The sequence below is a fragment of the Pseudomonas sp. GW821-FHT02A11 genome, assembly GCF_059421985.1.
The window spans coordinates 494,192-551,474 of sequence record NZ_JBWKWB010000001.1; the positions used below are offsets into that span (position 1 = coordinate 494,192).

The window sequence follows — 57,283 nt, forward strand, 5'->3', positions numbered from 1 at the left end:
TATGAATACATCCTCTTCGACGCCCAGATCGACATGGCCAGCGCTGAGCAGAAAGCCCGGTATTGCCCGCTGCTGAGCGCCATCGGCGAACGTCAGAAGACCCTGGCCGAAGAGATCCTCACTAGCTGGAACAGCACCGACGGCATGCTCGCGCAACTGAGCAAATTCCCCAACCAGCGCTACGCCGACTCCCACGAAGCCATCGCCGAACTGCTGCGCGTGCAGGTCACGGCGCTGGACACCCTCAAGAAAAAGCTCGGCACGCCACTGGGTCGTCAATCCAAGGGGGTGCCGCAACCGTTCCAGGCCGAGGCATGGCGCAGCAATGCCTCCCTGAGCAGCCTGCAGGCGAGTCTGACGAGCGCGGAAACAGTGTGGTCGGGCGTCGATAACAAGGGCCTGCGCGGCCTCTTGCCCGCCGAGCAGAAACCGCTGGCCGACAAGATCGACGCTGCCTACGCAGAGAGTCGCAAACAGCTGGCAGCGCTGAAGCCCCCACTGGCCGAGCTGCTGGCCACGGATCAGGGCCGCCAGCAGTTGAATGCGTTCTACGACAGCCTTAACGTGGTCCATCGCCTGCACGAAGGCGAACTGGCCAAGGCGTTGGGCATCCAGCTCGGTTTCAACGCCAACGATGGTGACTGATATGTTGCGACGTCAGGCTCTGGCTCTCGGCAGCCTTGTCCTCAGCGCCTGCACCCTGGGCGGCTGGACGCTGTTCAGGAAAAAAGGCGAAAGCCCGCTGCTGCTGTCCGCCCGCGACGACGGCAACGGCCAGCACTACGCCGTGGGTTATCGCGTGGACGGCACTCAGGTATTCGCCACGCAAGTTGCCCAGCGTTGCCACGACATCATCAATCACCCCGAGCGGCCGATTGCGCTGTTCGTCGCCAGACGACCGGGCACCGAAAGCTACCTGATCGATTTGCGTGACGGCCGTCTGTTGCAGACCATCACGTCGCGGCCGAACCGGCATTTCTATGGCCACGCCGTGATCCACCGCAGTGGCGAATGGCTGTACGCCACCGAGAACGACACCACCGATCCGGGCCGTGGTTTGCTCGGGGTGTACCGTTTCGTCGGCGAACGCCTGGAGCATGCCGGTGAAATCTCCACCCATGGCATCGGGCCTCATCAGGTGTCGTGGATGCCCGATGGCGAGACCCTGGCGGTCGCCAACGGCGGCATCCGCACCGAGGCAGAGAGCCGCGTGGAGATGAACCTCGATGCCATGGAGCCGAGCCTGGTGTTGATGAAGCGGGACGGCACATTGCTGAGCAAGGAAAGCCTGTCGCAACAGATGAACAGCGTGCGCCATATGGCGATTGCCAGCGACGGGACCCTTGTCGCCGGTCAGCAGTTCATGGGGCCTTCTCACGAGTCCGCCGAGCTACTGGCGATCAAGCGTCCGGGGCAGCCTTTTCAGGCGTTTCCCGTGGCCGAGCAGCAGTTGCAGGCGATGGCTCATTACACCGCCAGCGTCGCGATTCACAGCGATTTGCGCCTGGTGGCCTTGACGGCGCCAAGGGGAAATCGTTTCTTCATCTGGGACCTGGACAGCGGCGCGGTGAAGCTCGACGCACCGCTGCCGGACTGCGCCGGGGTGGGCGCGGTGAAGGACGGGTTCGTCGTGACCTCGGGTCAGGGCCGTTGTCGGTTCTATGATTGCCGTCAGAACACGCTGATCCCCCAGCCCCTGGAGTTGCCTGCGGGGTTGTGGGACAACCATTTGCATCTTGTGTAAAGCTTGGCTCGCGGACGCCACGTTGATGCCCTTCGGGCCTATCGCGGGCAAGCGCGCTCCTACATTTGTTTAAACGTGCCATAGCCTGATGGACCGAGTTGGTAGCCTTGGTGCAAGGCCGATAGATTGCATTTAAAAGCGATCAATCCGATCTCTCAGACTGCGGCACGTTGCAAAAAATGCAGGAGCGCGCTTGCCCGCGATGCGCCCGAAGGGCATCAATGTAACAATCCCAAGCCAGCACAAACCGCGACACGATTACCGTGCTCGCCTGATTCATCGGTTTTTTTCCAAGGAAATGGAATATGTTGCGTCGCCGCATGTTGATCATGTTGGGGGTTGTGGTGATCGTGGTGCTGGCCCTGGGCGGGTATAAGGCATTTTCGGTCTACAAACAGATCCAGCAATTTACCGCCCCCAAACCGCCGGTCAACGTGGCAGTGGCGGTCGTGGAGGCACGGCCCTGGCAAAACCGTTTGCCCGCCATCGGCAGTCTCAAGGCGTTGCAGGGCGTGAACCTGAGCCTTGAGGTCGCAGGCACGGTCAAGGCGCTGCAGTTCGAATCCGGGCAGAAGGTCAAAGTCGGTCAGCCGTTGCTGCAACTGGACAGCGACGTGGAAAGAGCCCTGCTGGGCACCGCCGAGGCCGATCTGGGCCTGGCGCAGGTCGACTACGCGCGGGGCAGCAAGCTGGTGGGCGATGCGGCGATTTCCAGAGGGGACTTCGACAAGCTCGCTGCAGCCCAGAAAAAAGCCGCCGCCACGGTCGCGCAACTCAATGCGTCCCTGGCCAAGAAGCGCATCCTCGCCCCGTTCAGCGGCACCATCGGCATTCGTCAGGTGGACGTGGGCGATTACCTCGCCAGCGGTACGGTCATCGCCACATTGCAGGATTTGAGCAGCCTCTACGCCGACTTCTTCGTGCCTGAGCAGGTGTTGCCCAAACTCTCTATCGGCCAGCAGGTGCAAGTCACCGTCAGCGCCTTCCCCGAGCAAACCTTCAATGCCAGCATCAGTGCCATCAACCCCAAGGTCGAGGACGCCACACGTAACGTGCTGGTGCGTGCCACCCTGCCCAACCCGGATGGCAAACTTCTGCCCGGCATGTTCGCCAATCTGCAGGTGATCCTGGGCAAGGACACCCAAGAGCTGGTCGTCCCCGAGAGCACCATTACCTATACGCTGTACGGCAACTCGGTGTACGTCATCACGCCGAAAAAAAACGCCGACGGCCAGCCCGAGAAGAACGACAAAGGCCAGCCGCAGTTGATGGTCGAGCGGCGTTTCGTCGAGACCGGCGAGCGCCGTGGGGGGCTTGTGATCATCCGCAAGGGATTGAACGTGGGCGAACGGGTCGTCACCGGTGGCCAGTTGAAACTGGACAACGGCATGGCCGTCGCCATCAGCGCCGCTCCGGCAGCCCCCGTCGAACAGAGCGATCAGCCCAAGGTTGACTGACCCTGGGGACTGTTCGAAGGAGCTTGCCATGGCATTTACCGACCCGTTCATCCGCCGTCCCGTGCTCGCCAGCGTGATCAGCCTGCTGATCGTGCTGCTGGGCTTTCAGGCGTTCAGCAAACTGACCATCCGCCAGTACCCGCAGATGGAGAATGCGCTGATCACCGTCACCACCGCCTACCCCGGCGCCAACGCCGAGACCATTCAGGGCTACATCACCCAGCCCTTGCAGCAAAGTCTGGCCAGCGCCGAAGGCATCGACTACATGACCTCGGTCAGTCGCCAGAACTTCTCGGTGATCTCGATTTACGCGCGTATCGGCGCCAACAGCGACCGCCTTTACACCGAGCTGCTGGCCAAGGCCAACGAGGTGAAGAACAAGCTGCCTCAGGACGCTGAAGACCCGGTGCTGACCAAAGAGGCTGCCGACGCCTCGGCACTGATGTACATCAGCTTCTACAGCTCGGAATTGAACAACCCGCAGATCACCGATTACCTGTCTCGGGTCATTCAGCCCAAGCTGGCGACCCTGCCCGGCATGGCCGAAGCCGAGATTCTCGGCAACCAGGTGTTCGCCATGCGTTTGTGGATCGACCCGGTCAAGCTCGCCGGTTTCGGCCTGACCGCCAATGACGTCACCGACGCTGTGCGCAAATACAACTTCCTCTCGGCTGCCGGCGAGGTGAAGGGCGAGTACGTGGTTACCAGCGTCAACGCCACCACCGACCTGAAATCCCCGGAAACCTTTGCCGCCATTCCCCTCAAGATCGTGGGCAACAGTCGCGTGCTGCTGGGCGATGTGGCGCGGGTGGAAATGGGCGCGGAAAACTACGACACCGTCAGCTCCTTCGATGGCACGCCGTCGGTCTACATCGGCATCAAAGGCACGCCCAGCTCCAACCCGCTGGACGTGATCAAGGAAGTGCGGCGGATCATGCCGGAGCTGGAAAGCCAGCTGCCGCCGAGCCTGAAAGCGTCCATCGCCTACGACGCCACGCTGTTCATCCAGGCCTCGATTCATGAGGTAGTGAAGACCCTGATCGAGGCGGTGCTGATCGTGATCGTCGTGGTGTTCCTGTTCCTGGGGGCGCTACGTTCAGTGCTGATTCCGGTGATCACCATCCCGCTGTCGATGATCGGCGTGCTGTTCTTCATGCAGATGATGGGCTACTCGATCAACCTGCTGACGCTGCTGGCCATGGTGCTGGCAATCGGTCTGGTGGTGGACGACGCCATCGTGGTGGTCGAGAACATCCATCGCCACATCGAGGAAGGCAAGACGCCACTCAACGCTGCCCTCGAAGGGGCGCGGGAAATCGCCATGCCGGTGGTCTCGATGACCATCACCCTGGCAGCGGTGTATGCGCCCATTGGCTTTCTCGAAGGGCTGACTGGCGCGCTGTTCAAGGAGTTCGCCCTGACCCTGGCGGGCGCGGTGGTGATTTCCGGGATCATCGCGCTGACCCTTTCGCCGATGATGTGCGCCATGCTTTTGCGTCACGAAGAGAACCCCAGCGGGCTGGCGCACAAGCTCGACCAGCTCTTCGAGGGTCTGAAGGTGCGCTATCAGCGGCTGCTGCACGGCACGCTGAACACGCGCCCGGTGGTGATCGTCTTCGCGATTCTGGTGCTGTGCCTGATTCCGGTGTTTCTCAAGTTCACTCAGTCGCAACTGGCGCCGGATGAAGACCAGGGGATCATCTTCATGATGGCGACCTCGCCGCAGCCGACCAACCTCGACTACATGAACAAGTACACCGACCAGTTCATCAGCATCTTCAAGGCGTTCCCGGAGTACTACTCGTCGTTCCAGATCAATGGTTTCAACGGCGTGCAGACCGGCGTCGGCGGCTTCCTGCTCAAGCCCTGGGACGAGCGCGATCGCACGCAGATGCAGTTGCTGCCCGAGGTTCAGGCCAAGCTCGAACAGATCACCGGCCTGCAAATCTTCGGCTTCAATCTGCCGTCGCTGCCGGGCACCGGTGAGGGCCTGCCCTTCCAGTTCGTGATCAACACGCCCAGCGATTACGGAGCCTTGCTGGAGGTGGTGAATCGCATCAAGAAACGCGCGACTGAATCGGGCAAGTTCGCCTTCCTCGATCTGGACCTGGCCTTCGACAAGCCGGAAGTGGTGGTCGATATCGACCGCGCCAAGGCCGCGCAGATGGGCGTGTCGATGCAGGATCTGGGCGGCAGTCTGGCGACGTTGCTCGGCGAGGCAGAAATCAATCGGTTCACCATCGACGGGCGCAGCTACAAGGTCATCGCCCAAGTGGAACGGGCGTATCGCGACAACCCGCAGTGGCTGTCCAACTACTACGTGAAGAACACCGAAGGCACCATGCTGCCGCTGTCGACGCTGATCAAGGTCAGCGATCGCGCCCGGCCGCGTCAGCTCAATCAGTTCCAGCAGCTCAACTCGGCGATCATCTCGGGCGTGCCGCTGGTGAGCATGGGCGAGGCCATCGAAACCGTTCGTCAGATCGCCATTGAAGAAGCCCCGGCCGGGTTTGCCTATGATTACGCCGGAACATCCCGCCAATTCGTGCAGGAAGGCAATGCGCTGTGGGTGACCTTCGGCCTGGCGCTGGCGATCATTTTCCTGGTGCTGGCCGCGCAGTTCGAGAGTTTCCGCGACCCACTTGTGATTCTGGTGACAGTACCGCTGTCGATTTGTGGCGCGCTGATCCCGCTGTTCCTCGGCATCTCGACCCTGAACATCTACACCCAAGTGGGGCTGGTGACATTGATCGGCCTGATCAGCAAACACGGCATCCTGATCGTCGAATTCGCCAACCAGCTGCGGCGCGACAAAGGCCTGAGTGCCCGAGAGGCGGTTGAGCAAGCGGCAGCGATTCGCCTGCGGCCGGTGTTGATGACCACAGCGGCGATGGTGTTCGGCATGGTGCCGTTGATCCTGGCGACCGGCGCGGGGGCTGTGAGCCGTTTCGATATCGGTCTGGTGATTGCGGTGGGGATGTCGGTGGGAACGTTGTTTACGCTGATTGTGTTGCCTTGTGTTTATACGGTGTTGGCTGGCAAGGATGATTTGAAATCGGAGCGAGAGGGGTTGGTTTGAAATCGCCACATTGATGCCCTTCGGACGCATCGCGGGCAAGCGCGCTCCTACATTTGTTGAAACGTGCCACATTCTGATGGACCCAGTTGATCGCCTTTAAAAGCAATCTCTCGGTCTGGCACCAAGACTACCAACTCGGTCCATCAGGCCATGGCACGTTGCAAAAAATGTAGGAGCGCGCTTGCCCGCGATAGGCCCGCCAAGGCATCAGAGTTAGAATCCCAAGCCAACCCAAAAACAAAAAGGCCCCGAATACTCGGGGCCTTTCAGTGGTGCTGTGATTTCAATGCTGCGGCCCCGTCCCCTGCGCCAGCCCGAACATCAACAACAGCAGATCATGGTCCGGGCGTACAGGCGATTGGGCCTTGGCCACTCGCGGCAGGGCACATTGGCCCTCGCCGTGGACTGCGCTCAGAATCTTTGGCCGGGGTTGCTCCCAGGCAGCCATGGCAATGGAGGCGACGCCCAATGCCCCGACTAAAAACAAACCTCGAGCGACTTCTAACTTCATCGATCTAAACCTTTGATAGGGCTGCCAAACGCCGTCTCGTAAAAGTAGACGAGCTTGCTCCAGTCCGCTGGTTGAAACGACGAATGGCGACGCAGTTGTTTCATGTCATGTTGGGCCGCGCCGTAGGCGGTCAGACGCTGGCGGCACTTCTCCAGATCCAGCAACGCCACCTCAGGCCTGGCGTTTGCGCCTTCACCGACCACGCGCACGAAAACGTGCTTGATATAGATGCAGCTGTGCTGCCAGCGCCCCTTGTGCATGCGGGCCAGGTTTTCAGCGAGCTCTTTGAGCATCTGCTCGTAAACAGCCTCGCCATATTGCTCGCGACCACCGGCCTTGAGCCAGTTTTCGAATTCGTCGAAGCCGTCCAGAGAAGCCGTGACCAGCAACGCACGCCATTCGTTGTGCTCGTCACGCTCGGCACCGCAGAACACGATGCGCGCGACATTGACGTTCAGCTGACGCAGCCCTTCGAGCGCGTCACGTTCGCGCAGCACCGTCGGACGACCAAACGGGTGAAGCCAGCTGCGGTAGATGTGACCGACCTGCCGCTTGACGTACAGCAGGCGGCCATTCTCCGACACGACGCGTTGCACGCCACTCTCACCACCACGGCGCACGTTGGGTTCTTCCACCCACTCACCCTTGGTGTTCCAGAAATAGGCAAAACGGTCCTTGGCGGGAAGGGTCAACTCTGCTGCGAAATCCACGGCCATCCTGTTACCTCTTACGTAATAGATACACACGCCACATGGCGTACAACGGCAGGAAATCCAGACGTTCCTGGATGCGAAAGCCTGCCTGTTCGAATTCGGCTTCTACTGTGTTCACCGGTAACACGAAGCGGTTCTGGTAACCCTCCTGGTGGCGATTGCGCTCAGCGCGCTTGCGCTTCCAGGCTTTGAAGTTGCCATCGACCCAGAGCGACAGAATCACGCTGTCGCGGGTTACACGGTGAAACTCTTTTAACAATACCGCTCTGTCCCGGGCCTCACCGATGTGATGCATCAGGCGCATGCAGAAAATGCTGTCCACTGCGTTATCAGGCATGTCGATGGCGAATGCAGATGTCTGCAAGGGTTGTACCCGTTTCACCACATCCGCCGGTTGCGACTGGCAGGCGATCTTGACCATGGAGGCCGAATTGTCGGCCCCGATGATCACGCGATTGGCCTTTTCGGCCAGTAATGGCCAGAAACGGCCCGCGCCACAAGGCAGGTCCAGAACCAGCCCCGGCTCGCCAGCCAACGCCAACGCACGACGGGCCAGTTGCTTGTCGCGACGATCAGACAACCGTCGAGCCAAACCGTCCCTGTGTTTGCGTAAATATTTTTTTGCGTGCGCGTCGTCGTATTTGCGCGAGAAATCTAACTCAACCCGCTTGCTCATGGCCGTATCTCCTTAAAGTGATACGGCCAAAATTAAGTGGATTAACGTCATCCTCAGGTCACATAAATGTGAAAATAACGTCCCTCAACGGGAACAAATGTTACGAGGTTTTTCCAGAAGATGGGCTAGCATATGGCCACAATCCTGAAGATGACAGCAAACTTTACACAGCCAATACATTGTCCTGCCGTTAACTGTCGGGACTGTCAGCCAATCACCTTTTGAACACGACCGTGAAGCAGCAACCATTGGGCTCCATGGTATCCAGGCTCACCGTCCAGCCTTGGTTCTCGCAGATCCGCTGAACCAGTGAGAGCCCCAGCCCAAGCCCCTCGCCACGCTTTTCGTTGCCACGCACGAACGGTTGAAACATCGCCTCGCGCTTCTCCACCGGAATCCCGACACCCGAGTCCTCAACAGTGAAGCCGTCAGCCAACAAGGTCAGCCGGATGAATCCCTGATCGGTGTAGTGCAATGCATTTCGCAGCAAGTTACCCATCACTGCGTAGAGGAACGTCGCGTTGTACGTTTCTTCGCCAGCGGCTTCGGGGTGATAGTCAAGACGCAGGCCCTTGGTCTCGATCGGTTCACGCCACAGCGTCAGCAATTGCTGCGCCGCGCCTTGCAACGACAAACTCGGGTTCAACCCGGCATCGTCACGCTGGGTGCGTGCCAGCATAAGGAACGTCTGCACCAGATCGCGCATTTCTTCACAGGCCCGCCCTACCCGCTCGACCTGCGCGCGCGCCCGTTGATCCAGCGCCGGGTTTTCCAGCAGCAGCTCGCAGGAGCTGGCGAGGACCATCAATGGCGTTCGCAGCTCATGGCTCACGTCACTGGTGAACATCCGCTCGCGGGTCAGTGCATCGCGCAGCCGCCCCAAGGTGGCATCGAAGGCCACTGCCAGTTCACCGACTTCGTCCGCGGCGTAATCCGGCGCCAGCGGCGGCGCCAGGCCCAGTAACTGATCACGATGACGCACCTGTCGCGCCAGCCGCACCACCGGTGCCATCACCCGGCGGGCCAGAATCCAGCCCAGCACCACGGCGAGCGCGAGCGCGAGCACAAAGCCCACCAGCACGACCGCGAACAACACGCGCTCGCGCTCTTCGAAATCGCTCTGATCCTGCAGCAGCACGTAATGACGGCCATCGACCACTTCGACCATGGCGTGATAGGACAACGGTCCACGAAACACTTCATGGAAACCAGGTTCCAGATGGCGCAGGTCCTTGGGCAGTTCGAAATCCCCCGGCCCGCCGCTGAAATAGAACAGCTGATCGGGCTCGGGGCGATGGCTCCAGTCCTCGACGCTGTCCATCAGCAACAGACGCGTCAGGTCGCCGCCAAGGCCCGCCGAGATCAGTTTCTCTTCAACCAGATGAACCGTCGCCACGATGCCCATGGCGAAAGAACCGGCAACCAGCGCGCTCATCAGGGCAAAGGCGATGATGATCCGCTGGGCAAGGCTCTGCTTAAACTCCATCGCGGCCCTCGGCAAGGCGATAACCCACGCCATGCACCGTCTGCAACAGCGGCTTGGCGAACGGCTTGTCGATCACCTGACGCAACTGGTGAACGTGGCTGCGCAGGCTGTCGCTGTCCGGGCAGTCGTCGCCCCAGAGGGCTTCTTCGAGGATTTCGCGACGCAGCACGTGAGGGCTCTTCTGCATCAACACGGCCAACAGCTTCAGGCCGACCGGGTTGAGCTTGAGCAGGCGCCCTTCACGGGTCACTTCCAGGGTGTCGAGGTCGTAGATCAGGTCGGCCACCTGCAGCGTGCGACGGCCACCGCCCTGGGCGCGACGCAGCACGGCTTCGATCCGCGCGGCGAGTTCCGACAGCGCGAACGGCTTGAGCAGGTAATCGTCGGCACCGGAGCGGAAGCCCTGCAGGCGATCGTCGAGTTGGTCCCGCGCGGTGAGCATGATCACCGGGGTGTCGCGGCGGGCGTCTTCACGCAGGCGCTTGCACAGGGTGTAGCCGTCGATACCCGGCAGCATGATGTCGAGCACGATCAGATCGTAATGTTCGGTCGCGGCCAGGTGCAGCCCGGACAGGCCATCTTGCGCGCAGTCCACGGTGTAGCCTTTCAAACCCAGATAGTCGGCCAGGTTCGCCAGGATGTCGCGGTTGTCTTCAACCAGCAGAATTCTCATGGGCGCATGTCTCCGTAGGCGGTCGTCGGCATGACCTGGGCACACCTTGGGCGTGTCTCGATGAGGTCAGAGTTGGCGGCAGCTTACGGCCAAGTTCGCCCGAGGGCCAGCATCGGTGCGCATAACGTTTTTTTCACTCGTGATTCACGGCCCGGCGACAGCCCTCAGAACAGACTGCCGAATGCTCTCGGTCCACCTTCATCGCCATCACACGGGATTCACCATGTCTGAAGTCTTCGAACGGCCCACCTCGCGCCCGATCAACCTGTGGGTTTACCTCGGCATCCCCGCTATCACGGCCATCAGCCTACTGTTACTGGAATTGACCTCGCTGGACATGGACATCGCCAAGCTGGCCTACAACCCTGCAAACGGCGGATTCATCGGCCGGCACAGTTATTTTCTGGAGAACATCCTGCACGACCGCGCCAAGCAGGTCGTCATTGCGCTGGGGGTGCTCTCGTTCATCGGTTTTGTTGCGTCGTTCTTCGTCGGGCCGTTGAAGGGCTGCAAGCGCGAATTGGGTTGCATGGTGCTGTCGATGGCGTTGTCCACCAGTTTTGTTACGCCGGTCAAGGTGGTGACGTCCGTTCAGTGCCCCTGGAGCCTGACCGAATTCGGCGGGCAGGAAACGTACAGCGAACTGCTCAGCCCCCGCCCGTCCACCGACAAGCCAGGCCGTTGCTGGCCCGGCGGCCATGCGGCGACGGGCTTTACGCTGTTTGCGCTGTTCTTCGTATTTCGTGATCGCAAGCCGCGTCTGGCCAAGGCGGGTCTGGTGTTTGCGTTTGGCCTGGGGACGGTGTTTTCAGTGGGGAGGATGCTGCAGGGCGCGCATTTCTTTTCTCATAACATCTGGACGGCGTTGTTTTGCTGGTTGATTTGTCTGGGGGCTTATTACGCGGTGCTTTACCGGCCGGAGGGTAAGAAGGACAGCGCGTTACAAGGTGAGGCGGTTTCTGGGTAGGTAGACCGCGTTGTTAGCTTTTGGATTGGCTTTAAATCGCTACTCTGTTGCCCTGTCGGGCCTATCGCGGGCAAGCCACGCTCCTACATTTGCTTAAACGTGCCATGGCCTGATAGACCGAGTGGATAGCCTTGGTGGTCGACACACAATCTTCAGTGCCAGCTCCAAAGGCTAACAACTCGGTCCGTCAGGAATGGGCACGTTGCAACAAATGTAGGAGCGCGGCTTGCCCGCGATAGGCCCGACAGGGCATCAGAGTAAGAATCCCAAGACATGCGCCCAAAAACTCACGACAATCCCAAATCAAACACCCATAAAAAAACCCCGCCGAAGCAGGGTTTTTTGTACATCCGGGTCGGGCCGACTTACATCATGCCGCCCATGCCACCCATGCCGCCCATGTCTGGCATGCCGCCAGCTGCAGGCTTGTCTTCTGCCACGTCAGCAATCATCGCTTCGGTGGTGATCATCAGACTGGCAATCGAGGACGCCGCCTGCAGCGCAGAGCGAGTCACTTTGGCCGGGTCCAGGATACCCATTTCGATCATGTCGCCGTATTCGCCGGAAGCTGCGTTGTAACCGAAGTTACCCGAACCCTGCTTGACCTTGTCGACGACAACGCTTGGCTCGTCACCGGAGTTGGCAACGATCTGACGCAGAGGTGCTTCAACCGCACGACGCAGCAGAGCGATACCAACGTTCTGATCAGCGTTGTCGCCTTTCAGTTCGGAGATAGCCTGTAGCGAGCGAACCAGTGCCACGCCACCGCCAGGTACCACGCCTTCTTCGACGGCTGCGCGGGTGGCGTGCAGGGCGTCTTCAACGCGGGCTTTCTTCTCTTTCATTTCGACTTCGGAACCTGCACCGACCTTGATCACTGCAACGCCGCCGGACAGCTTGGCCAGACGCTCTTGCAGTTTCTCTTTGTCGTAGTCCGACGAAGTGTCACCGATTTGCTGACGGATCTGAGCGATACGCGCGTCGATGTCGGTTTTAACGCCGGCACCGTCGATGATGGTGGTGTTTTCTTTGTTCAGCACAACGCGCTTGGCATTACCCAGGTGTTCCAGGGTAGTGGTTTCCAGGCTCAGGCCGATTTCTTCGGAGATCACGGTACCGCCAGTCAGGACAGCGATGTCCTGCAGCATGGCCTTGCGACGGTCGCCGAAGCCCGGTGCCTTGACGGCTGCAACTTTAACGATGCCACGCATGTTGTTCACAACCAGCGTCGCCAGGGCTTCGCCTTCAACGTCTTCGGCAACGATCAGCAGCGGACGGCCGGCTTTGGCAACGGCTTCCAGCACTGGCAGCATTTCGCGGATGTTGGAGATCTTCTTGTCGACCAGCAGCAGCAGCGGGCTGTCCAGCTCGGCCACCATGGTGTCCGGCTTGTTGATGAAGTACGGGGACAGATAGCCACGGTCGAACTGCATGCCTTCAACGACCGACAGCTCGTTTTCCAGACCCGAACCTTCTTCAACGGTGATGACGCCGTCTTTGGTCACGCGATCCATGGCTTCGGCAATGATGTCGCCGATGGAGTTGTCGGAGTTGGCCGAGATGGTGCCGACCTGAGCGATGGCTTTGGAGTCGGTGCAAGGCTTGGACAGTTTCTTGAGTTCAGCCACGATGGCGATGGTCGCCTTGTCGATGCCGCGCTTGAGGTCCATCGGGTTCATGCCGGCAGCGACGGCTTTCAGGCCTTCGTTGACGATGGCTTGAGCCAGAACGGTAGCGGTGGTGGTACCGTCACCGGCGTCGTCGTTGGCACGGGAGGCAACGTCTTTGACCAGCTGCGCGCCCATGTTTTCGAAACGGTCTTTGAGCTCGATTTCTTTGGCAACCGATACACCGTCTTTGGTGATCAGCGGAGCGCCGAAGCTTTTTTCGATGATGACGTTACGGCCTTTCGGGCCCAGGGTCGCTTTGACAGCGTCAGCCAGGACGTTTACACCAGCCAGCATTTTTTTACGGCCAGCGTCGCCGAATTTAACTTCTTTAGCAGCCATGATCGTTATTCCTTAAATACTTTGTAGTAACGGGAAATGCGGGGTATCAACTCAGCCTTCGACGACCGCGAGAATTTCGTTCTCGCTCATCACCAGCAGGTCTTCGCCGTCTACTTTCACAGTGTTGCTGCCGGAGTAAGGGCCGAACACCACTTTGTCACCCACTTTCACGGCCAGCGCACGTACTTCACCGTTGTCCAGAATGCGACCCGTGCCGACAGCGATGATTTCGCCGCGGTTCGGTTTTTCAGCAGCGGAACCCGGCAGAACGATACCGCCGGCAGTTTTGGTTTCTTCTTCGCTGCGACGGATTACGACGCGGTCATGCAGAGGACGAAGCTTCATTGTCGATCTCCTAATTATGGTTTTTGAACGCCCGGTGTTGGCACCAGGTGGTTAAAACATCCGGGCTTGCCGGTTGCGGTTCGCAGGCGAACCGCAGAATACGGTCTGACGAAATGCGTCAGAAACCTTGCGGTGACCCATACATAAGGGCGGGCAAGCTGATTACAAGGCTTGAGCAAGAAATTTTTTAAGCAAGATGAGGCCATGAAAACGCGCACGGCACCCGAAGGTGCCGTGCAGGTCTGTGGCCGCAATCACTTTTTGTCGACAGGCTTGTACTCGCCCTCGATCACTTCACCCTCGATGACCTCAGGCTGTCGAGCGCCAGGACGCGTCGCACCCGGATGACCCGTACCGGCAGAACCTGCCGAACGCAGGTCATCGGCAAACGCTCGCTGTCGGCTGGCCGACGCTTCGGCGCGTTGGCGCACCTTGTTCGCCAACAGTCGGCGGGTGAACGGCATCAGGCAGATCAGGCCCAATACGTCGCTGATGAAACCGGGCAGTACCAGCAGGCCGCCACCGACCGTCATCATCAGCCCGTCCATCATCTGTTGAGCGGGCAACTCGCCCCGCGCCAGACTTTCACGAGCGCTCATGGCCGTGGCGAGGCCTGCCACACGAATGACGAAAAACCCGAGCATGGAACCGGCGACCACCAGCAGGAAGGTCGGCAGAAAGCCGATCGACATCCCGACTTTCACCAGCACGAACAGCTCGAGCACCGGAAAAAGCAATAAAAGCAGTAGAAAAACGCGCATCAAATAGTGTCCTCAACGGAAGAAGGCTTCCAGTAGACACTAGGTGAAGTCGCAAAGTCGTTAATTCAAGCCTCGTTCGCTTCAGCGGTCGGCCATTTTTCAGCGTGAGCCAGCTGAACCAAGGCCTGGCGCACTTGTGTCGGCGTATTACAAGGCTCGGCGAAGGCCAGCCAGTACACACGCTGACCGATGCGCAGGTGCATGCCTTCGCTGTCGATACCCACGAGAACCGCAGGCTCGGTCTGCGGCAGACCGGCCAGTTCGACGTAATGGGCGATGGCCTTGGTGTGATCGTCGTTCATGTGCTCGACCATGCCCGTCTCGACCGCCCCGGCAAACGGGTTGGCCAGCGCGACGTCGTCCAGCCAGTGGATCGCGCCAAACCCGCCGATAAAGCGGTAGCGCATCGGCATCAGCACCCAGAAATCGAAATCGTGGGCGCTGTGGTAACTCTCGGATTCGGGGAAGTAACGGTAGTAACGCTGGGCGGCGGCTTCGATGGCGGCCGGGTCGGTGATCTTTTGCGCTTCGGCCATGACAGTCACGCGGCCCACGGCCTGAATGTCCTCGGCTTCGCGCTCACCCACAATCATCGAGCACTTGGCGTCCTTTTGCAGGTTATGGGTGTGTTGGGCGATGCGGCTGATCAGGATCAGCGGACGGCCCTGATCGTCCAGGCAATACGGCACCACCGATCCAAAGGGATAACCGGGCATCGACTTGGAGTGGGTCGACAGCACGCCGCGATATTCCTTGAGCAACAATTCTCGGGCTTGCCGGTTGGCTATGGCGCTCATGGTGGGGCTCCTGAACAGATGAACAACGATGGATTCGAATGGGACGTACAGCCGCGAACAGCTAATAAGGCCACACGATAATCGTTATCGCTCAGGGGTGCCAGATTGAAGGCGCGTGACGATTTTCCAAGGGATTTGCGTAAAAATTTGTAGCTCACATTGCCCCTGTGGGAGCGAATTCATTCGCGAGACGCCGGTACGGCCGGTAGAGATATGTCGCCGGACAAACCCCATCGCGAATGAATTCGCTCCCACAGAAATCGGGTCTGACCTCAAACCAGGCGGGCTGCTATATAAAGAAGCCTTTACCAGGCCACACCGAAGCCTGCGGTGTAACGGGTCTTGTCCAGATCACCATCGTCGGAACCGCTGATGATGTTCTTCTCGGCCTTGAGGTTGAGGGACGCCCACTCGGTGACTTTGTAACGCAGGCCGATTTCGGTATCCAGGCTGTAATCGGCCACACCGCTGATGGGCTTGCCGAGTTCGCCGTTGGTGAAGAACTCTACCTTCTTGCCGATCAGGTAGCGGTTGTAATCCCAGGTGCCGGATACCGAATAGAAGTTGTCTTTCTCGCCGTTGGAGTATTCGTAGTCCGTGCGGTTAAGCAGCGTGCCGACCTTGAACGCACCCAGCTCATCGTCCCAGAACTGATAGCCCGGACCGGTACCGACCGTTCTCTGGCGGCGCAGGTCTTCAATGTTGTCGTGCTTGTAGGTGATCCGGCCATCCCAGAACCACTTGTCAGTGATGAAACGGTCGATGGAGTATTCGGCGTTCCAGTTGTCGGTGGTGGTCTCTTCGTCCTGGGTCTCGCGGTTGTACTCACCCTCGGCGTTGTGACGCCATTTGCCATGAGTCGCTGAAGTCTTGAATGCGATGTTGTAGTCGTCGGTGTCCTTGTCTGCACGCTGGAAGTCCAGGGCAGCGTCAACATTGCCCTTCCACACCAGATCGGTGACCACAGGCTTGGGTTTCATGATCTGCTGGATGCTGGCCAGATCCACGGTCTTCGGCGCGTCGCCATTGGCCAAGGTGACCTTGCCGTCATCGGCGGCATGCAGCGACTTGGAGATTTCGCCGGTGTAGGCATCCTGCTTGACCAGCAGGTGCTGATCGCTTTCCAGCGTCTTGACTTCTTTCCAGTCCAGCGGAATATCGCCGGCATATTTGGTGTTCAGCAGCAGCTTGCCGCCGTCGAAGACCTTGATGGTCCCGGTCAGTTTGTCGCCGTTCTTCAACCAGACGGTATCGGCGAGCAGCGGAGTGGAAGCACTGGTAATGGCGAGGCACAACAGGGTTCTGGACAACATAAGCGACGACAGGGCTCTGGTTGGCGGTAAATCGGGCATTATCCTTCGGGACAACATCGAGGCAATCCTGAGACCGCCGACACAGGAATCACTGACCGTAGGAAATTTCCCTAGTTCCTTATCGAAATTCCCGCTGGTCCTTTAAACAGGAAAGAAACGTTGAGCGAACCCACTTCCCTGACAGACGACCCGAGCGGACAGACGCCCGCGGAGGCCCGCCGCACGGCGCTTTACCTGACCCTGCAGCAGATTCCGGAAGGCAAGGTCGTCAGCTACGGTCATTTAGCGCAATTGGCCGGTTTAGGACGAGCGGCACGTTTCGTGGGCCGCACCTTGAGTCAGTTGCCTGATGGCAGCCGCCTGCCCTGGCATCGGGTCCTGGGCGCCGGTGGACGCCTGAGCCTGGCCGCCGGAACCGTTTCCGGAGAGGAGCAACGGGCGCGATTACGGGCCGAAGGAGTGACCATCCGTAACAATCGTGTGGATATGCAGCGTCATGGCTGGCGCCCGACAGAGCACAACGGTTAGAGTGCGCGCTTTGTTTACGTAATCTGAGGCAGATTTCAGCCCATGCCCCGCAAAACCTGGCGCGCCGCGCTCGCCGCTTATGCCAGCCCTTCTACGTTTGTGCTGCTGCTCCTCGGATTCGCCGCGGGCATGCCTTACATGCTCGTGTTTTCCACGCTGTCGGTCTGGTTGCGAGAAGCCGGTGTCGCCCGTGAAACCATCGGCTACGCTAGCCTGATCGGCCTGGCCTACGCCTTCAAATGGGTGTGGTCTCCGCTGCTGGACCAATGGCGCCTGCCCCTGCTCGGCAAACTGGGCCGTCGACGCTCCTGGCTGGTGCTCTCACAGACACTGGTGACCCTCGGCCTGATCGGCATGGGCTTCTGCGATCCGCAGCAGCATCTGTCCTGGTTGATCGCGATCGCCGTGGTCGTGGCGTTCTCTTCGGCAACCCAAGACATCGCCATCGACGCCTACCGTCTGGAGATCGCCTCCGACAGCCAGCAAGCCACCCTCGCGGCCAGCTATATGGCGGGTTATCGCGTCGCCGCCCTGCTCGCCACTGCGGGCGCACTGTACTTTGCCGAGGGCTTTGGCTCCTCGGGCTTTGCCTACAAGCACTCGGCGTGGACCGGCACCTACGTGCTGTTCGGCCTGCTGATGGTGCCCGCGCTGATCACCACGCTGATCATGCGTGAGCCTCCCGTCGCCCTGCGCACCCAGCTGTCTGCGGCCCGCTACGGCTTCGCCCACCAACTGGCCTCGGTGTTCGTGCTGATCATCCTGCTGGTGTCGGTGCCGGCAATGTTCACCCAGCTGTACAACACCGATTTCGCCAGCGTGTTGTTTCAGGACGCCACCTGGAAAAGCCTGCTGATGGAAGACCGCGCGTTTCTGCGCGCCATCCTGTACACCCTGCTGACCGCCGCCTGTCTCTCCTCCATGGGCAGACGCGGCCTGGCGCCGGTGCTCACGCCGATCAACGACTTCATCCTGCGCTACCGCTGGCAAGCATTTCTGCTTCTGGGGCTGATCGCCACCTATCGCATGTCCGACACGGTCATGGGCGTCATGGCCAACGTGTTCTATATCGACCAGGGCTTCACCAAGGACCAGATCGCCAGTGTCAGCAAGATCTTCGGTCTGGTGATGACACTGGCAGGCGCCGCCTTTGGCGGGCTGGCCATCGTGCGCTTCGGCATCTTGCCGATCCTGTTCATTGGTGGCGTGTCATCGGCTGCGACCAACCTGCTGTTCCTGATGCTGGCCGACATGGGCCCGAACCTGAAGATGCTGATCGTCACGATCTCGCTGGACAACTTCAGCTCAGGCCTTGCGACATCGGCGTTCGTGGCCTACCTGTCGAGCCTGACCAACCTCAAGTTTTCCGCCACCCAGTACGCATTGCTCAGCTCGATCATGCTGCTGTTGCCGCGTCTGATCGGGGGGTATTCCGGGGTGATGGTCGAGAAGCTGGGCTATCACAACTTCTTCCTGGCAACCGCGCTGATGGGCGTGCCAACGCTGTTCATGATCGCTCTGCACTGGGCTCAGGAGCTGCGTAAGGAGAAGCCGGATGAGGAGCAGAAGCCTGTGGAGACGCCTGCGAGCGACAGGCCATAACTGCTCGCTCAGACGCTCATATCCCTGTAGGAGACGTCGAAGGTTACGACGGCAGCGAAAGCGGTGTGTCAGACACCCCATTAGTATCTGCACCACCGCATTAGCGGCAGTCGCACAGCTCCGGCAGCTCCTACAGGTTCAGCGGCGTCCGACCCACAACAGAAAGCCCCGATCTCTCACGAGTCGGGGCTTTGGTGTTTCAGCGCTGAACGCTAACGCTGAGGCGCCGCTTCCTGCTGATCCTGCACCACACGAATCACCCGCTGCGGGAACGGGATGTCGATGTTGGCCGCACGCAAACGGTCGCGGATTTCCGCGTTGAAACGGTTGGACACGTCTCCGAAGTCGCCAGTCTTGGTCCAGACACGCAGCGATACGGTGATCGAGCTGTCACCCAATGCGGCAACCACAGCCTGCGGTGCCGGATCCTGCAGCACGCGCGGGTCATCAGCCATTTCCATCAACACACCCAGCGCCTGCTTGAGATCGGCGTCGTAGTCGATGCCCACGTCGAAGGTGATCTTGCGGGTCGGCTGGCGGTTGGTGTTGGTGATGATGCCGTTGGACAGATTGCCGTTGGGCAGGATCACGGTCTTGTTGTCGCCGGTGCGAATGATGGTGTGGAAAATCTGAATGCTGTCCACGGTACCCGCCACGCCCTGCGCTTCGATCCAGTCGCCGATGCGGAACGGACGGAACAGCAGGATCAGCACCCCGCCGGCAAAGTTGGCCAGGCTGCCTTGCAGCGCCAGACCGATGGCCAGACCGGCCGCACCGATGGCGGCTACGAACGAGGTGGTTTCCACGCCGATCATCGAGGCCACGCTGACGATCAGCAGAATCTTGAGAATGATGTTGCCCAGGCTGCTGATGAAACCCTGCAACGCCAGGTCCACATGACGCAACGCCAACAGCGCGCCAATCTTGGAGGTCAGCTTATTGATCAGCCACCAGCCCACCAGCAATACGACGACGGCCAGCAGCACGCGGCTGCCGTACTGCATGACCATGGGAATCCAGGCTTGGGAAGCCTTCACCAGATGATCCACCTGGCCGTTCAAATCCAGATCCATTGAGTGCTCCTTGGGGTCGCGAAACGAAAGACAGAAACGATGACGCTCCATGGCGCCATCGTTTCAAGAGACATGCACTGCGACGCGCACAGAGCCCGCAGGTTCCCGCGTCGTGGCAAATCGGGGCGATCAGTCGCGGAAGTTGTTGAACTGCAGCGGCATGCCGAATTCGTGACCGCGCAAAGCCGCGATGGCTTCCTGCAGATCGTCACGCTTCTTGCCGGTCACACGGACCTGCTCGCCCTGGATGGCGGCCTGCACCTTGAGTTTGGCTTCTTTGATGTGGGCGACGATCTTCTTTGCCAGCTCCTTGTCGATGCCTTCCTTGAGGGTGGCTTCCTGCTTCATCACTTTGCCGGACGCGTAGGCATCCTTGATTTCCAGGCACTGCACGTCGATCTTGCGCTTGATCAGGGCCAGCTTGAGGATCTCGATCATCGCCTCGAGCTGAAACTCGGCTTCGGCGGTCAGGTTGACAGTCAACTCCTTTTCCTTGAATTCGAAGCTGCCTTTGCCTTTGAGGTCGTAGCGGCGGTCCAACTCCTTGATCGCGTTGTCGACGGCATTCGTGACTTCGTGTTTATCCAGTTCGGACACTACGTCGAACGAGGGCATGTAGATTCTCCAATTGATGCGGCGCGGCTCGACATGTCGATGGAGCACGCCTGACTTGACGGTATGAAAGCCCGGTCATTATAACGAGACTTTTCCCCTGTTCATGTGAGCCTGCGATGTCGTTTTTGTTTTATCCCTGCTGCGTGCTCACTGACCCGCGGCGCGCCCTCTCTTGAAACCGACCACCTGGCACGTCCTCGGCGCTGGCAGTTTGGGCAGTCTGTGGGCCACACGGCTGGCTCGCGCGGGGTTGCCGGTGCGCCTGCTGCTGCGCAATCGCGAGCGTCTACTGGCCTATCAATGCCAAGGCGGGCTGACCTTGAGCGAACAGGGTCAGCGCAAGGCTTATGCCATCGGCGCACAGCTTCTCGACGATCCGGGACCGATCCAGCGCCTGCTGGTGGCCTGCAAGGCCTACGATGCCGAACAGGCTGTTGCCAGCGTTGCGTCGCGCCTGGCGCCCGGTGCTGAACTTCTTCTTTTGCAAAATGGCTTGGGCAGTCAGCAGGCCGTGGCGAACTCGGTGCCTCAGGCGCGCTGTATCTTTGTCTCCAGCACCGAAGGCGCGTTTCGCGATGAGGATTTCAGCGTGATCTTCGCAGGCCAGGGCTGCAACTGGCTGGGTGACGGCGAGCAACACCTCGCTCCCCAATGGCTGAATGAATTGAAAAAGGCTGGTATTCCTGCTGAATGGACGCCGGGTATTCTCGACCGGCTGTGGCGCAAACTGGCGCTGAACTGCGCGATTAACCCGCTTACCGTGCTATTGGAGTGCCGTAATGGCGAGCTACGCGAACATGCCGAAGAAGTGACAGCCTTGTGCGATGAACTGGTTCGGGTGCTGCAAGGTTGTGGCCGGCCCCACGCAGCGGCGGGACTGCATGAAGAAGTCAATCGCGTTATTGCCGCGACGGCGGCCAATTATTCCTCGATGTATCAGGATGTCGCCCAGGGGCGGAGGACTGAGATCAGCTATCTGCTGGGGTACGTGTGCGACGCTGCGGTGCAGCACGGTATTCAGGCTCCCCTGTTGAACGCCCTTCGCCACAAGCTGTTGCGGCATCTGGCCTCCAAAGGCCTGCCCAGCGAGTGAGCCGCCCACCTGTGAGAGCGAGTTCATTCGCGAGACAGCGTCACAGCCGACACCGATCCATCAGATGTTCCGGCCAATGGCGAATGAATTTGCTGCCACAGATTTTCCATACTTTGCGCCACGGGTTTGCTCGCGCCCCGAACAGCGCTAACCTCCTCTTTCTTATCTGCCAGTGACTCTGCCCCATGCCATTGCGCCAGCGCCTCGAAAACCTGCCGGTCGGCCAGAAGCTGTTGGCGGCCCTGCTGGTTCTGCTGACCACCGTTCTGCTGGTCGCCAACCTGACCTTCATCAGCGCCGCTTACTACATCTCCCAGGAAGCCATGGCGCCTCAGGCCCTGCAGACCATCGGCCGCCTGATCAGCAACCCCGGGCTCTCCGAACAGGCGCTTTCATCGCCCTACGGCGCCCAGGCGCTGCTCAGGGAGTTGAAAAACTACGGCCCCCTGCGCGCCGCAGCCGTTTACGACAGCAGCGGCAATCGCTTGGCGCAGATGCAACAGGGCGACAAACTGCGTCTGCCCGACCACTACCGCAATCTGGAAAGCTGGCGCATCACCGAATTTCGCAACACCCAGGTCGTCCCGGTCCCCAAACAGGGGCAAGCGCCGGGGCATTTGCTGTTGGTGGCCAGTAGCGAACTGCCGACAGCCTTCTACACCGGGACCCTGACCGCGAGCCTGGGCATCCTGATTTTCAGCGTGCTGCTCTGGGCCGGTGTGGCGCGGCAGATTCGGCGCTTCATCACCGAGCCGATTTATCAGCTTGAAGAACTGTCGCGCCGAGTCACTCGTGAAGAGAACTACGCGCTACGCGCAAGCCCCGGCAATCAGGACGAAATCGGCTCGCTGGCTGAAGCGTTCAACACCATGCTGTCGCGCATGGAGGCCCGCGAGCAGCAGCTCAAGCGCGCGCGCGACGAATCTCAGGATGCCTATGATCAGGCTCAGGGGCTGGCCGAAGAGACCCGCCACACCAACCGCAAACTGGAACTGGAAGTTCAGGTCCGTAGCAAGATCGAGAAAAAACTCACCGGTTTTCAGAATTATCTGAACAGCATCATTGACTCCATGCCCTCGGCGCTGATTGCCCTCGATGAACAGCTGTACGTGACCCAGTGGAACCAGGAAGCTGGCGCCCTCTCCGGCACGCCGTTGGACGAAGCGCTGAACCAGCCGATTTTCCTGGCCTTCCCGCCGATGAAAGCGTTTCTGCCGCAGATCAAACAGACCGTCGAACGCCACACGGTGACCAAGATCGAGCGCGTCACTTGGGTCAAGGACGACCTCACCCGCCACTTCGCGCTGACCTTCTACCCGCTGACCGGCGGCGCCGGACGTGGCGCGGTGATCCGTATCGACGACATCACCCAGCGTCTGTCGCTGGAAGACATGATGGTGCAGTCGGAGAAGATGCTCTCGGTGGGCGGTCTGGCGGCGGGCATGGCCCACGAGATCAATAACCCCCTCGGCGCGATCATGCACAACGTGCAGAACATTCGTCGGCGTTTGTCGCCGGAGCTGCCGAAGAACCTTGAGCAGGCCGAGCAGGAGGGCATCGAGCTGTCTGCGGTAAATCAGTACCTCAGCGCGCGGGAGGTGCCGCAGTTGCTCGACGGCATTCAGCAGGCCGGCGCCCGGGCGGCAAAAATCGTCAGCCACATGCTCAGTTTCAGCCGGCGCAGCAACCGGCAGATGGCGCCGTGCGACCTTCCCGCGCTGATCGATCAGGCAGTGGAAATCGCCAGCAACGATTTCGACCTGACCATCGGCTTCGACTTCAAAGGCCAGAACATCCTGCGCCAGTTCGACCCAACGCTCGGCCCGGTGCCCGGCACGGCGAACGAGCTGGAACAGGTCCTGCTCAACCTGCTGAAAAACGCAGCGCAGGCGATTCACCAACGCGACCACGAAACCGAGCCAGGACGCATCATTCTGCGTACGCGCCTGAACCCGCCATGGGCGGAAATCCAGGTCGAAGACAACGGCGTCGGCATGCCCGAAAGCGTACGCAAACGTATCTTCGAGCCGTTCTTCACCACCAAGGAAGTCGGCCAGGGTACAGGGCTCGGGCTTTCGGTGTCGTATTTCATCATCACCAACAACCACAAGGGCCAGATGGAGGTGCACTCCACCCTCGGCCAGGGCACCTGCTTCACGTTGCGTCTGCCACTGGCGGGCAACCCGATGAACGTGCCCGCCCCGCAGATCATTGGTCAGAACGACCGGGAGTAGAACCATGGGATTTCGCTTGTCAAAAATTTACACGCGCACCGGTGACAAGGGCGAAACCGGTCTGGGGGACGGTCGACGGGTGCCCAAGGATCATCCGCGGATCGAGGCCATCGGCGAGGTCGATACGCTGAACAGCCAGTTGGGTTTGCTGCTGGCGGGGCTTGAAGGGCTGGCCCACGCGACGCCGGCGCTGCAGGAAGTGATCGATGTGCTGGCGCCTTGTCAGCACCGCTTGTTCGACCTCGGCGGCGAGCTGGCGATGCCTGAATATCAGGCGCTGAACGCGACGGAAATCGAACGGCTGGAAGCCGCCATTGATAAGTGGAATGAAGAAGTCGGGCCGCTGGAAAACTTCATCCTGCCCGGCGGCTCTTCACTGATCGCCCAGGCTCACGTGTGCCGCAGCCTGGCGCGCAGTGCCGAGCGGCGCTGTCAGCATCTCAATTCCATTGAGCCATTGGCCGGGGTTGGGCTGGCGTACATCAATCGGCTGTCGGATTTACTGTTTGTCGCGGCGCGGATCATCGCGAAGCGTCAGGGTGTGGCGGAGATTTTGTGGGAGGCGGCGAAGAGACCGGAGTGAGCGGTGGATAATGAAACGGTGGGGTAATCCTGTGGGAACGAATTCATTCGCGAGGCGGCGGTGCATCCAACCCACATCTGTCGCCTGTACTTATGTCTCGTCGCAATGCCGCCCAGAACGAATTCGCTCTCACAGTGTGATTCCGCGTCAGCCAGACGGAAATCACCTCTCATTCAAACCCTTTCGGCCAGAACGCCCGAATCCCCGCCACGCCCTGCGCGCCGTTTTCCCACGCCTGCTGGCGCTCTGCCGGGCCAACGCCACCCAGCAGATAAACCGGTTTGCTGAACCCCTCGATCAACGCCCTCGCCCGCTGCCATCCCAACGGCTGAGCGTCGGGGTGGGTCTGGGTCGGCTGAACCGGCGACAGGGTGACGAAATCCACACCCATCTGCTCAGCCAGGGACAACTCTTCAGCGTTATGGCACGAAGCCGCCAGCCAGCGCTCTTCCGGAAACGGACGGCCTTTGCTGGCGTACTTGCGCAACTGCTCGCTGGTCAGGTGCCAGCCAGCCGCCGGGAAGTCCCCAAGCCACTCCAGCGGGCCCTTGAGCATCAACTGCGCCTTGCCTGCACACAGGCCCACCGCGTCTACCGCGACATCGCGGTATTTGGGGTCGTAGCCGTTGGGCGCACGCAGTTGAATCAGCTTGATGCCATCGGCAATCGCCTTCTGCATCCCCTTGAGCAACTGGGGCGTGTCCAGCGCATCCGGCGTGATCAGGTATTCGCCTGGCAGGCGAGCGGCTGCGACGATCGGCTGATTCGCTGCAGGAAATTCGTAACTGGCCAGCTCCCGGTTCGACACCCAGGCCAATGGCTGGCCCTCGGCGCCGTGGGGCTCGCCGGTAAAAGACGAGACTTCCCAGACATCCAGCAACACCTGCTTGTCGGGGTAGTCGTGTTTGATCTTGATCAGTGGACGCGCCTTGGCGACCAGGATGCCCAGCTCTTCCTTCAGCTCGCGGGACAAGGCCGCTTCGACGGTTTCGTCGGGCTCGACTTTGCCACCGGGAAACTCCCACAAGCCGCCCTGATGCTGCTTGTCAGCGCGTCGGGCAATGAGAATCTTGCCGTCGGTGCCACGAATGACCGCGGCGGCTACATGGATTCGTTTCACGTTAAACCTTCCTTCAAACCCTAGTCCTGCGAAATAGCCCAGTCTCTGTGGGAGCGAATTCATTCGCGAAAGATGTGTCAGACGCCAGAAATGTATCGGCTGTACTGGCCTCTCGCGAATGAATTCGCTCCCACAGGGTGACCGCGCAGCTCAGGACACTCCTGCACAGAGCCATCCCCGTCATCGAGCGACTTGGATCAGGTGCGGTATTCCGCGTTGATCTTCACGTACTCGTGGGACAGGTCGGTGGTCCAGATGGTTTCGCTGCAACCACCACGGCCCAGTTCGATGCGGATGGTGATTTCCTCCTCGGCCATCACCGCCGAGCCCTGCTCCTCGGTGTAGGTCGTAGCGCGTGCGCCTTTGCTGGCGATGCACACGCCGCTGAGGAACACGTCGATCTTGCTCACGTCCAGATTCGGCACACCCGCCCGGCCCACAGCGGCCAGGATGCGGCCCCAGTTTGGATCGGAAGCGAACAGCGCGGTCTTGATCAGCGGTGAATGGGCGACGGTGTAGCCGACGTCCAGACATTCCTGATGATTGCCGCCGCCGTTGACTTCAACGGTCACGAACTTGGTCGCGCCTTCGCCGTCACGGACGATGGCCTGAGCGACGTCCATGCACACCTCGAACACCGCTTTTTTCAGCGCGTCGAACAGCGGACCGCGGGCTTCGGTGACTTCAGGCAGGTCAGCCTGGCCGGTGGCGATCAGCATGCAGCAATCGTTGGTCGACGTGTCGCCATCGATGGTGATGCGGTTGAACGACTTGTTGGCGCCATCGCGAATCAGGTCCTGCAGCACGCTTTGGGACACCTTGGCGTCGGTGGCGATGTAACCGAGCATGGTGGCCATGTTCGGACGGATCATGCCCGCGCCTTTGCTGATGCCGGTGACCGTGACGGTCACGCCATCGATCTGGAACTGGCGGCTGGCGCCCTTTGGCAGGGTGTCGGTGGTCATGATGCCGGTGGCCGCCGCCGCCCAGTTATCCACAGACAGGTCGTCCAGCGCGGCTTGCAGTGCGCCTTCAATCTTTTCCACAGGCAGCGGCTCGCCGATCACGCCGGTGGAAAACGGCAGCACGGCGCTCGCGTCGACCCCGGTCAGCTCGGCCAGTTTGGCGGTGGTGCGCTCGGCTGCGACCAGCCCCGGCTCACCGGTACCTGCGTTGGCGTTGCCGGTGTTGGTCAGCAGGTAGCGAACCGTGCCGCCCACGCGCTGCTTGGACAGGATCACAGGGGCTGCGCAAAACGCGTTCAGGGTAAACACGCCGGCCACGCTCGAACCTTCGGCGCAGCGCATGACCACGACGTCCTTGCGCCCCGGGCGCTTGATACCGGCAGAGGAAATGCCCAGTTCGAAACCGGGAACCGGGTGCAGCGTCGGCAGAGGACCAAGACCAACAGCCATGAAATGCGCTCCTTGAAAAGTAATCATGCCGTCCGGCATTCCCGGTACGGCTCGATATGGAAAAACGCCGCGACGGCTGGGCCGGTCGCGGCGCGGTGTAACGGTTCAGATGCAGTGGGCCAAGGTGTCTGGCTTAGTTGATCTGACCGTGACAGTGTTTGAATTTCTTGCCCGAGCCACACCAGCACAGCTCGTTGCGACCCAGTTTCTGGTCGTTGCGGACCGGTGACAGGGCAGCAGCGGCGACGGCGACGTCATCGCCCTCCTCGGCCAGCGCGATCGGCTGATCCAGACCCGGTGCTTCGGCGTGCTGGAACTGCATGCGCTGGGCCAGCTCTTCGGCTTCGCGGCGCAGACGTGCTTCTTCTTCGGCCGGATCTTCGCGGCGAACCTGGACATGAGACAGCACACGAATGGTGTCGCGCTTGATCGAATCCAGCAATTCCTGGAACAGGGTGAAGGACTCGCGCTTGTATTCCTGTTTCGGGTTCTTCTGTGCGTAGCCGCGCAGGTGAATACCGTGACGCAGGTGGTCCATGGTCGACAGATGGTCTTTCCACAAGTCATCCAGAACGCGCAGCAGAATCTGCTTCTCGAAGGTGCGCAGGGCTTCGGCGCTGGCTTGGTCTTCTTTCTCGTTGTAAGCCGCGAGGATGGCTTCCAGCAGTTTCGGACGCAGGTTTTCTTCGTGCAGGTGATCGTCTTCGTCCAGCCACTGCTGGATTGGCAGCTTGACGCTGAAATCGCTGTTCAGAGCGGCTTCCAGACCGGCCACGTCCCACTGCTCCGGCAGCGACTGCGGCGGAATGTGCGCGCTGATGGTGGCGTCCAGGACTTCTTCACGGAATTCGGCGATGGTGTCACCAATGTTCGCCGCAGCCAGCAGGCTGTTGCGCATGTGGTAGATCACCTTACGTTGTTCGTTGGAAACGTCGTCGAACTCAAGCAGTTGCTTACGAATGTCGAAGTTGCGCCCTTCGACCTTGCGTTGTGCTTTCTCGATGGCGTTGGTCACCATGCGGTGCTCGATCGCCTCGCCGGATTGCATGCCCAGCGCCTTCATGAAGTTCTTCACCCGGTCAGAGGCGAAAATGCGCATCAGGCTGTCTTCCAGCGACAGGTAGAAACGGCTGGAACCGGTGTCGCCCTGACGACCGGCGCGACCGCGCAGCTGGTTGTCGATACGACGGGATTCGTGACGCTCGGAGGCGATCACGTGCAGACCGCCCGCCTCGATCACCTGCTGATGGCGTTTCTGCCAGTCAGCCTTGATCTGTGCGATCTGCTCTGGCGTCGGGTCTTCCAGGCTGGCGACTTCCACTTCCCAGTTGCCACCCAGCAGGATGTCGGTACCACGACCGGCCATGTTGGTGGCGATGGTCAGGGCGCCCGGACGACCGGCCTGCGCAATGATTTCAGCTTCTTTTTCGTGGAACTTGGCGTTCAGAACCTTGTGATCGATGCCTTCCTTCTTGAGCAGGTTGGACATGTGCTCGGACGTTTCGATGGTCGCTGTACCTACCAGCACCGGACGCTGCTCGGCCAGACAGGCCTTGATGTCGGTGATGATCGCCGCGTACTTTTCCTCGGCGGTCAGGTAGACCAGGTCGTTGAAATCCTTACGCGCCAACGGCTTGTTCGGCGGAATGACCATCACGGCCAAGGCGTAGATCTGGTGGAATTCGAACGCTTCGGTGTCGGCAGTACCGGTCATGCCGGACAGCTTGTTGTACAGACGGAAGTAGTTCTGGAACGTGGTCGAGGCCAGGGTCTGGCTCTCGGCCTGAATGTTCAGGTGCTCTTTGGCCTCGATCGCCTGGTGCAGGCCTTCGGACAGACGACGACCCGGCATGGTACGGCCGGTGTGTTCGTCGACCAGCAGAATGCCGCCATCCTGAACGATGTACTCAACGTTGCGATGGAACAGCTTGTGGGCACGCAGACCCGCGTAAACGTGAGTCAGCAGACCCAGGTTGTGCGCCGAGTACAGGCTCTCGCCTTCAGCCAGCAGGCCGACTTCGGTGAGCATTTCTTCGATGAACTGGTGACCGGACTCGTTGAGCTCTACCTGACGGGATTTCTCGTCGATGGTGTAGTGGCCCTGCTTGGTCACCTGACCTTCCACTTCCTCGATGTGCTGCTCGAGTTTAGGGATCAGCTTGTTGATTTCGGTGTACAGCTTGGAGCTGTCTTCAGCCTGGCCTGAGATGATCAGCGGTGTACGGGCTTCGTCGATGAGGATCGAGTCGACTTCGTCGATCACGGCGAAATTCAGCTCGCGCTGGAACTTGTCTTCCAGGCTGAACGCCATGTTGTCGCGCAGGTAGTCGAAGCCGAATTCGTTGTTGGTGCCGTAAGTGATGTCCGACGCGTAAGCGGCGCGTTTCTCTTCAGGCGGCTGGAATGGCGTGACGACGCCTACGGACAGACCGAGGAATTCGTACAGTGGACGCATCCAGTTGGCGTCTCGACGGGCCAGGTAGTCGTTCACGGTGACCACGTGCACGCCTTTGCCGGACAGCGCGTTGAGGTACACCGCCAGCGTCGCCACCAGGGTTTTACCTTCACCGGTACGCATCTCGGCGATCATGCCTTCGTGCAGCGTCATGCCGCCGATCAGCTGAACGTCGAAGTGACGCATCCCCATGACGCGCTTGCCGGCCTCACGGCAGACCGCGAAGGCTTCAGGCAGGAGCTTATCGAGGGTCTCACCTTTGGCGAAGCGGGCCTTGAACTCTTCGGTCTTGGCACGCAACTGCTCGTCCGAAAGGGCCACCATTTGCTCTTCGAAGCTGTTGACGACCTGAACCGTCTTGAGCATGCGCTTCACTTCGCGCTCGTTCTTGCTTCCGAAAAGTTTTTTTAACAAAGGTGCAAACATATCGACAGGATCTTCCACACATAGGGATGGAGGGCGGCCCCGTGAGTCGCCCGTGCAGCCCTCATGGCCGCATGCGAACGAGCATTCTACCCGGAAATGGTGGTGAGGAAAGTGGCGTTATTCCACGATGCTGGCACAGCAATGTTACGGGGCAGAAGTACAATAGGGGCATTTCTTCGGACTTCAACCCGTCGGGGGAAGAAGATTCATTAATGTTTTTTCACAAAACGTCAGGCCAGGCATGCGCTGAACCGACGCTTTCAGGGCCTGATGCCGGTTTCTGATAACATCACGAGCTTGTATCAAAAGGCAACACTCATGGCATTTCGTCCTTCACCGGCTCGCCCACCGGCCGTTCTTTTGCGCGACGCCCGGCCGCTCAAAGCGATCTTCAATCACGCCCAGCGGCTGGCGCATTTGCAGCGTCTGCTGGAAAGCCAGTTGCAACCGGCTGCACGGGCGCATTGCCATGTAGCGTCGTGGCGTGAGGGTACGCTGCTGTTGGTGGTGACCGATGGGCATTGGGCGACGCGTCTGCGTTATCAGCAGAAACGACTGCAGCGTCAGTTGGTAGCGTTCAAGGAATTCGCCAATCTGACGCGATTGCAGCTCAAGGTGCAGCCGGCGGTGATGCGAGGGACGGTGGTGGGGCAAGCACGGGATCTCTCGACGGTGGCGGCTGAGACGTTGAATGAGACGGCTGAGGGGATCAGTGATCCGAAGTTGAAGGCAGCGCTGGAGCGGTTGGCCGCCCACGGGAAGGTTCGGGACGCTTGATTTTTTTCCGGGCCTAAGTCGCGTTTTGCGGCGTCAGATCCATCGAGCCTGAAGATTAAAAGTCAACGCAAACGCGATGCCGGGAGGCTGGCGCTGCACCTGTGGGAGCCCGTCCCCGAAGACCAAATAAAAAAGGCCACCCAAGGGTGGCCTCAAATATTCAAACAGAGAAGAAGAGACTGTTACACCGCCGCGACAGGGCGCATGTACGAGATCGGTGCGGTACTGGCATCTTCGAAGGTCACAACTTCCCAAGCATCTTCCTGTGCAATCAACGCACGCAGCAGACGATTGTTCAGACCGTGGCCCGACTTGAAGCCCTGATACTCGCCGATCAGGCTGTTGCCCAACAGATACAGGTCACCGATGGCATCCAGGATCTTGTGTTTGACGAATTCGTCCTCGTAACGCAGACCGTCTTCGTTCAACACGCCGTCCTTGTCCACGACGATAGCGTTTGCAACGCTACCGCCCAGTGCAAGGTTGTGCTTGCGCAAGTACTCGATGTCTTTCATGAAACCGAATGTACGCGCACGGCTCACTTCTTTTACGAACGAAGTGCTGGAGAAGTCGACGCTTGCAGTTTGCGTGCGGTTCTTCAGGTACGGGTGATCGAAATCTATTTCGAAGCTCACCTTGAAACCTTCGAACGGCACGAACTTGGCGTATTTGCCGTCTTCTTCAACGCAGACTTCTTTCAGAATGCGTATGAATTTCTTCGGTGCGTCCTGTTCTTCCAGGCCAGCTGATTGAATCAGGAATACGAAGGGACCTGCGCTGCCGTCCATGATGGGAACTTCGGAGGCAGAGAGTTCAACGTAGGCGTTATCGATGCCAAGGCCAGCCATGGCCGACAGCAAGTGTTCAACCGTATCGACCTTCACATCGCCGTTGAACAGCGTGGTGGAGAGCGTGGTGTCGCCAACGTTCAGCGCGTGCGCGTTGATCTGGACGACCGGCTCGAGGTCGGTACGGAAAAACACAATGCCAGCGTTCACAGGTGCAGGTTTGAGGGTCAGGTAAACCTTTTCCCCCGAGTGCAGGCCGATACCTGTGGCACGGATAATATTCTTCAGGGTGCGTTGTTTAATCATGGCATTGGCCGCTTCAGCGCATATCGCGAATTAGTATCAACAAAGGCTGGCGATAATAGCAGACCTGGCCTTTGCTGAACACCAATCACCCTTATACCCCTGATAGAACTCATCAATCAGCCTGACGACGCAGGAATGCTGGAATGTCCAGGTAATCCAGATCGTCTTGCGGATTCATTTTTGCCGCAGCCGTGGCGCCTGCGTGAGCCTGATTGCGCATCACGGTAGGACGGTCCAGATCGCGGTAATTCACCGAAGGCTGTTCCTGACGGACGGCTTGTTGCTGCACAGGTGCGGCTTGAGCAGTCTGCATGGTGTTGTCGATGACCTTCACAGGCTTCTCGATTTTTGCACCCAGGCCAGTGGCAACCACGGTCACGTGCAACTCGTCGCGCATGTCCGGATCGATAACGGTACCGACCTTGACCATGGCGTGCTCGGAGGCGAACGCTTCGATGATGCTGCCCACGTCCGAGTACTCACCCAGAGACAGGTCAGGACCGGCAGTGATGTTGACCAGAATGCCGCGCGCGCCCTGCAGGTTGACGTCTTCGAGCAGCGGGTTGCGGATGGCCGCTTCCGTGGCTTCACGCGCACGGTTCGGACCGCTGGCAGCACCAGTACCCATCATCGCCATGCCCATCTCGGACATCACGGTGCGCACGTCAGCGAAGTCGACGTTGATCATGCCTGGACGCTTGATGATGTCGGAGATACCGCGAACGGCACCGGCCAGTACATCGTCTGCCTTGGCGAATGCCGACAGCAGGCTTGCGTCTTTGCCCAGGATGGTCAGCAGCTTCTCGTTGGGAATGGTGATCAACGAGTCGACACTTTCGGACAGCGCGCGGATGCCTTCATCGGCGATCTGCATGCGCTTGCGGCCTTCGAACGGGAACGGACGGGTCACGACCGCAACGGTCAGGATGCCCATTTCCTTGGCCACTTCGGCGATGATCGGCGCAGCACCGGTACCGGTGCCGCCACCCATGCCGGTGGTGATGAAGACCATGTTGGTGCCCTGCAGAACTTCCGCAATGCGCTCACGATCTTCCAGTGCGGCCTGACGACCTACTTCAGGGTTGGCACCTGCACCCAGGCCTTTGGTCACACCGGTACCCAGTTGCAGAATGGTACGTGCGCCAATGTTTTTCAGTGCTTGAGCATCAGTGTTGGCGCAGATGAACTCGACGCCTTCGATGTTGCTCTTGACCATGTGATTGACTGCGTTGCCGCCGCCACCACCAACACCGATAACTTTGATTACCGGGCTTTGTGGGATGTTGTCTACGAGCTCGAACATGTTCCCTCTCCTTCACTTCTCTAGTTTTTTATCGCCTACTGCCGCCTACCACTTTTGAATCCTAGAAATTCCCCTGGACCCAGCGCTTGAGGCGCTCAAACACGGGTGCCTTAGGTTCATCGCTATAACTGCTACCGGGGTTGGACAAACCCGAGAGCGAGATGCCGTCCGACTGCTTTTGCAGTCCGTACAGCAACAGGCCAACGCCAGTGGAGTAAATCGGGTTGCGGACGACGTCCGCCAGACCCTTGATGCTGTGCGGCACGCCCAAGCGCACCGGCATGTGGAAGATTTCCTCGGCCAGTTCGACCGCGCCTTCCATTTTCGAGGTACCGCCGGTCAGCACGATGCCGGCCGGGATCAGGTCTTCGTAGCCGCTGCGACGCAGCTCGGCCTGGATCAGGGTGAACAGCTCGTCGTAACGCGGCTCGACCACTTCGGCCAGCGCCTGACGGGACAGTTCGCGAGGTGGACGGTCGCCCACGCTCGGCACCTTGATGGTTTCACCGGCGCCGGCCAGTTTGGCCAGGGCGCAGGCGTAACGGATCTTGATCTCTTCGGCGTACTGCGTCGGGGTACGCAGGGCCATGGCGATGTCGTTGGTGACTTGATCGCCTGCAATCGGGATCACCGCGGTGTGGCGGATCGCGCCTTCGGTGAAGATCGCGATGTCGGTGGTGCCGCCGCCGATGTCCACTAGGCACACGCCCAGCTCTTTCTCGTCGTCGGTCAGCACCGAGTACGCCGAAGCCAGTTGCTCAAGAATGATGTCATCGACTTCCAGACCGCAGCGACGCACGCATTTTTCGATGTTCTGCGCAGCGTTCACCGCGCAAGTCACCACGTGCACCTTGGCTTCCAGGCGCACGCCCGACATGCCCAGCGGCTCACGAACGCCTTCCTGGTTATCGATCACGTAATCCTGCGGCAAGGTATGCAGTACGCGCTGGTCAGCCGGGATCGCCACGGCCTGAGCAGCGTCGAGTACGCGCTCAAGGTCGGCCGAGCTCACTTCGCGGTCGCGAATCGCCACGATGCCGTGGGAGTTCAGGCTGCGGATGTGATTGCCCGCGACACCGACGAACGCCGAGTGAATGCGGCAGCCCGCCATCAGCTGCGCTTCTTCGACAGCGCGCTGTATCGACTGCACGGTCGACTCGATGTTCACCACCACGCCCTTCTTCAGGCCGCGTGAAGGGTGGGTGCCGATACCGACGATTTCCAGCGTGCCATCAGCCGCGACTTCGCCTACCAGCGCCACCACCTTGGAGGTGCCGATATCCAATCCGACGATCATTTTGCCGCTTTGCACGTTTGCCATGGGTCCTGCCTCTTATCAATTCTTCGCGACGGCGGGTTTGTCCGTCGTTGGCGCTGGTGCCTGCTCACGCCAGCCAACGGCCAGGCCGTTGTTGTAACGCAGGTCTACTCGCGCAATGTTCGTGATCTGTTCTTTAAGCGTTTTTTCGTAGATGGCGATAAAGCGGCGCATCTTTTCCACCAGATTGCCTCGTCCCAGCAGCAGCTCCAGGCCTGGGCCTGCATTGCCTGCGCCGGTGGTGAGGAACCAGCTGCCTCGCTCGCGCAGTTCCAGACGAGCGATGGAGAAGCCCAGGGGCCGCAACATCTGACTCAGGACCTGGTACTGCTGCATCACCTGCTGTTGAGCCCGTTGAGGCCCGAACAACTGCGGAAGGTGTTCGTAGTTGGCCAGCTCACGCGGGGTGAACGCCTGGCCCTGGTTGTTCAGCAGGGCCGAATCGCCCCAGCGCGCAACCGGCAATTGTTCTTCCAGGCGAATCACCACCTGGTCCGGCCACACGCGCCGGACTTCGGCGTGGGCGATCCACGGCATCTGCTCAAGCTCGGTACGCATGCCGGCCAGATCGATGTTGAAGAAGCTGGTGGCCACATACGGGGCGATACGCTGCTGCACCGCCTGCTGGCTGATGTAGCTCAGGTCGCCCTGAACGTTGATCCGCGAGATCGGCCGATCAGCGTATGGCAGCAGGCGCTGCGCCGCTTCGTAGGTGCCGAACCCGAACACCACCAGCAGCACCGGCCACATCAGGCTGCGCAGGAAGCCGAAGTTGGGCCGTGGCATACGCGCCGACAGCGGCTCCTTGGCCACCATGCGGCTGGCACCACGCGGCACCGGCTTGCGGCCGCCGGAAACGGGTTGCTGATGACGTAGCGTCGCGCCGTGCATGATTTACCCCCGCACCTGGACACTGTCGGCCAGAATCGCCAACACCAACTGTTTGAAATCCAGACCCGCAGCGTTCGCCGCCATGGGCACCAGGCTGTGATCGGTCATACCGGGCACGGTGTTGACTTCCAGCAGCCAGAATTTGCCGTCGGCGTCCTGCATCACGTCAGTGCGCGCCCAACCGGCAACGCCCACGGCTTCGCAGGCGCGAGCGGTCAGCGACTTGAGTTCCTGTTCTTTGCTTGTATCCAGGCCACAGGGGATCCGGTACTGGGTATCGGAGGCCAGGTACTTGGCGTCGTAGTCGTAGAAGCTGTGCGGGGTGCCCAGGCCAATCGGCGGCAATACCTGCCCACGCAGCGAGGCGACGGTGAACTCCGGACCTTGAATCCATTGTTCGACCAACACTTGCAAATCGTAGGTAATGGCAGCGTTCCATGCGGCGATCAATTCATCGACGCCGGTCACTTTCGCCATACCGATACTGGAGCCTTCATGAGCGGGTTTGACGATCAAAGGAAAGCCCAGTTCCGTCGCCGCAGAAATACAATCGGCTTCGCTGCTCAATACCGCGTGACGCGGGGTCGGCAGGCCCAGGCTCTGCCAGACCTGTTTGGTGCGCAGCTTGTCCATCGCCAGAGCCGAGGCCAGCACGCCGCTGCCGGTGTACGGGATTTCCAGGCATTCGAGCAGGCCCTGCATGGTGCCGTCTTCGCCGCCCCGACCGTGCAGCACGATGAACGCGCGATCGATCTTTTCACTGACCAGTCGTTGCAGGAAGTCGTCGCCCACGTCGATCCCGAAGGCATCGACGCCCGCGCTCAACAGCGCGTCAAGCACTGCGTTGCCGGATTTAAGGGACACCTCCCGCTCCGCGCTCTTGCCACCGAAGAGCACGGCCACACGACCGAAGCCTTTGGGCTCCAGGGTCGGGAGCAGGGAGACTGGCGTGACGGCTGTCATTTCAGCTTACCTTCGGTAGAGGCCACGATAGCGCCCGTGAACAACGGGCTCCTGAGCAATTGCGGAGCAAGGCCGCCAATGTCGCCTGCGCCCTGACACAGCAGGATGTCGCCGGCGCGCAGCAGCGGTTTGACCAGCGGGGCCAGCTCGACACCACGCTCGATGTAGATCGGGTCCAGCTGACCGCGCTGCCGAATGCTGTGGGCCAACTGACGGCTGTCCGCCCCCGGAATCGGCTCTTCGCCCGCCGGGTAGACTTCCATCAACAGCAAGACGTTGGCGTCGTTGAGCACCTGCACGAAATCGTCGTACAGATCGCGGGTACGGCTGTAACGGTGCGGCTGGTAAACCATGACCAGACGACGGTCCGGCCAGCCACCGCGCACGGCATTGATGACGGCTGCGACCTCGCGCGGGTGGTGACCATAGTCGTCCACCAGCATCACGTTGCCGCCTTCGACCGGCAGCTCGCCGTAGACCTGGAAGCGACGCCCCACGCCCTGGAAGCCCGACAGGCCCTGAACGATGGCGTCGTCAGTGATGCCTTCATCAGTGGCGATGGCGATGGTCGCCAGCGAGTTGAGCACGTTGTGGTTGCCCGGCATGTTCACCGAAACATCCAGCGGCTCCCGGTCGCGACGCAGCACGGTGAAATGCGTACGCATGCCTTCCTGACGCACATTGATCGCACGCACGTCGGCTTCTTCGTTGAAGCCATACGTCATGACCGGACGCTTGACCGACGGCAGGATGTCGCGCACGACAGGGTCGTCGGTGCACACCACCGCCAGACCGTAGAACGGCAGGTTGTGCAGGAACTCGACGAAGGTTTTCTTCAGTTTGTTGAAATCGCCTTCGTAGGTCGCCATATGGTCGGCGTCGATGTTGGTGACGACGGCCACCAGTGGCTGCAGGTGCAGGAAGCTGGCGTCGCTCTCGTCGGCTTCAGCGATCAGATAACGGCTGGTGCCGAGCTGAGCGTTGGTACCAGCGGCGTTCAAACGACCGCCGATCACGAAGGTCGGGTCCAGGCCGCCAGCAGCGAACACCGATGCGATCAGGCTGGTGGTGGTGGTCTTGCCATGAGTACCGGCGACGGCGATGCCGTGGCGATAACGCATCAGCTCGGCGAGCATCTCGGCGCGCGGCACCACCGGAATGCGACGCTCAAGGGCGGTCGCCACTTCAGGGTTGGAGGTGTTCACGGCGCTGGAGACGACCAGTACATCGGCTGCAGCGGAGTTCTCGGCGCGGTGGCCGATGAAGATATGCGCGCCGAACGATTCAAGACGCTCGGTCACCGGCGAAGCCTTGAGATCGGAACCGGACACTTCATAACCGAGATTCAACAACACCTCTGCAATGCCGCACATGCCCACGCCGCCGATCCCGACGAAGTGGATGCGACGGATACGACGCATTTCCGGTTGTGGCATGGCGCGTTGATTCTCAACCATGGACCACCTCCAGGCAGACATCAACGACGGTGTTGGTGGCATCCGGCTTGGCCAGTTGGCGGGCCGTGGTAGCCATGCGTTTCAATTGTTCGGGTTGCATCAAAACCTCTTTCAGGCGAGCGGCCATTTCGGCGGCGCCAGTTGTTCTCTGTGGCATCACGAAGGCTGCGCCTTCACGGGCCAGATATTCGGCATTACGCGACTGGTGGTCGTCGATCGCGTGGGGCAGCGGCACCAGCAATGACGGCAGACCGGCGGCTGCCAGTTCACTGATGGTCAGCGCACCTGCGCGGCAGACCACCAGATCCGCCCAGCCATAGGCTTGGGCCATGTCTTTGATGAACGGGGCGACCTGCGCCTCGACACCCGCCGCGCGATAACGCTCGGTGGTGTTTTCATCGTGATTCTTGCCGGCCTGATGAAACACTTCAGGGCGCAGCTCGGCTGGCACTTGTGCCAGCGCTTCGGGCAGCAATTTATTCAGCGGTTCGGCGCCCAGGCTTCCGCCCAGAATGAGCAGCCTTGGCTTGCGCCCTTCGAGCGCCTGACGCGGCGTCTCGAAGAACAGCTCGGCGCGCACCGGATTGCCGGTGGTGCGACGTTTGGCCGAGGCCGCGAACGTCTGCGGGAACGCTTCGCACACCCGAGCGGCGAACGACGCCAGGCTGCGGTTGGCGGTTCCGGCCACGGCGTTCTGCTCGTGAATGATCAGCGGCACGCCCGACAGCTTCGCCGCCAGACCGCCGGGCCCTGTCACGTAGCCGCCAAATCCGACGACGCACACAGGCTTCAACTCACGCACGACCTTGCGCGCCTGCAACAAGGCCTTGAACAACATGAACGGCGCCTTGAGCAGGGACAAACGCCCCTTGCCGCGCAAACCGGTGACGTTGATCAAGTGCAGCTGCAGACCCGCCGCAGGCACCAGCTCGTTCTCGATGCCGCGCGGCGTACCGAGCCAATGCACGGTGTAGCCGCGGGCCTGGAATTCGCGCGCGCAGGCCAGGGCCGGGAACACGTGTCCGCCGGTGCCGCCTGCCATGATCAGGACATTACCGACGGCCATGGTTCGGCTCCTCGGCAAAATCGCTCTCGTTGAATTCGGCTTCTTCACTGCCCATGTTGTTGCGCGATTCCCATTCGATGCGCAGCAACAATCCAAGGCTCGCGCAGCAAATGATCAGCGAGCTGCCGCCGTAGCTGAGGAACGGCAGGGTCAGACCCTTGGTCGGCAGCAGGCCGACGTTCACGCCGATGTTGATCAGGAACTGACCAATCCACAGAAACGCCAGGCCATATGCGGTGTATGCGGCGAAGAATTGCTTGGCGCGCTCGGCCCACATGCCGATGTACATCGCACGGATACTCACAAACATGAACAGCGCAACGGTGGCCAGCGAACCCACGACACCCAGCTCTTCGGCCAATACCGAGAACACGAAGTCGGTGTGCGCCTCCGGCAGGTAGAACTGCTTCTGCACGCTGTTGCCCAGGCCGACGCCAAACCACTCGCCGCGACCAAACGCGATGAGTGCTTGAGTCAGCTGGTAGCCGGAACCGAACTGATCGGACCACGGGTCGGTAAAGGTGATCAAACGCGCCATCCGGTAGGGCTGGGCTTGTACGAGCACGAACACCGCGCCGACCGCCAAGGCCACCATCAGACTGAAACGGAACAGACCGACGCCGCCCAGGAACAGCATCGCTGCCGCCGAGCCCATCATCACGACGGTGGCGCCGAAGTCAGGCTCCATCAGCAAAAGACCGGCCATGGGCAGCAGCACGATGAATGGCTTGAAGAACCCCATCCAGCTTTCGCGCACTTCCTGCTGACGACGGATCAGGTAGCCGGCGAGGAAGATCACCACGAACACCTTGGCGATTTCCGACGGCTGCACGTTGAACATGCCGAAACCGATCCAGCGCATCGAACCGTTCACCTCGCGCCCGATGCCGGGCACGATCACCATGACCAGCAAACCGAAGGCGCCGATCAGCATCAGCCAGCCCAGACGCTGCCAGGTCGCGACCGGAATCATCATGGTGGCCACACAGGCGCCCAGGCCCAGCACCAGATAGATGAGGTGACGGGTCATCATGTACAGCGCGTTGCCCGACTGCACGGCGGCCACTTCCGACGATGCGGAAGTGATCATCACCAAGCCCAGACCCAGCAACGCCAGGCAGCCAGCGAGCATCGGGAAGTCGACGTCGACGCCACGGCCACTGATGATCGGCGACGGGTAAGGCTTGATCACGCCAAAGATCATGACAAGTCCCCCACGGCCTGGGCGAACAGACGTCCGCGCTCTTCGAAATTCTTGAACATATCCAGGCTTGCGCAGGCCGGGGACAGCAACACGGCGTCCCCTTCCTGAGCCATTTCGGCAGCACGTTGCACAGCTTCTTCCAATGTCTTGACGCGAATCAGGGGGACCGAATCGCCGAAGGTCGCGGCGAGCAGTTCAGCGTCACGCCCCAGCAACACGACCGCGCGGCAGTGAGTGGCGACCGGCGCCTTGAGTGCAGAGAAATCCGCACCCTTGCCATCGCCGCCGGCGATCAGCACCAGCTTGCCGTTGATATCGGCACCCAAGCCTTCGATGGCAGCCAACGCTGCACCGACGTTGGTGGCCTTGGAGTCGTCGTAATAGCTGACGCCCTGACGCTCGCGAACCCACTGGCAACGGTGCACCAGCCCTGCGAAGTTGCGCAGCGCCTCGAGCATCGGCTCGAATGGCAGACCCGCTGCGTGGCCCAGCGCCAGCGCAGCCAGGGCGTTGGACTGATTGTGCGCGCCGCGAATTTTCAGCTCGCTGGCCGGCATAAGATTCTGGAACTGGAACGCCAGGTACTTCTCGCCGTTCTCTTCTCGCAGACCGAAGCCGTTGATGTCAGGCTTGTTCAGACCGAAGGTCCAGCACGGCACGCCTTCCCCGATCAAGGGGCGCGACAGGGCATCCTGACGATTGACCACCACCTGACGCGCGCCTCGGAAGATTCGGTGCTTGGCCAGGTGATAAGCCGGCAGGCCGCTGTAGCGGTCCATGTGGTCTTCGCTGACGTTGAGCACGGTGGCGACTGCAGCGCCGAGGTGATCGGTGGTTTCCAGCTGGAAGCTCGACAGTTCCATCACGTACAGCTCGATGTCGTCTCTGAGCAAGTCCAGCGCGGGAGTACCGAGGTTGCCGCCGACCGCCACGCGCTTGCCAGCGGCTGCAGCCATCTCGCCCACCAACGTGGTGACGGTGCTTTTCGCGTTGGAGCCGCTGATGGCGACGATGGGTGCTTTCACGTTACGCGCAAACAGCTCGATGTCGCCGGACAGCTTCACGCCACGGGCTGCCGCCTGCTGCAGTGCAGGGGTCGCCAAGGCAAGGCCGGGGCTCACGTACAATTCATCGGCGCGGCAGAGGAATTCGACGTCCAGCTCACCACAACGCACTTCCACCTGCGGGTAGTCGCGACGCAAGGTCGCCAGTTCCGGAGGATTCTCCCGCGTATCGGCCACAGCAAACGCCACGCCCCGGTTCGCCAGAAAGCGAACCAGGGACATGCCGCTCTTGCCGAGGCCGACAACGATGCGGAAGTGAGAAGAAGCGATCAGTGACACTCTGTCTTACCTCAGTTTCAACGTGGCAAGGCCGATCAGCACGAGAATCACGGTGATGATCCAGAAGCGGACGATCACCCGCGGCTCGGGCCAGCCTTTGAGTTCAAAGTGGTGATGGATCGGTGCCATACGGAAAACGCGGCGGCCGGTTAACTTAAACGATGCAACCTGAATGACGACTGACAGGGTCTCCATCACGAACACGCCGCCCATGATGAACAGGACGATTTCCTGACGCACGATCACGGCGATGGTGCCCAGGGCCGCGCCCAGCGCCAGTGCGCCCACGTCGCCCATGAAGACTTGCGCCGGGTAGGTGTTGAACCAGAGAAAACCCAGCCCCGCACCGATCAACGCGCCGCAGAAAACGATCAGCTCGCCCGCGCCCGGCACGTATGGAATGAGCAGGTACTCGGCGAATTTCACGTTACCCGACAGGTAGCAGAAGATGCCCAGCGCGCCGCCGACCATCACGGTTGGCATGATCGCCAGGCCGTCGAGGCCATCGGTCAGGTTGACCGCGTTGCTGGAGCCGACGATCACGAAGTAGGTCAGGATCACGAAGCCAATGCCCAGCGGAATGCTGAAGTCTTTGAGCATCGGGATCAGCAGCGTGGTTTCCACCGGCGATTGCGCAGTCATATAAAGGAAGATCGCAGCGCCCAGGCCGAACACCGACTGCCAGAAGTATTTCCAGCGGCTTGGCAGGCCTTTGGAGTTCTTCTCGATGACCTTGCGATAGTCGTCGACCCAGCCGATGCCGCCGAACAGCAACGTGACAATCAGTACCACCCACACGTAGCGGTTGGTCAGGTCAGCCCACAGTAGGGTCGCGATACCGATGGCGGACAGAATCAGCGCACCGCCCATGGTCGGGGTGCCGGATTTGGACAGATGGGATTGAGGGCCGTCGTTGCGGACGGATTGGCCGATCTGTTTGTTCTGCAGGGCACGGATCATCCATGGACCGAGGCAAAGCGAGAGCGACAGTGCCGTGAGCACGCCAAGAATCCCGCGCAGGGTCAGGTACTGGAAGACCGCGAAGCCTTTGTAGAACTGTTGCAGATACTCGGCCAGCAGCAGCAGCATTAATGTTTCTCCAAGCTGACTCCACACAGGGCCGCGACGATATTTTCCATCGCGGCACTGCGAGAACCTTTGATCAAAATGGTGGTGTTTTTGTCTTGCTCGGCGCCAAGCGCCTCGATCAGGTCAGCCTGATTGGCAAAATGGCGCGCATCCTGCCCGAAAGCTTTGACGGCATGGGCCATCAGTGGACCAACGGCATATAGCGCATCGACTTTGCCTACGGCATACGCGCCGACATCGCGATGGCCCTGCTCCGCCCAGTCACCCAGCTCGCCGATATCGCCCAGTACCAAGACCTTGCGGCCTGCGAAGCCGGCAAGAATATCGGTGGCTGCCGCGACGGAAGTCGGGTTGGCGTTGTAGGTATCGTCGATCACGCGCATGCCGTTGGTCGCCAGTTGCGCAACCGTCCGCCCTTTCACCGGCTGAACGCTGTTCAGTCCGGTCACGATGCCCGGCAGCGACACATCCAGCGCGAACGCCGCAGCGGCAGCGGCCAGCGCGTTGGCGACGTTGTGCGCGCCCAGCAGATTCAGTTGCACTTGGGCCGAACCGCTTGGACCGTTCAATGTGAAGGTCGGGCAGCCGCGAGCATCGATGCCCAGGTCGGTGGCGTAGAAATCGGCTTCGCTGTTCCCACGGGAGAAGCTCAGGACCTTACGACCGTTCGCGCGCGCGACCCAGATATCGAACGCCTTGTCGTCGCGATTCAGAACCGCGATACCACGGCTGTCGAGACCTTCGATGATTTCGCCCTTAGCCTCGACGATTTTCTCGGGGCCGCCGAACTCGCCTACATGAGCGGTGCCGGCGTTGGTCAGCACAACGACATGGGGCTTGGTGAGGCTGACGGTGAAGGCGATTTCGCCGATGCGCGACGCGCCCAGTTCGATCACCGCCGCGTCGAATGCCGGAGCCAGTTCGAGCAGGGTCAATGGAACGCCGAGTTCGTTGTTCAGGTTTCCGCGAGTCGCCAACACGGGACCACGAGTGCGCAGGATGCTGGCGAGCATTTCCTTGACCGTGGTCTTGCCGCTGGAACCGGTAATCGCGGCCACAGGCTTGTCGATAAAGGCATTGCGGTTCAGCGCACCCAGTTGTGCCAACGCCTTGCGGGTGTCGCCGACAATCAGTTGCGGTAGGCCACTGCCAGGCATTTCGCGCTCGACCAATGCCCCGACCGCGCCTTTGGCAGCCACCTGGTCGAGATAATCATGGCCGTCGAAACGCGGACCGGTGAGCGCCACGAACAACTGCCCCGGATTGATTGCACGGCTGTCGATGCTGACACCGGTGAAGCGTGCATCTTCGCCGACGCGACGCGCATCGAGCGGCAGCAACAGTTCGCTGAATGAAAGCGGCTTAATCATGTGCAGCCCCCCATGCGTCCAGTGCCTTGGCGGCTTCTTCAAGATCGGAAAACGGGTGGCGCTCGCCGTCGATTTCCTGGTAGTCCTCGTGACCCTTGCCGGCCAGCACGATCACGTCGGCGGCATCGGCCTGAGCGATGATCTGGGCGATGGCCTGACCGCGACCGGCGACGAACGCGACGTTATCCACAGCAGCGAAACCTGCGCGGATGTCGTCGAAAATGCGTGCCGCATCTTCGGTACGTGGGTTGTCATCAGTGACCAGCACCTTGTCCGCCAGACGCTCGACCACTTCGGCCATCAGCGGGCGCTTGCCGCGATCGCGATCGCCGCCGCAACCGAACAGGCAGGTCAGTTGGCCTTTGGCATGCGGGCGCAATGCCAGCAGCACTTTTTCCAGCGCGTCCGGGGTGTGGGCGTAATCGACCACCACCAGAGGACGCTTGCCGCCGCCCAGACGCTGCATACGCCCGACCGGGCCTTCGAGGCCCGGCAGTACTTTAAGAATTTCGTCCAGCGGGTAGTCCAGCCCCATCAGCGCACCGACCGCAGCCAGCACGTTGCTCAGGTTGAAACGGCCCAGCAGGCTGCTGCGCAAGACGTGATCGCCCTGAGGCGTCACCAGCGTGGCGCGCACGCCATCGTCATCGAACTGCGCGTCGCGGCAGAACAGATAGGCGCTGCTGTCTTCCTGGCTGTAGGTGATCAGGCGCGAATCGTGCAGACGGGCCGCCAGCTGGCGACCGAACTCGTCGTCAACGTTGATCACGCGGCAGCGCAGGTCATTCCAGGCGAACAGCTTGGCCTTGGCCGCGCCGTAGGCCTCCATGGTGCCGTGGTAGTCCAGATGATCGCGGGACAGGTTGGTCATCACTGCCACGTCGAACGCCAGCGCCGTCACGCGGCCCTGATCCAGACCATGGGACGACACTTCCATGGCGATGGCCTTGGCCCCGGCCTTTTTCAGGTCGTAAATGGTCGACTGCACGGAAATCGGATCGGGCGTGGTGTGAATCCCGCTTTTCAGCTCGCTATAGAAGCCGGTGCCCAGGGTGCCGATCAGACCGCAATGCTCGCCCAGCTTGTCGAGCGCCTGAACGATCAGCTGGGTGACGCTGGTCTTGCCGTTGGTGCCCGTGACACCCACCAGGTTCATGCTGCGGCTCGGATCACCGTAAAAACGGCCAGCAATGTCGGACAGCTGCGCAGCCAGCCCTTTCACCGGAATCATCGGGATGTCGGTGATGGGCAGCACCTTGGCGCCTTCGACCTCATAGGCCACAGCGGCAGCGCCGTGGGCAATGGCGTCGGTGATGTGATCGCGACCGTCGACCTTCAGACCTGGAATCGCCAGGAACAAATCCCCCGGACGCACCTTGCGGCTGTCCAGGGTCAGTTCACGAATCAACAGGTCACGGTCGCTCTGGGCGAAGATCTTGCTCAAATTGAAGGACATCAGCCGCGCCCTCCTTTAACAGGGACGACCAGCGGCGCCGCGTTGGCTTGTTGTTCCGGCGGGATCGGCGCGAGGTTGTCCGGGCGCACATTCATCAGGCGCAACGTGCCCGACATCACCTTGCTGAACACTGGCGCAGATACCAGACCACCGAAGTAGCCGCCTTTGCTCGGCTCATCGATGACCACCACGATAGCGTAACGCGGGTTGCTCATTGGGCCGAAGCCTGCGAACAGCGAGCGGTAGGAGTTCTCGGCGTAGCCCTTGGTGCCGACCGACGTTTTACGCGCCGTACCCGACTTGCCGGCCACGTGATACGACGGCACACGGGCACGGTAGACGCCGCGCGGGTCTTCGATCACCTGCTGCAGCATGCCTTGCAGGGTTTTCGCGGTCGCTTCAGGAATCGCCTGACTGGACTCGGACGGCTTGTCGGTTTTCAGAATGGTCAGCGGGACAATCTTGCCGTTGTTGGCCAGCGCCGAGTAGGCATGAACCAGCTGCAGCGCCGTCACCGACAGGCCGTAGCCGTAGGACAGCGTTGCGGTCTCGGCTTTACGCCACTCGCGGTAATTCGGCAGGTTGCCCACGCGCTCGCCCGGAAAGCCGAGGCCGGTGTACTGCCCCAGGCCCACGCGCTGCATCGCGCGGAAAATCGCCTCACCGCCAACATCGAACGCGACTTTACTCATGCCGACGTTACTGGAATTGATCAGGATGCCAGTCAGGTCGAGGATCGGCCCTTCGGTCTTGGTCACGTCACGAATGGTGTATTTGCCGATCTGCAGGGTGCCCGGATACACCTCGACCTTGTCGCTGGGTTTCCAGCGGCCGCTGTCCAGGGCGGCGGTCATGGAGATCGGCTTCATGGTCGAGCCCGGCTCGAACACGTCAATGATCGCGCGGTTACGCATCGCGGCCGGGACCATGGTGCGGCGGTTGTTCGGGTTGTAGGTCGGCTGGTTGACCATCGCCAGCACTTCGCCCGTCTTCACGTCCATGATCACCAGGCTGCCGGCCTTGGCGTCGTTTTCCTGAATCGCGTTGCGCAGCTCGCGGGTCGCCAGATATTGCAGGCGCAGATCAATAGACAAAGCCAAGGTCTTCCCGGCCTTGGCGTTTTTCTTCACTTGAAGGTCTTTGATCAGGCGACCGCGCCGATCCTTGATCACTTGCCGCCGACCCGGGACCCCGGCGAGCCAGTCGTCATAGGCCAGCTCGACCCCTTCGCGACCGTGGTCGTCCAGGTCAGTGAAGCCCACCATGTGCGCAGTGACATCACCTGCCGGGTAGAAACGACGGAATTCCTCCTTGCCGTAGACGCCTGGCACTTTCAGGTCGAGCACCGACTGGCCCTGCTCCGGGGTCAGGCCGCGCACCAGATAGATGAATTCCTTACTGGCCTGTTCGTTCAGACGATCGGCCATGGCCTTCGGATCTTGCCCCAGGGCTTGTGCCAGCTGCGGCCACTTGCTCTTGTCGGCCTGCATCTCGGAGGGGTTGGCCCAGATGGTGGTGACCGGTGTACTCACGGCCAAAGGCTCGCCGTTACGGTCAGTGATCAGACCACGGTGCGCGGGAATAGAGACGTTACGCAGGCTGCGTGCGTCGCCCTGCTCAATCAGGAAACGATGGTCGATGACCTGCAGGTCGACAATACGGTAGGAAATCGCCAGCACCATGACCGACAACAGGCCGACCACGACGCGGAACCGCCAAGGATAGAGTGCCCCTTCGAGTTTCATCATGGCGACACCATCCGAATATCGGCGGCGTTCGGAATACGCATTTTCAATTGCTCGGTCGCCAGGGCCTCGATGCGGCTATGGGCCGTCCAGGTGCTTTGTTCAAGAATCAGACGGCCCCACTCGGCCTGCGCCTTGTCGCGCACGCTGAGTTCGGCGTACAGCGAGTTCAGCAGCTGACGGTTCCAGTGCGCGCTGTAGGAAACGGCGATTGCCGACACAAGGACGGCAATGAACAGCATCAACATGAAGAAGCTGCCGCCCGGCAAAGGTTTGAAGAAACCGCGGCTCACCGGAGTTTCTCCGCAACACGCATCACGGCACTGCGCGAGCGAGGATTGGCGCGGGTTTCTTCGTCAGAAGCGAACTGCGCCTTGCCGATCAGTTTGATGCGCGGCTCGAACGCCTGATGCCGGATCGGCAGGTTGCGCGGCATGTTGTCTGCCTCACCCTTGACCAGCTTGCGCATGAACAGCTTGACGATGCGGTCTTCGAGCGAGTGGAAACTGATGACTGCCAGACGGCCGCCCACTTCCAGAGCGTCCAGAGCCGCCTCAAGGCCGGCTTCCAGATCGCCCAGCTCGTTGTTGACGTGTATGCGCAGCCCCTGGAAGGCGCGAGTTGCCGGGTTCTTGCCCTTTTCCCACGCGGGGTTGGCGACCTTGAGCACTTCGGCCAGGTCACCCGTGCGCTCGAACGGTTGTGTTTCGCGACGTGCCACCACAGCCCCTGCCATGCGCTTGGCAAAGCGCTCTTCGCCATATTCCTTGAACACGCGGGCGATTTCTTCGGCGGGGGCGGTGTTGACGAACTCGGCCGCGCTGACACCGCGGGACGGGTCCATGCGCATGTCGAGCGGGCCGTCATTCATGAAACTGAAGCCACGCTCAGGGTCGTCCAGCTGTGGCGAGGAGACGCCAAGGTCCAGCAGGATGCCGCTGACTTTTCCGTCAATGCCGCGCTCCAGAGCCTCGGCACCCAACTCGGCAAAGCTGCGCTGCACAATGACAAAGCGGCCGTCTTCGGCCGCCAGCGCTTGCCCGGTGGCAATCGCTTGAGGATCTTTATCGAACCCGAGAAGTCGGCCATCCGGCCCCAGGTTCTGCAAAATGAGCCGGCTATGTCCGCCCCGCCCGAATGTGCCATCCATATAGCAGCCATCGGCGCGCACCGCGAGAGCCTCGACGGCTTCTTCGAGCAGTACGGTGATGTGGGTAAAGCCGCTATTCATAGTCACAGGATCAAATCACGCAGTTCATCGGGCATCGCGCCCGGTTTTTGAATGGCCGCAAGGTCAGCATCAGCAAGTGCGTTCCAGGCGTCCTCATCCCACAGTTGAAACTTATTGAGCTGGCCTACCAGCATCACACGCTTATCGAGCTTGGCGTACTCGCGCAAACGAGGTGGCACCAGGAAACGTCCACTGCCATCGAGTTCCAGATCTACTGCGTTACCGATCAACAATCGCTGCAGGCGACGGTTTTCTTCACGAAATGTCGCCAACTCACGCAATTTGGCTTCGATCAATTCCCATTCCGGGAGCGGATAGATGCACAAGCATGGGTCGACGGTATCAATGGTCACGATCAATTGGCCGGCACTACGCGAATCAAGCTCGTCACGGTACCGGCTCGGCATAGCGAGACGGCCCTTTGCGTCGAGATTGATTGCGTTTGCACCACGGAACACAGGCGCTTTCTCCGAATATTATCTTTTTGCGCTCAAAAAACCCACTTCACGCCACTTTCCGCCACTCGCGCACACTATAGGAATCCGCCCACCACACCGTCAAGGCGACTTCTTAAGGAAAACCCTTACAGGACGGAGATTTAGGAGAGGTAACAGAGAACTTCGGGGAAATTTCGGACGATTCCTACGGATAAATCCGTTGGAACTCAAAAAGATGAGGTTCGAAGTTAAAGTAATTTGTGAGGTTTAAGATTTTTTCGGTATTACGACGAGGGGTTGTACGAGGAAAAAGCAGAGGTGGGAAAGGTGGAGAGTCGATCTGTAAGCCGGGTTCTGTCGAGGACAGTCATTCCTCTACGATGGCCATCGCTGGACATCTTTAGCAACCTACCCGGTTCCAGCGCGGGCCACGCCTTGGAACCCTATTTGGTCTTGCTCCGAGTGGGGTTTACCTAGCCACGAACTGTTGCCAGACGTGCGGTGCGCTCTTACCGCACCTTTTCACCCTTACCGGCACCGAAGTGCTTAGGCGGTTATTTTCTGTGGCACTTTCCGTAGGCTCGCGCCCCCCAGGCGTTACCTGGCACTCCGCCCTATGGAGCCCGGACTTTCCTCCCCCCTTCATTGCGGAACAATGAAAGGCAGCGACTGTCCAATCGACTCTCCGCCGCCAAGGTTAATGGCTGGCTGGCGCAAGAACAAGCTTTAATAAGCCCCTCGCACATTTATACGACGGGCCGAAGGGCACCGGTCACTCGCCTTTCTGCTTCTCCAGGGCGACCTGATACAGCAGATTCTTGCGCACCCCGGTGATCTCCGCCGCCAGCGCCGCGGCACGTTTGAGCGGCATCTCCTCCAAAAGCAGATCCAGCACGCGGCGAGCTTCGGCACCAATCGCATCCTCGCCTTCAGGCTCGCTCCAGCCCGCGACCAGCACCACGCATTCACCGCGCTGCTGATTGCTGTCGCCTTCGACGAACGCGCGCAACTCACCCAATGGCAGGCCTTTCAAGGTTTCGAACGTCTTGGTCAGTTCACGTCCCAGCACGGCCGGGCGGTCAGCACCGAAGATCTCTTCCAAATCCTGCAGGCATTCGAGAATCCGGTGCGGTGCTTCATAAAAGATGACCGTGCGCGGTTCTTCCTTGAGCAACTCAAGGCGCACCTTTCGCCCAACCGATTTGGCCGGAAGAAAGCCTTCGAAGATAAAACGGTCCGACGGCAGTCCCGCCGCCGACAACGCTGCGATCAGCGCACAGGCACCTGGAACCGGAATCACCTGAATGCCCGCGGCCCGCGCCTGACGCACCAGGTGATAACCCGGATCAGAAATCAGCGGCGTGCCCGCATCGGAAATCAGCGCGACGTTATCGCCAGCCTGCAGCCGCGCGATGAAGCGACTGCCTTCGTCCCGCTCGTTGTGTTCGTGGCAGGCCGCCAGCGGCGTGGCGATGCCGAAATGCTGCATAAGCCGTAATGAATGCCGCGTATCCTCAGCAGCAATCAATGAAACCTCGCGCAACACCTTCAAGGCACGCACACTCATGTCATCCAGGTTGCCGATTGGCGTGGCCACCACATAAAGCGCGCCTGTAGTGGAATTCAAAGCACCCGGAGCAGTCAAAGCGCACACCTCATGTCTGGTTAAAGCCCGCATTGTACAGGTTAAGGCGACAGAATCAGGGAGATTGGAAAATGGGCCGACAGATTCATTCAGCTGCCGCAGCCATTGCAAGAGAACAGGGAAAGCCACTGACCGAAACACCTGTTTGCGCTTCAAGGCGACCCGTATCGCAGCTTTAACGCCTACAACATCGCGCCCCGGCCAGTGCTTGGGTACAATTCCACGCTTATTTGCTCGAGTATCAGGAACATATACATGATCGCTTGCCTGCGGCTGTTCTCTGCCCTCTGCCTGGCTGCCTTGTTGGCCGCCTGTGCCGGTTCGCCCTCCTCCAGTCTTGGCGAACTGCCACGCACCCCTGACGCCAGCATCGAGCAACTGCTCGAACAAGCTGCGGCCGCCAAGACGCCGGATCAGGCCGCGTTGCTGCGCCTGACCGCTGCCGACCTGGCTGCACGCCAGAACAACCCCGGCCGCGCTGCCAGCATTCTTGAGCAGGTCCAGATGGATCAGCTCAAGACTGACAAGCAGATCTACGCCAACACTCTGTCTGCCGAACTGGCGCTGGGTCGCAGCCAGCCAAAAGCCGCGCTGACGGCATTGAACCACCCAAGCCTGCAGCATCTGGCTGAAATGCCGATTGACCTGCAGACCCGCACCCACACCGTTCGCGCCCGCGCTCTGGAAGCCGATGGCCAGACCCTCGCCGCCGCCAGCGAGCGCGTGTTCATGGGCCCACTGCTGCAAGGCGACGCCTTGAGCGCCAACAATGACGCCATCTGGACGCTGGTCGCAGCCCTGCCACCCGAGCAGCTGCAAAGCAACGCCAACGACGACATGGGTGGCTGGCTGAGCCTCGCTCGCGCCGTCAAAGGCGCTGGCACGCTCGAGCAGCAACAAGCCGCCATCGACAACTGGAAAGCACAGAACCCGCAGCACCCTGCTGCTCGTCAACTGCCGACCTCCCTTGCTCAACTGCGCGAACTGAAAAGCCAGCCGCTGACCAAGATCGCCCTGCTGCTGCCACAAGACGGCCCGCTGGCCTCTGTCGCTCGCGCCCTGCGTGACGGCTTCATGGCCGCGCATTATCAAGCGCAACAGGCCGGCCAGAAGCCCCCTGCCATTGAAGTGTTCGACAGCTCCCGCGTGACCTCGATGGACGCCTTCTACGCCCAGGCCAAGGCCGCCGGCATCCAGATGGTCGTCGGCCCGCTGGAAAAACCGCTGGTCAAACAGCTGAGTGCTCATCCGCAATTGCCGATCACCACGCTGGCGCTGAACTACAGCGACGCCACCGCGCAAGGCCCTGCCGAGCTGTTCCAGTTTGGCTTGGCCGCTGAAGACGAAGCTCGTGAAGTCGCTCGTCGCGCCTGGGCCGATGGCAAGCGCAGCGCCGTGGCCATGGTGCCGAAAGGCGAATGGGGCGATCGCGTGCTGGATGCATTCCGTCAGAGCTGGCAAGCCAAGGGCGGCAACCTGCTGGGTGTAGAGCGTATCGATCAACCGGTACAACTGGCGCAACAGGTTGCCGATCTGTTCCAGCTGCGTAACAGCGAAGGTCGCGCTCAACGCCTGCAAAGCACCACCGGTGCTCAGGCCGCAGCCCAGCCGACCCGCCGCCAGGACGTCGATTTCATGTTCCTGGCCGCCACGCCGCAGCAGGCTCAACAAATCAAACCGACCATGGTCTTCCAGTACGCGGGCGACGTGCCGGTCTACGCCACCTCGCACCTGTTCACCAACAGTGGCGATCAGGCGATGTACAACGACCTGGCCGGTGTACGTTTCTGCGAAACCCCTTGGCTGCTGAACGCCACCGACCCGCTGCGCCAGCAAGTGACCACTCAGTGGCCACAAGCCGCCGGCAGCCTGGGTCGCCTGTACGCCATGGGCATCGACGCCTATCGCCTGGCACCGCGCCTGACCCAACTCAAGACCCTGCCTGAAAGCCGTATCGACGGCCTTTCGGGCAGCCTGGCCATCGGTCAGGGTCAACGCATCGAGCGTCAGCTGCCTTGGGCCCAATTCGTCGACGGCAAGGTTCAACGCCTGCCGGACACCGCGCCTTGACCCCAGGCAACACGCGAAAAACCGCAGGGCAGGAGGCTGAGGCCTGCGCCCTGCGGCACTTGCAACAGCAGGGTTTGCAACTGATCACGCAGAACTGGTCATGCAAACGCGGCGAGCTTGATCTGGTCATGCTCGACGGCGATACAGTAGTATTCGTCGAAGTTCGCTATAGGCGCCACGCCGGATGGGGTGGCGCACTGGAAAGCGTCGATTTGCGCAAGCAGGAAAAGCTCATCCTGGCCGCACAGTGGTTCTTGCAGAGCGAGTCGAAATGGTCTGATTGCCCCTGCCGTTTCGATGTCGTGGCGATCAATGGCGACCCGGGCGCGGCACCTGCGCTGAACTGGCTGCAACATGCCTTCGAGAGTTGAAGTCGTCGATTGCATCGCTGCACCAGCACGTTCGCCGCGCCACTTCTCTCCATAGTTTTTTTGCTTTTTGCTTTGCGGGCTGCACAGTTTTGTGCCGGGAAGCCGATGACCTGTCTCAGGTCTCGCCCGATCAGCCGCACCTATTAAGGTTTTCATAGATGGACATGCAATCCCGAATTCGCCAGCTCTTTCAGGCCAGCATCGATACCAAGCAACAGGCGATGGACGTTCTTGCACCCTACATCGAGCAAGCCAGCCAGGTGATGGTCAATGCCCTGCTCAACGAAGGCAAAATGCTCGCCTGCGGCAACGGCGGATCGGCCGGCGACGCCCAACACTTCTCGTCCGAGCTGCTCAACCGCTTCGAGCGCGAACGACCGAGCCTGCCCGCCATCGCGCTGACCACCGATACTTCGACGATCACTTCGATCGCCAACGACTACAGCTACAACGAAATCTTTTCCAAGCAGATCCGCGCCCTGGGCCAGCCAGGCGATGTGTTGCTGGCGATTTCCACCAGTGGCAACTCGGCCAACATCATTCAGGCCATCCAGGCCGCACATGATCGGGAAATGATTGTCGTAGCCCTGACCGGCCGCGACGGGGGTGACGTTGCGTCGCTGCTGTTGCCGGAGGACGTGGAGATTCGCGTCCCGGCCAAGGTCACCGCTCGCATCCAGGAAGTCCACCTGCTGTCGATCCATTGCCTTTGCGACTTGATCGACAGCCAATTGTTCGGGAGTGAAGAATGATATCCAAACGTTTCAGCCTGCTGGCTCTGACGCTCTGCCTGGGCATCAGCGGATGCAGCTCGGTGGTCAACGCCAGCCGCGAAGCACCGATCGACGACGATCGCGGCACCCGCACACTGGGCAGCAAGATCGATGACTCACTGATCGAAACCAAGGTTGCGGTCAACATCGCCAAGGCCAGCCCTGATCTGGACAACAACTCGCACATCGTCGTCACCAGCTTCAACGGCGTCGTTCTGCTGGCCGGCCAGACCCCGCGCGCCGACCTCAAGCAACTGGCCGAGCAGACTGCAGGCCAGGTACAGAAGGTGAAAAAGGTCAACAACGAACTGCAGGTCATCGCGCCCTCCTCGATGCTGGCCCGCAGCAACGATGCCTGGCTGACCAGCAAGATCAAGACCGAGATGCTCACTGACAGCGCCATTCCAGGTTCGCGCATCAAGGTGGTGACCGAGAACGGCATCGTCTACCTGCTCGGCCTGCTGACTCAGGCAGAAGCCAACCGCGCGACCAACCTGGTTCAAGGCGTCGGCGGCGTGCAGAAGATTGTGAAGCTGTTTGAGTACATCGATTAAAACCGTTGCGCACGATCAACCTGTGGGAGCGAATTCATTCGCGAGACGCCAGTACAGACGATGAAGCCGTGTTGGCAATGACGCCCTCTGGCGAATGAATTCGCTCCCACAGTGTTACAGCCGCAAAGGCCAGATACACAAAAAAGGCGATCCCTCGGGATCGCCTTTTTTAATGCCGCTCAGCCAGTCACTTGACCACTTTCAGACTCGGCCGGCCCGTTGGGCGTGGTGGCTCGTCGTCCGGCGGCGGCATGTCGTCATCGACATCCAGGTCTTCATCATCGTCCACTGCGGGCTCCAGATCGAAGACCATGCCCTGGCCGTTCTCACGAGCATAAATGCCCATGACCGCAGCAACAGGCACGTACAGGCTGTGGGGCACGCCACCAAAGCGGCCCTCGAAGCTCACCGCGTCGTTGTCCATGTGCAGATGACGCACGGCGCTTGGCGAGATGTTGAGCACGATCTGCCCGTCGTTGGCGAAGCCTTGCGGGACTTGTACCGCCGGGTATTCAGCGTTGACCAGAATGTGCGGCGTGCAATCGTTATCCACGATCCACTCGTAGAGAGCGCGGATCAGGTAGGGGCGACTGGAGTTCATCGAACGGTTCCTTAAGCCTTAGCGCATGTCGCGTTCGGCAGCAGACAGACTTGCCTGGAATGCCTCACGAGCGAACTGACGCTCCATATAATCAAGCAGCGGCTTGGCAGGCCGCGGCAACTCGATACCCAGAACTGGCAGGCGCCAGAGTACGGGCAATAGACAGCAGTCGACCAGACTTTGCTCGTCACTGAGGAAAAATGGCTTTTCCGCAAACAGCGCCGAGACGCCGGTCAGACTTTCGCGCAATTCCTTGCGCGCCTGAACCCGAGCAGCCTCTTTGCTGCGCGCATCCAGAATGACATCCACCAGGGCGCACCAGTCACGCTGGATGCGATGCATCAGCAGACGGCTATTGGCCCGGGCCACAGGGTAAACCGGCAGTAAGGGCGGATGCGGGTAACGCTCATCCAGGTATTCCATGACCACTGACGACTCGTACAACGCCAGGTCGCGATCGACCAGGGTCGGCACGCTGCCATAGGGGTTCACCTCGATCAGTCTGGCCGAATGCTGACCCTCGGAAACATCGATGATCTCGGCGCTGACACCTTTCTCGGCGAGCACAATACGCACGCGGTGGGAATAGTGGTCGGCGGGGTCGGAGTAACAGGCCAACCGGTTGGTCACGCCCATGGCGATCCTCCTCGCTTGTTAATGTTCGAAAAGCAGAAAAACGAACGCGCCCTGAAGGCGCCTCCGGCAACATCCACAGTGAGCGGGTGTTCGTCGCGGGCGACAAGATAGCTCATTTACGCGAAGTAAATTCTGCAATCTTTCGCCCGCCACTATACCCGCTCTGCGTCCATTACCCGAACGAGGCTCTCCAGAGCGCGTTTCGTCTACCGCATGACCGCCTTTGAGTCAGTGCACATCCTTCCAGTATTCGCGTTTGAGCAGGTACGCGAAGATGAACAGCACAGCCAGATACAGCAACACGTAGGTGCCGATGCGCTGGTGCTGCAATTTGACCGGGTTCGCCGAGTAGGCGAGGAAGGTCACCAGATTCTTCACTTTCTCATCGAACTGTTCTTCAGTCAGGGTTCCCGTTTTGGGCACGATGGTGAGCTGATCGCAGGCTTCATGGGTCAAGGGCGAGCCGGTCAGCGGATCGAACTGCTTCTTGCCATCCTCGACCGCCTGGACTTGCTTGCAGCCGATGACCTGACGGCCCTGCAGCCCTACCAGCACGTTGGGCATGCCGACATTCGGGAAGACCTTGTTGTTCACGCCCCAGGGCCGTGCAGGGTCCTCATAGAACGAACGCAGGTAGCCATACAGCCAGTCCGTGCCACGCACGCGAGCCACCAGCGTCAAATCCGGCGGCGCGGCACCGAACCAGGTCTTGGCATCGGCAGGCTGCATCCCGGCGACCATGTGATCGCCGATCTTCGCCCCGGTGAACACCAGCTTGTCGAGCATCAGCTCGTGGGGAATCCCCAGATCATCCGCGACCCGCTCGTAGCGCTGGAATTTGGCGCTGTGACAACCCATGCAATAGTTGACGAAGGTGCGCGCGCCATCCTGCATGGCCACCTTGTCTGAGACATCGATGTCGATGCTCTCCAGTTCAGGCCCGCCATGCTCATCGGCAGTCGCCAGCACAGGCAGCGCCGCAAGGAGTAATACAGCCAATAGTTTTTTCATCAGCCAGTCACCCTTTCCGGAACCGGTTTTGTCTTCTCCATACGCGTGTAGAACGGCATCAGGATGAAGTAGGCGAAGTACACGAACGTACACACCTGCGACAGCAACGCGCGTCCAGGGCTGGGCGGCAGAACCCCCAGAACCCCCAGAATCACGAAGGCCACACAAAACAGCAGCAGCCAGATTCGACTGAGCCAACCCTTGTAACGCATGGATTTGACCGGGCTTCGATCCAGCCACGGCAACACGAACAACACCGCGATCGCCGCCCCCATGGCCATGACCCCCATGAGCTTGTCCGGGATCGCCCGCAAGATGGCGTAGAACGGCGTGAAGTACCACACCGGCGCGATGTGCTCGGGGGTCTTGAAGGCGTTGGCCTGCTCGAAGTTGGGCTTCTCGAGGAAATACCCGCCCATCTCCGGAAAGAAGAACACGATCGAACAGAAAATGAACAGGAACACCACGACGCCGACGATATCCTTGACCGTGTAGTACGGATGAAACCCAATGCCGTCCAGCGGTTTGCCGTTCTCGTCCTTGTACTTCTTGATGTCGACGCCGTCCGGGTTGTTCGATCCCACCTCGTGCAGCGCCAGCACGTGCAGCACCACCAGCCCGAGAATCACGATGGGCAGCGCCACCACATGCAGGGCGAAGAAGCGGTTCAGGGTAATGCCCGAAATGAGGTAGTCACCGCGGATCCACTGAGTCAGGTCATTGCCGATCACCGGAATCGCGCCGAACAGCGAGATGATCACCTGCGCGCCCCAGTACGACATCTGCCCCCATGGCAGCAGATACCCCATAAAGGCCTCGGCCATCAGCGCCAGATAGATCAGCATGCCAAAGATCCACACCAGCTCCCGGGGCTTCTGATAGGAGCCGTAGAGCAGCCCGCGGAACATGTGCAGGTAGACGACGATGAAGAACGCCGAGGCGCCCGTGGAGTGCAGCAGGCGCAGGATCGAACCGTATTCCACATCACGCATGATGTACTCGACCGACGCGAACGCCTCCTCCGCCGAGGGCGTGTAGCTCATCGTCAGCCAGACCCCGGTGACGATCTGATTGACCAGCACCAGCAGCGCCAGCGAGCCGAAAAAATAGAAGAAGTTGAAGTTCTTGGGGGCGTAATACTTGCTGAGATGGTCTTCCCACATGGAGGTCGCAGGGAAGCGCGCATCAATCCAGTCCATGAAC

51 protein-coding genes and 1 other RNA gene (2 of these 52 cut by a window edge) are annotated in these 57,283 nt (G+C 60.4%); 15 read left to right on the forward strand and 37 right to left on the reverse strand.

Annotation, left to right across the window (positions count from 1 at the left end; all coding sequences use genetic code 11):
* The 4 genes from AC07V9_RS02270 to AC07V9_RS02285 form a co-directional block, all read left to right on the forward strand.
* Nucleotides 1–645: the 3' portion of an imelysin family protein gene (locus AC07V9_RS02270; protein WP_495014061.1), read on the forward strand. The gene continues 420 nt to the left of window position 1, outside the view; 645 of the gene's 1,065 nt are visible here — the last part of the coding sequence; its start codon lies off the left edge, out of view; its stop codon occupies nt 643–645.
* Nucleotide 646: 1 nt separating this feature from the next.
* Nucleotides 647–1,744, forward strand: a complete 1,098-nt coding sequence (locus AC07V9_RS02275; RefSeq protein WP_495014062.1) for a DUF1513 domain-containing protein — start codon at nt 647–649, stop codon at nt 1,742–1,744.
* Between the two features lie 305 nt (nt 1,745–2,049).
* Nucleotides 2,050–3,201, forward strand: a complete 1,152-nt coding sequence (locus tag AC07V9_RS02280; protein ID WP_495014063.1) for an efflux RND transporter periplasmic adaptor subunit — start codon at nt 2,050–2,052, stop codon at nt 3,199–3,201.
* Between the two features lie 28 nt (nt 3,202–3,229).
* A complete protein-coding gene (locus AC07V9_RS02285) occupies nt 3,230–6,280 on the forward strand; it encodes a multidrug efflux RND transporter permease subunit (protein ID WP_495014064.1) in 3,051 nt (1,016 codons plus the stop codon).
* Nucleotides 6,281–6,563: 283 nt separating this feature from the next.
* On the opposite strand, the gene AC07V9_RS02290 is transcribed toward AC07V9_RS02285, so the two are convergent.
* The 5 genes from AC07V9_RS02290 to colR all read right to left on the reverse strand — a co-directional run bounded on the left by AC07V9_RS02290 (nt 6,564) and on the right by colR (nt 10,339).
* Nucleotides 6,564–6,791 (reverse strand): hypothetical protein, encoded by a 228-nt coding sequence (locus AC07V9_RS02290; protein ID WP_495014065.1) that lies wholly within the window; start codon nt 6,789–6,791, stop codon nt 6,564–6,566.
* Nucleotides 6,788–7,507 carry a lipopolysaccharide kinase InaA family protein gene (locus AC07V9_RS02295; protein WP_495014066.1) on the reverse strand — a complete coding sequence of 240 codons (720 nt, stop codon included), beginning with the start codon at nt 7,505–7,507 and terminating at the stop codon, nt 6,788–6,790. The genes AC07V9_RS02290 and AC07V9_RS02295 overlap by 4 nt, the downstream gene beginning before the upstream one ends.
* 4 nt (nt 7,508–7,511) lie before the next feature.
* Nucleotides 7,512–8,180 carry a class I SAM-dependent methyltransferase gene (locus AC07V9_RS02300; protein ID WP_495014067.1) on the reverse strand — a complete coding sequence of 223 codons (669 nt, stop codon included), beginning with the start codon at nt 8,178–8,180 and terminating at the stop codon, nt 7,512–7,514.
* Nucleotides 8,181–8,394: 214 nt separating this feature from the next.
* Nucleotides 8,395–9,666 carry a sensor histidine kinase gene (locus tag AC07V9_RS02305; protein ID WP_495014068.1) on the reverse strand — a complete coding sequence of 424 codons (1,272 nt, stop codon included), beginning with the start codon at nt 9,664–9,666 and terminating at the stop codon, nt 8,395–8,397.
* The gene (gene colR / locus AC07V9_RS02310; protein ID WP_259098423.1) at nt 9,656–10,339 is read right to left on the reverse strand and encodes a two-component system response regulator ColR; all 684 of its coding nucleotides are present in this window, start codon (nt 10,337–10,339) and stop codon (nt 9,656–9,658) included. Before colR ends, AC07V9_RS02305 begins: the two co-directional genes overlap by 11 nt.
* A 223-nt stretch (nt 10,340–10,562) precedes the next feature.
* On the opposite strand from colR, the gene AC07V9_RS02315 reads away from it, so the two are divergent.
* Nucleotides 10,563–11,306 carry a phosphatase PAP2 family protein gene (locus AC07V9_RS02315; protein WP_495014069.1) on the forward strand — a complete coding sequence of 248 codons (744 nt, stop codon included), beginning with the start codon at nt 10,563–10,565 and terminating at the stop codon, nt 11,304–11,306.
* A 365-nt stretch (nt 11,307–11,671) separates the two neighbouring features.
* Here AC07V9_RS02315 and groL read toward each other — a convergent pair whose 3' ends face one another.
* The 5 genes from groL to AC07V9_RS02340 all read right to left on the reverse strand — a co-directional run bounded on the left by groL (nt 11,672) and on the right by AC07V9_RS02340 (nt 16,531).
* Nucleotides 11,672–13,315, reverse strand: coding sequence for a chaperonin GroEL (gene groL / locus AC07V9_RS02320; RefSeq protein WP_495014070.1), 1,644 nt, complete (start codon nt 13,313–13,315; stop codon nt 11,672–11,674).
* A 51-nt stretch (nt 13,316–13,366) separates the two neighbouring features.
* Nucleotides 13,367–13,660, reverse strand: coding sequence for a co-chaperone GroES (locus AC07V9_RS02325; protein ID WP_296179801.1), 294 nt, complete (start codon nt 13,658–13,660; stop codon nt 13,367–13,369).
* A gap of 254 nt (nt 13,661–13,914) precedes the next feature.
* Nucleotides 13,915–14,421, reverse strand: a complete 507-nt coding sequence (locus AC07V9_RS02330; protein ID WP_495014071.1) for an FxsA family protein — start codon at nt 14,419–14,421, stop codon at nt 13,915–13,917.
* 65 nt (nt 14,422–14,486) lie between these two features.
* Nucleotides 14,487–15,218, reverse strand: coding sequence for a HugZ family pyridoxamine 5'-phosphate oxidase (locus AC07V9_RS02335; protein WP_495014072.1), 732 nt, complete (start codon nt 15,216–15,218; stop codon nt 14,487–14,489).
* A gap of 305 nt (nt 15,219–15,523) precedes the next feature.
* Complete coding sequence (locus tag AC07V9_RS02340; protein WP_495014073.1) at nt 15,524–16,531, reverse strand: DUF481 domain-containing protein; 1,008 nt, start codon at nt 16,529–16,531, stop codon at nt 15,524–15,526.
* A gap of 159 nt (nt 16,532–16,690) precedes the next feature.
* Here AC07V9_RS02340 and AC07V9_RS02345 point away from each other — a divergent pair, with 159 nt between their 5' ends.
* Together AC07V9_RS02345 and AC07V9_RS02350 are read left to right on the forward strand one after the other, a co-directional pair.
* Complete coding sequence (locus tag AC07V9_RS02345) at nt 16,691–17,059, forward strand: MGMT family protein (RefSeq protein WP_495014074.1); 369 nt, start codon at nt 16,691–16,693, stop codon at nt 17,057–17,059.
* A gap of 42 nt (nt 17,060–17,101) precedes the next feature.
* On the forward strand, nt 17,102–18,661 hold the full coding sequence (locus AC07V9_RS02350) for an AmpG family muropeptide MFS transporter (RefSeq protein ID WP_495014075.1): 1,560 nt from the start codon (nt 17,102–17,104) through the stop codon (nt 18,659–18,661).
* Between the two features lie 212 nt (nt 18,662–18,873).
* Here AC07V9_RS02350 and AC07V9_RS02355 read toward each other — a convergent pair whose 3' ends face one another.
* Both AC07V9_RS02355 and AC07V9_RS02360 read right to left on the reverse strand, forming a co-directional pair.
* Nucleotides 18,874–19,728, reverse strand: a complete 855-nt coding sequence (locus AC07V9_RS02355) for a mechanosensitive ion channel family protein (protein WP_495014130.1) — start codon at nt 19,726–19,728, stop codon at nt 18,874–18,876.
* Nucleotides 19,729–19,863: 135 nt separating this feature from the next.
* Nucleotides 19,864–20,349: a YajQ family cyclic di-GMP-binding protein gene (locus AC07V9_RS02360; protein WP_495014076.1), complete on the reverse strand. Its 486-nt coding sequence runs from the start codon at nt 20,347–20,349 to the stop codon at nt 19,864–19,866.
* Between the two features lie 172 nt (nt 20,350–20,521).
* Here AC07V9_RS02360 and AC07V9_RS02365 point away from each other — a divergent pair, with 172 nt between their 5' ends.
* The 3 genes from AC07V9_RS02365 to AC07V9_RS02375 all read left to right on the forward strand — a co-directional run bounded on the left by AC07V9_RS02365 (nt 20,522) and on the right by AC07V9_RS02375 (nt 24,259).
* Nucleotides 20,522–21,442, forward strand: coding sequence for a putative 2-dehydropantoate 2-reductase (locus AC07V9_RS02365; protein WP_495014077.1), 921 nt, complete (start codon nt 20,522–20,524; stop codon nt 21,440–21,442).
* 185 nt (nt 21,443–21,627) lie between these two features.
* Nucleotides 21,628–23,676 carry a sensor histidine kinase gene (locus AC07V9_RS02370; protein ID WP_495014078.1) on the forward strand — a complete coding sequence of 683 codons (2,049 nt, stop codon included), beginning with the start codon at nt 21,628–21,630 and terminating at the stop codon, nt 23,674–23,676.
* Between the two features lie 4 nt (nt 23,677–23,680).
* Nucleotides 23,681–24,259, forward strand: a complete 579-nt coding sequence (locus AC07V9_RS02375; RefSeq protein ID WP_495014079.1) for a cob(I)yrinic acid a,c-diamide adenosyltransferase — start codon at nt 23,681–23,683, stop codon at nt 24,257–24,259.
* A gap of 169 nt (nt 24,260–24,428) precedes the next feature.
* On the opposite strand, the gene AC07V9_RS02380 is transcribed toward AC07V9_RS02375, so the two are convergent.
* From AC07V9_RS02380 to secA, 3 genes are all read right to left on the reverse strand, one after another.
* Complete coding sequence (locus AC07V9_RS02380; RefSeq protein WP_495014080.1) at nt 24,429–25,379, reverse strand: Nudix family hydrolase; 951 nt, start codon at nt 25,377–25,379, stop codon at nt 24,429–24,431.
* Between the two features lie 197 nt (nt 25,380–25,576).
* Complete coding sequence (gene argJ, locus AC07V9_RS02385) at nt 25,577–26,794, reverse strand: bifunctional glutamate N-acetyltransferase/amino-acid acetyltransferase ArgJ (RefSeq protein ID WP_495014081.1); 1,218 nt, start codon at nt 26,792–26,794, stop codon at nt 25,577–25,579.
* A 133-nt stretch (nt 26,795–26,927) separates the two neighbouring features.
* Nucleotides 26,928–29,675 carry a preprotein translocase subunit SecA gene (gene secA, locus AC07V9_RS02390; protein ID WP_495014082.1) on the reverse strand — a complete coding sequence of 916 codons (2,748 nt, stop codon included), beginning with the start codon at nt 29,673–29,675 and terminating at the stop codon, nt 26,928–26,930.
* Between the two features lie 318 nt (nt 29,676–29,993).
* Between secA and AC07V9_RS02395 the strand changes: the two genes are divergently transcribed.
* Nucleotides 29,994–30,452, forward strand: coding sequence for a DUF721 domain-containing protein (locus AC07V9_RS02395; protein ID WP_495014083.1), 459 nt, complete (start codon nt 29,994–29,996; stop codon nt 30,450–30,452).
* Between the two features lie 182 nt (nt 30,453–30,634).
* On the opposite strand, the gene lpxC is transcribed toward AC07V9_RS02395, so the two are convergent.
* From lpxC to rsmI, 18 genes are all read right to left on the reverse strand, one after another.
* Nucleotides 30,635–31,546 (reverse strand): UDP-3-O-acyl-N-acetylglucosamine deacetylase, encoded by a 912-nt coding sequence (gene lpxC, locus AC07V9_RS02400; RefSeq protein WP_495014084.1) that lies wholly within the window; start codon nt 31,544–31,546, stop codon nt 30,635–30,637.
* A 112-nt stretch (nt 31,547–31,658) separates the two neighbouring features.
* Nucleotides 31,659–32,849 carry a cell division protein FtsZ gene (ftsZ, locus tag AC07V9_RS02405; protein WP_062384185.1) on the reverse strand — a complete coding sequence of 397 codons (1,191 nt, stop codon included), beginning with the start codon at nt 32,847–32,849 and terminating at the stop codon, nt 31,659–31,661.
* Nucleotides 32,850–32,910: 61 nt separating this feature from the next.
* On the reverse strand, nt 32,911–34,170 hold the full coding sequence (ftsA, locus tag AC07V9_RS02410) for a cell division protein FtsA (RefSeq protein ID WP_495014085.1): 1,260 nt from the start codon (nt 34,168–34,170) through the stop codon (nt 32,911–32,913).
* 15 nt (nt 34,171–34,185) lie between these two features.
* A complete protein-coding gene (locus tag AC07V9_RS02415) occupies nt 34,186–35,058 on the reverse strand; it encodes a cell division protein FtsQ/DivIB (protein WP_495014086.1) in 873 nt (290 codons plus the stop codon).
* Between the two features lie 3 nt (nt 35,059–35,061).
* Nucleotides 35,062–36,021 carry a D-alanine--D-alanine ligase gene (locus AC07V9_RS02420; protein WP_495014087.1) on the reverse strand — a complete coding sequence of 320 codons (960 nt, stop codon included), beginning with the start codon at nt 36,019–36,021 and terminating at the stop codon, nt 35,062–35,064.
* Nucleotides 36,018–37,478, reverse strand: a complete 1,461-nt coding sequence (gene murC / locus AC07V9_RS02425; protein WP_495014088.1) for a UDP-N-acetylmuramate--L-alanine ligase — start codon at nt 37,476–37,478, stop codon at nt 36,018–36,020. The genes AC07V9_RS02420 and murC overlap by 4 nt, the downstream gene beginning before the upstream one ends.
* Nucleotides 37,471–38,544, reverse strand: a complete 1,074-nt coding sequence (gene murG, locus AC07V9_RS02430; RefSeq protein ID WP_495014089.1) for an undecaprenyldiphospho-muramoylpentapeptide beta-N-acetylglucosaminyltransferase — start codon at nt 38,542–38,544, stop codon at nt 37,471–37,473. Before murG ends, murC begins: the two co-directional genes overlap by 8 nt.
* On the reverse strand, nt 38,531–39,748 hold the full coding sequence (gene ftsW / locus AC07V9_RS02435; RefSeq protein WP_495014090.1) for a putative lipid II flippase FtsW: 1,218 nt from the start codon (nt 39,746–39,748) through the stop codon (nt 38,531–38,533). Before ftsW ends, murG begins: the two co-directional genes overlap by 14 nt.
* Nucleotides 39,745–41,091 (reverse strand): UDP-N-acetylmuramoyl-L-alanine--D-glutamate ligase, encoded by a 1,347-nt coding sequence (gene murD / locus AC07V9_RS02440; protein ID WP_495014091.1) that lies wholly within the window; start codon nt 41,089–41,091, stop codon nt 39,745–39,747. The genes ftsW and murD overlap by 4 nt, the downstream gene beginning before the upstream one ends.
* Nucleotides 41,092–41,097: 6 nt before the next feature.
* The gene (mraY, locus tag AC07V9_RS02445) at nt 41,098–42,180 is read right to left on the reverse strand and encodes a phospho-N-acetylmuramoyl-pentapeptide-transferase (protein WP_166596479.1); all 1,083 of its coding nucleotides are present in this window, start codon (nt 42,178–42,180) and stop codon (nt 41,098–41,100) included.
* Nucleotides 42,180–43,550 carry a UDP-N-acetylmuramoyl-tripeptide--D-alanyl-D-alanine ligase gene (locus tag AC07V9_RS02450; protein ID WP_495014092.1) on the reverse strand — a complete coding sequence of 457 codons (1,371 nt, stop codon included), beginning with the start codon at nt 43,548–43,550 and terminating at the stop codon, nt 42,180–42,182. Before AC07V9_RS02450 ends, mraY begins: the two co-directional genes overlap by 1 nt.
* The gene (locus AC07V9_RS02455) at nt 43,543–45,006 is read right to left on the reverse strand and encodes a UDP-N-acetylmuramoyl-L-alanyl-D-glutamate--2,6-diaminopimelate ligase (protein WP_495014093.1); all 1,464 of its coding nucleotides are present in this window, start codon (nt 45,004–45,006) and stop codon (nt 43,543–43,545) included. Before AC07V9_RS02455 ends, AC07V9_RS02450 begins: the two co-directional genes overlap by 8 nt.
* Complete coding sequence (locus tag AC07V9_RS02460; RefSeq protein ID WP_495014094.1) at nt 45,006–46,754, reverse strand: peptidoglycan D,D-transpeptidase FtsI family protein; 1,749 nt, start codon at nt 46,752–46,754, stop codon at nt 45,006–45,008. The genes AC07V9_RS02455 and AC07V9_RS02460 overlap by 1 nt, the downstream gene beginning before the upstream one ends.
* Nucleotides 46,751–47,044 (reverse strand): cell division protein FtsL, encoded by a 294-nt coding sequence (ftsL, locus tag AC07V9_RS02465; protein ID WP_495014095.1) that lies wholly within the window; start codon nt 47,042–47,044, stop codon nt 46,751–46,753. Before ftsL ends, AC07V9_RS02460 begins: the two co-directional genes overlap by 4 nt.
* The gene (gene rsmH / locus AC07V9_RS02470) at nt 47,041–47,982 is read right to left on the reverse strand and encodes a 16S rRNA (cytosine(1402)-N(4))-methyltransferase RsmH (RefSeq protein ID WP_495014131.1); all 942 of its coding nucleotides are present in this window, start codon (nt 47,980–47,982) and stop codon (nt 47,041–47,043) included. The genes ftsL and rsmH overlap by 4 nt, the downstream gene beginning before the upstream one ends.
* Before the next feature lie 2 nt (nt 47,983–47,984).
* On the reverse strand, nt 47,985–48,440 hold the full coding sequence (gene mraZ / locus AC07V9_RS02475) for a division/cell wall cluster transcriptional repressor MraZ (protein ID WP_037017349.1): 456 nt from the start codon (nt 48,438–48,440) through the stop codon (nt 47,985–47,987).
* A gap of 306 nt (nt 48,441–48,746) precedes the next feature.
* Nucleotides 48,747–49,104: RNase P RNA component class A (rnpB, locus tag AC07V9_RS02480), an RNA gene on the reverse strand.
* 87 nt (nt 49,105–49,191) lie between these two features.
* On the reverse strand, nt 49,192–50,097 hold the full coding sequence (gene rsmI, locus AC07V9_RS02485) for a 16S rRNA (cytidine(1402)-2'-O)-methyltransferase (RefSeq protein ID WP_495014096.1): 906 nt from the start codon (nt 50,095–50,097) through the stop codon (nt 49,192–49,194).
* A 222-nt stretch (nt 50,098–50,319) separates the two neighbouring features.
* Here rsmI and AC07V9_RS02490 point away from each other — a divergent pair, with 222 nt between their 5' ends.
* From AC07V9_RS02490 to AC07V9_RS02505, 4 genes are all read left to right on the forward strand, one after another.
* Nucleotides 50,320–52,134 (forward strand): penicillin-binding protein activator, encoded by a 1,815-nt coding sequence (locus AC07V9_RS02490; protein ID WP_495014097.1) that lies wholly within the window; start codon nt 50,320–50,322, stop codon nt 52,132–52,134.
* Nucleotides 52,131–52,505 carry a YraN family protein gene (locus AC07V9_RS02495; RefSeq protein WP_495014098.1) on the forward strand — a complete coding sequence of 125 codons (375 nt, stop codon included), beginning with the start codon at nt 52,131–52,133 and terminating at the stop codon, nt 52,503–52,505. The genes AC07V9_RS02490 and AC07V9_RS02495 overlap by 4 nt, the downstream gene beginning before the upstream one ends.
* A gap of 158 nt (nt 52,506–52,663) precedes the next feature.
* Nucleotides 52,664–53,257 (forward strand): phosphoheptose isomerase, encoded by a 594-nt coding sequence (locus tag AC07V9_RS02500; protein WP_133749632.1) that lies wholly within the window; start codon nt 52,664–52,666, stop codon nt 53,255–53,257.
* On the forward strand, nt 53,254–53,832 hold the full coding sequence (locus AC07V9_RS02505) for a BON domain-containing protein (RefSeq protein ID WP_495014099.1): 579 nt from the start codon (nt 53,254–53,256) through the stop codon (nt 53,830–53,832). The genes AC07V9_RS02500 and AC07V9_RS02505 overlap by 4 nt, the downstream gene beginning before the upstream one ends.
* Nucleotides 53,833–54,019: 187 nt before the next feature.
* Here AC07V9_RS02505 and AC07V9_RS02510 read toward each other — a convergent pair whose 3' ends face one another.
* The 4 genes from AC07V9_RS02510 to AC07V9_RS02525 form a co-directional block, all read right to left on the reverse strand.
* Nucleotides 54,020–54,433 (reverse strand): ClpXP protease specificity-enhancing factor, encoded by a 414-nt coding sequence (locus AC07V9_RS02510; protein ID WP_495014100.1) that lies wholly within the window; start codon nt 54,431–54,433, stop codon nt 54,020–54,022.
* Nucleotides 54,434–54,451: 18 nt separating this feature from the next.
* Nucleotides 54,452–55,069, reverse strand: coding sequence for a glutathione S-transferase N-terminal domain-containing protein (locus tag AC07V9_RS02515; protein ID WP_495014101.1), 618 nt, complete (start codon nt 55,067–55,069; stop codon nt 54,452–54,454).
* A gap of 228 nt (nt 55,070–55,297) precedes the next feature.
* Nucleotides 55,298–56,080, reverse strand: a complete 783-nt coding sequence (locus tag AC07V9_RS02520; protein ID WP_495014102.1) for a cytochrome c1 — start codon at nt 56,078–56,080, stop codon at nt 55,298–55,300.
* On the reverse strand, nt 56,080–57,283 hold the 3' portion of the coding sequence (locus AC07V9_RS02525; RefSeq protein ID WP_495014103.1) for a cytochrome b. It continues 8 nt past the right edge of the window; the window shows 1,204 of its 1,212 coding nt (coding positions 9–1,212); its start codon lies off the right edge, out of view; its stop codon occupies nt 56,080–56,082. Before AC07V9_RS02525 ends, AC07V9_RS02520 begins: the two co-directional genes overlap by 1 nt.

Bases quoted from the DNA above. Each gene is read 5' to 3' on its own strand.
- AC07V9_RS02275 (WP_495014062.1), top strand. From the start codon at position 647: ATGTTGCGACGTCAGGCTCTGGCTCTCGGCAGCCTTGTCCTCAGCGCC.
- AC07V9_RS02280 (WP_495014063.1), top strand. From the start codon at position 2,050: ATGTTGCGTCGCCGCATGTTGATCATGTTGGGGGTTGTGGTGATCGTG.
- AC07V9_RS02285 (WP_495014064.1), top strand. From the start codon at position 3,230: ATGGCATTTACCGACCCGTTCATCCGCCGTCCCGTGCTCGCCAGCGTG.
- AC07V9_RS02290 (WP_495014065.1), bottom strand. From the start codon at position 6,791: ATGAAGTTAGAAGTCGCTCGAGGTTTGTTTTTAGTCGGGGCATTGGGC.
- AC07V9_RS02295 (WP_495014066.1), bottom strand. From the start codon at position 7,507: ATGGCCGTGGATTTCGCAGCAGAGTTGACCCTTCCCGCCAAGGACCGT.
- AC07V9_RS02300 (WP_495014067.1), bottom strand. From the start codon at position 8,180: ATGAGCAAGCGGGTTGAGTTAGATTTCTCGCGCAAATACGACGACGCG.
- AC07V9_RS02305 (WP_495014068.1), bottom strand. From the start codon at position 9,666: ATGGAGTTTAAGCAGAGCCTTGCCCAGCGGATCATCATCGCCTTTGCC.
- colR (WP_259098423.1), bottom strand. From the start codon at position 10,339: ATGAGAATTCTGCTGGTTGAAGACAACCGCGACATCCTGGCGAACCTG.
- AC07V9_RS02315 (WP_495014069.1), top strand. From the start codon at position 10,563: ATGTCTGAAGTCTTCGAACGGCCCACCTCGCGCCCGATCAACCTGTGG.
- groL (WP_495014070.1), bottom strand. From the start codon at position 13,315: ATGGCTGCTAAAGAAGTTAAATTCGGCGACGCTGGCCGTAAAAAAATG.
- AC07V9_RS02325 (WP_296179801.1), bottom strand. From the start codon at position 13,660: ATGAAGCTTCGTCCTCTGCATGACCGCGTCGTAATCCGTCGCAGCGAA.
- AC07V9_RS02330 (WP_495014071.1), bottom strand. From the start codon at position 14,421: ATGCGCGTTTTTCTACTGCTTTTATTGCTTTTTCCGGTGCTCGAGCTG.
- AC07V9_RS02335 (WP_495014072.1), bottom strand. From the start codon at position 15,218: ATGAGCGCCATAGCCAACCGGCAAGCCCGAGAATTGTTGCTCAAGGAA.
- AC07V9_RS02340 (WP_495014073.1), bottom strand. From the start codon at position 16,531: ATGTTGTCCAGAACCCTGTTGTGCCTCGCCATTACCAGTGCTTCCACT.
- AC07V9_RS02350 (WP_495014075.1), top strand. From the start codon at position 17,102: ATGCCCCGCAAAACCTGGCGCGCCGCGCTCGCCGCTTATGCCAGCCCT.
- AC07V9_RS02360 (WP_495014076.1), bottom strand. From the start codon at position 20,349: ATGCCCTCGTTCGACGTAGTGTCCGAACTGGATAAACACGAAGTCACG.
- AC07V9_RS02370 (WP_495014078.1), top strand. From the start codon at position 21,628: ATGCCATTGCGCCAGCGCCTCGAAAACCTGCCGGTCGGCCAGAAGCTG.
- AC07V9_RS02375 (WP_495014079.1), top strand. From the start codon at position 23,681: ATGGGATTTCGCTTGTCAAAAATTTACACGCGCACCGGTGACAAGGGC.
- argJ (WP_495014081.1), bottom strand. From the start codon at position 26,794: ATGGCTGTTGGTCTTGGTCCTCTGCCGACGCTGCACCCGGTTCCCGGT.
- secA (WP_495014082.1), bottom strand. From the start codon at position 29,675: ATGTTTGCACCTTTGTTAAAAAAACTTTTCGGAAGCAAGAACGAGCGC.
- AC07V9_RS02395 (WP_495014083.1), top strand. From the start codon at position 29,994: ATGGCATTTCGTCCTTCACCGGCTCGCCCACCGGCCGTTCTTTTGCGC.
- lpxC (WP_495014084.1), bottom strand. From the start codon at position 31,546: ATGATTAAACAACGCACCCTGAAGAATATTATCCGTGCCACAGGTATC.
- ftsZ (WP_062384185.1), bottom strand. From the start codon at position 32,849: ATGTTCGAGCTCGTAGACAACATCCCACAAAGCCCGGTAATCAAAGTT.
- ftsA (WP_495014085.1), bottom strand. From the start codon at position 34,170: ATGGCAAACGTGCAAAGCGGCAAAATGATCGTCGGATTGGATATCGGC.
- AC07V9_RS02415 (WP_495014086.1), bottom strand. From the start codon at position 35,058: ATGCACGGCGCGACGCTACGTCATCAGCAACCCGTTTCCGGCGGCCGC.
- AC07V9_RS02420 (WP_495014087.1), bottom strand. From the start codon at position 36,021: ATGACAGCCGTCACGCCAGTCTCCCTGCTCCCGACCCTGGAGCCCAAA.
- murC (WP_495014088.1), bottom strand. From the start codon at position 37,478: ATGGTTGAGAATCAACGCGCCATGCCACAACCGGAAATGCGTCGTATC.
- murG (WP_495014089.1), bottom strand. From the start codon at position 38,544: ATGGCCGTCGGTAATGTCCTGATCATGGCAGGCGGCACCGGCGGACAC.
- ftsW (WP_495014090.1), bottom strand. From the start codon at position 39,748: ATGATCTTTGGCGTGATCAAGCCTTACCCGTCGCCGATCATCAGTGGC.
- mraY (WP_166596479.1), bottom strand. From the start codon at position 42,180: ATGCTGCTGCTGCTGGCCGAGTATCTGCAACAGTTCTACAAAGGCTTC.
- AC07V9_RS02450 (WP_495014092.1), bottom strand. From the start codon at position 43,550: ATGATTAAGCCGCTTTCATTCAGCGAACTGTTGCTGCCGCTCGATGCG.
- AC07V9_RS02455 (WP_495014093.1), bottom strand. From the start codon at position 45,006: ATGTCCTTCAATTTGAGCAAGATCTTCGCCCAGAGCGACCGTGACCTG.
- AC07V9_RS02460 (WP_495014094.1), bottom strand. From the start codon at position 46,754: ATGATGAAACTCGAAGGGGCACTCTATCCTTGGCGGTTCCGCGTCGTG.
- rsmH (WP_495014131.1), bottom strand. From the start codon at position 47,982: ATGAATAGCGGCTTTACCCACATCACCGTACTGCTCGAAGAAGCCGTC.
- rsmI (WP_495014096.1), bottom strand. From the start codon at position 50,097: ATGCGGGCTTTAACCAGACATGAGGTGTGCGCTTTGACTGCTCCGGGT.
- AC07V9_RS02490 (WP_495014097.1), top strand. From the start codon at position 50,320: ATGATCGCTTGCCTGCGGCTGTTCTCTGCCCTCTGCCTGGCTGCCTTG.
- AC07V9_RS02500 (WP_133749632.1), top strand. From the start codon at position 52,664: ATGGACATGCAATCCCGAATTCGCCAGCTCTTTCAGGCCAGCATCGAT.
- AC07V9_RS02505 (WP_495014099.1), top strand. From the start codon at position 53,254: ATGATATCCAAACGTTTCAGCCTGCTGGCTCTGACGCTCTGCCTGGGC.
- AC07V9_RS02510 (WP_495014100.1), bottom strand. From the start codon at position 54,433: ATGAACTCCAGTCGCCCCTACCTGATCCGCGCTCTCTACGAGTGGATC.
- AC07V9_RS02515 (WP_495014101.1), bottom strand. From the start codon at position 55,069: ATGGGCGTGACCAACCGGTTGGCCTGTTACTCCGACCCCGCCGACCAC.
- AC07V9_RS02520 (WP_495014102.1), bottom strand. From the start codon at position 56,080: ATGAAAAAACTATTGGCTGTATTACTCCTTGCGGCGCTGCCTGTGCTG.